The sequence below is a fragment of the Fibrobacter sp. UWB7 genome (assembly GCF_900142945.1).
GTDB lineage: Bacteria > Fibrobacterota > Fibrobacteria > Fibrobacterales > Fibrobacteraceae > Fibrobacter.
In genome coordinates, this window is sequence record NZ_FRCO01000010.1 from 1 (window position 1) to 57671 (window position 57671).

47 protein-coding genes and 1 tRNA gene (1 of these 48 running past the window's edge) are annotated in these 57671 nt (G+C 48.2%); 15 read left to right on the forward strand and 33 right to left on the reverse strand.

Features of this window, described 5'->3' with window-relative positions; genetic code table 11:
- Positions 1–692, reverse strand: a 692-nt coding sequence (locus BUC30_RS15355) for a dTDP-glucose 4,6-dehydratase (protein WP_139260868.1), incomplete at its 3' end; no start/stop codon positions are given.
- Positions 693–811: 119 nt separating this feature from the next.
- Positions 812–1699, reverse strand: a complete 888-nt coding sequence (gene rfbA, locus BUC30_RS15360; RefSeq protein WP_073443321.1) for a glucose-1-phosphate thymidylyltransferase RfbA — start codon at positions 1697–1699, stop codon at positions 812–814.
- A 74-nt stretch (positions 1700–1773) separates the two neighbouring features.
- Here rfbA and BUC30_RS15365 point away from each other — a divergent pair, with 74 nt between their 5' ends.
- Positions 1774–4392 carry a DEAD/DEAH box helicase gene (locus BUC30_RS15365; RefSeq protein ID WP_073443323.1) on the forward strand — a complete coding sequence of 873 codons (2619 nt, stop codon included), beginning with the start codon at positions 1774–1776 and terminating at the stop codon, positions 4390–4392.
- Positions 4393–4445: 53 nt separating this feature from the next.
- On the opposite strand, the gene BUC30_RS15370 is transcribed toward BUC30_RS15365, so the two are convergent.
- Positions 4446–6038, reverse strand: a complete 1593-nt coding sequence (locus BUC30_RS15370) for an SO_0444 family Cu/Zn efflux transporter (RefSeq protein WP_073443325.1) — start codon at positions 6036–6038, stop codon at positions 4446–4448.
- A gap of 2 nt (positions 6039–6040) precedes the next feature.
- Positions 6041–6361 (reverse strand): ArsR/SmtB family transcription factor, encoded by a 321-nt coding sequence (locus tag BUC30_RS15375; RefSeq protein WP_073443327.1) that lies wholly within the window; start codon positions 6359–6361, stop codon positions 6041–6043.
- A gap of 197 nt (positions 6362–6558) precedes the next feature.
- On the opposite strand from BUC30_RS15375, the gene BUC30_RS15380 reads away from it, so the two are divergent.
- The 4 genes from BUC30_RS15380 (at position 6559) to BUC30_RS15395 (ending at position 14543) form a co-directional block, all read left to right on the forward strand.
- Positions 6559–7371 carry an outer membrane beta-barrel protein gene (locus tag BUC30_RS15380; protein WP_073443328.1) on the forward strand — a complete coding sequence of 271 codons (813 nt, stop codon included), beginning with the start codon at positions 6559–6561 and terminating at the stop codon, positions 7369–7371.
- Between the two features lie 5 nt (positions 7372–7376).
- Entirely contained in the window at positions 7377–9047 is a 1671-nt protein-coding gene (locus BUC30_RS15385) for a bifunctional ADP-dependent NAD(P)H-hydrate dehydratase/NAD(P)H-hydrate epimerase (protein WP_073443330.1), read from the forward strand.
- A gap of 51 nt (positions 9048–9098) precedes the next feature.
- On the forward strand, positions 9099–11972 hold the full coding sequence (gene polA / locus BUC30_RS15390; protein WP_073443332.1) for a DNA polymerase I: 2874 nt from the start codon (positions 9099–9101) through the stop codon (positions 11970–11972).
- 396 nt (positions 11973–12368) lie between these two features.
- Positions 12369–14543, forward strand: a complete 2175-nt coding sequence (locus BUC30_RS15395; RefSeq protein WP_073443335.1) for a glycoside hydrolase family 5 protein — start codon at positions 12369–12371, stop codon at positions 14541–14543.
- Positions 14544–14663: 120 nt separating this feature from the next.
- Here BUC30_RS15395 and BUC30_RS15400 read toward each other — a convergent pair whose 3' ends face one another.
- The 5 genes from BUC30_RS15400 to BUC30_RS15430 form a co-directional block, all read right to left on the reverse strand.
- Entirely contained in the window at positions 14664–16292 is a 1629-nt protein-coding gene (locus BUC30_RS15400; RefSeq protein WP_073443337.1) for a hypothetical protein, read from the reverse strand.
- Entirely contained in the window at positions 16285–17127 is an 843-nt protein-coding gene (locus BUC30_RS15405) for a TIGR02147 family protein (RefSeq protein ID WP_073443339.1), read from the reverse strand. Before BUC30_RS15405 ends, BUC30_RS15400 begins: the two co-directional genes overlap by 8 nt.
- 191 nt (positions 17128–17318) lie before the next feature.
- Positions 17319–18320, reverse strand: coding sequence for a hypothetical protein (locus tag BUC30_RS15410; protein WP_139260869.1), 1002 nt, complete (start codon positions 18318–18320; stop codon positions 17319–17321).
- 76 nt (positions 18321–18396) lie between these two features.
- Positions 18397–19437 carry a hypothetical protein gene (locus tag BUC30_RS15970; protein ID WP_139260870.1) on the reverse strand — a complete coding sequence of 347 codons (1041 nt, stop codon included), beginning with the start codon at positions 19435–19437 and terminating at the stop codon, positions 18397–18399.
- A gap of 141 nt (positions 19438–19578) precedes the next feature.
- Positions 19579–21900, reverse strand: a complete 2322-nt coding sequence (locus tag BUC30_RS15430; protein ID WP_014545550.1) for an NADP-dependent malic enzyme — start codon at positions 21898–21900, stop codon at positions 19579–19581.
- 169 nt (positions 21901–22069) lie between these two features.
- Here BUC30_RS15430 and BUC30_RS15435 point away from each other — a divergent pair, with 169 nt between their 5' ends.
- Both BUC30_RS15435 and BUC30_RS15445 read left to right on the forward strand, forming a co-directional pair.
- Positions 22070–23341, forward strand: a complete 1272-nt coding sequence (locus tag BUC30_RS15435; RefSeq protein ID WP_073443349.1) for a M16 family metallopeptidase — start codon at positions 22070–22072, stop codon at positions 23339–23341.
- A gap of 42 nt (positions 23342–23383) precedes the next feature.
- On the forward strand, positions 23384–25435 hold the full coding sequence (locus BUC30_RS15445) for a fibrobacter succinogenes major paralogous domain-containing protein (RefSeq protein ID WP_083556019.1): 2052 nt from the start codon (positions 23384–23386) through the stop codon (positions 25433–25435).
- 140 nt (positions 25436–25575) lie between these two features.
- On the opposite strand, the gene rplT is transcribed toward BUC30_RS15445, so the two are convergent.
- The 3 genes from rplT to infC are packed head-to-tail and all read right to left on the reverse strand — an operon-like array spanning position 25576 to position 26741.
- Positions 25576–25926, reverse strand: coding sequence for a 50S ribosomal protein L20 (gene rplT, locus BUC30_RS15450; protein WP_014545552.1), 351 nt, complete (start codon positions 25924–25926; stop codon positions 25576–25578).
- Between the two features lie 11 nt (positions 25927–25937).
- Positions 25938–26135: a 50S ribosomal protein L35 gene (rpmI, locus tag BUC30_RS15455; RefSeq protein ID WP_014545553.1), complete on the reverse strand. Its 198-nt coding sequence runs from the start codon at positions 26133–26135 to the stop codon at positions 25938–25940.
- Between the two features lie 21 nt (positions 26136–26156).
- Complete coding sequence (gene infC / locus BUC30_RS15460; RefSeq protein ID WP_073443414.1) at positions 26157–26741, reverse strand: translation initiation factor IF-3; 585 nt, start codon at positions 26739–26741, stop codon at positions 26157–26159.
- A gap of 155 nt (positions 26742–26896) precedes the next feature.
- On the opposite strand from infC, the gene BUC30_RS15465 reads away from it, so the two are divergent.
- Positions 26897–26968 (forward strand) — tRNA-Gly (locus BUC30_RS15465).
- Between the two features lie 270 nt (positions 26969–27238).
- Here the strand turns inward: BUC30_RS15465 and BUC30_RS15470 are convergent.
- The gene (locus BUC30_RS15470; RefSeq protein WP_139260871.1) at positions 27239–29362 is read right to left on the reverse strand and encodes a fibrobacter succinogenes major paralogous domain-containing protein; all 2124 of its coding nucleotides are present in this window, start codon (positions 29360–29362) and stop codon (positions 27239–27241) included.
- A 320-nt stretch (positions 29363–29682) separates the two neighbouring features.
- Between BUC30_RS15470 and BUC30_RS15475 the strand changes: the two genes are divergently transcribed.
- Positions 29683–30843 carry a class I SAM-dependent RNA methyltransferase gene (locus BUC30_RS15475; protein ID WP_073443357.1) on the forward strand — a complete coding sequence of 387 codons (1161 nt, stop codon included), beginning with the start codon at positions 29683–29685 and terminating at the stop codon, positions 30841–30843.
- A gap of 18 nt (positions 30844–30861) precedes the next feature.
- Here the strand turns inward: BUC30_RS15475 and BUC30_RS15480 are convergent, their stop codons facing one another.
- Complete coding sequence (locus BUC30_RS15480) at positions 30862–33621, reverse strand: TIGR02171 family lipoprotein (RefSeq protein WP_073443359.1); 2760 nt, start codon at positions 33619–33621, stop codon at positions 30862–30864.
- A 27-nt stretch (positions 33622–33648) separates the two neighbouring features.
- On the opposite strand from BUC30_RS15480, the gene BUC30_RS15485 reads away from it, so the two are divergent.
- Entirely contained in the window at positions 33649–34839 is a 1191-nt protein-coding gene (locus BUC30_RS15485; protein WP_073443361.1) for an MFS transporter, read from the forward strand.
- 37 nt (positions 34840–34876) lie between these two features.
- On the opposite strand, the gene BUC30_RS16400 is transcribed toward BUC30_RS15485, so the two are convergent.
- Positions 34877–36007, reverse strand: coding sequence for a GGDEF domain-containing protein (locus BUC30_RS16400; RefSeq protein WP_244536688.1), 1131 nt, complete (start codon positions 36005–36007; stop codon positions 34877–34879).
- Between the two features lie 224 nt (positions 36008–36231).
- Here BUC30_RS16400 and BUC30_RS15500 point away from each other — a divergent pair, with 224 nt between their 5' ends.
- Both BUC30_RS15500 and BUC30_RS15505 read left to right on the forward strand, forming a co-directional pair.
- Complete coding sequence (locus tag BUC30_RS15500; protein WP_073443364.1) at positions 36232–37062, forward strand: TIGR02147 family protein; 831 nt, start codon at positions 36232–36234, stop codon at positions 37060–37062.
- Positions 37055–38020 (forward strand): hypothetical protein, encoded by a 966-nt coding sequence (locus BUC30_RS15505; RefSeq protein ID WP_244536689.1) that lies wholly within the window; start codon positions 37055–37057, stop codon positions 38018–38020. Before BUC30_RS15500 ends, BUC30_RS15505 begins: the two co-directional genes overlap by 8 nt.
- A 59-nt stretch (positions 38021–38079) precedes the next feature.
- On the opposite strand, the gene tsaA is transcribed toward BUC30_RS15505, so the two are convergent.
- The 7 genes from tsaA to BUC30_RS15540 all read right to left on the reverse strand — a co-directional run bounded on the left by tsaA (position 38080) and on the right by BUC30_RS15540 (position 44125).
- Complete coding sequence (tsaA, locus tag BUC30_RS15510) at positions 38080–38877, reverse strand: tRNA (N6-threonylcarbamoyladenosine(37)-N6)-methyltransferase TrmO (RefSeq protein WP_244536690.1); 798 nt, start codon at positions 38875–38877, stop codon at positions 38080–38082.
- Positions 38878–38901: 24 nt separating this feature from the next.
- On the reverse strand, positions 38902–39108 hold the full coding sequence (locus BUC30_RS16405; protein WP_244536691.1) for a GNAT family N-acetyltransferase: 207 nt from the start codon (positions 39106–39108) through the stop codon (positions 38902–38904).
- A 127-nt stretch (positions 39109–39235) separates the two neighbouring features.
- Positions 39236–39454, reverse strand: coding sequence for a hypothetical protein (locus BUC30_RS15520; RefSeq protein WP_073443421.1), 219 nt, complete (start codon positions 39452–39454; stop codon positions 39236–39238).
- Between the two features lie 259 nt (positions 39455–39713).
- Complete coding sequence (locus tag BUC30_RS15525; RefSeq protein ID WP_073443369.1) at positions 39714–40358, reverse strand: OmpA/MotB family protein; 645 nt, start codon at positions 40356–40358, stop codon at positions 39714–39716.
- Entirely contained in the window at positions 40358–41854 is a 1497-nt protein-coding gene (locus tag BUC30_RS15530) for a hypothetical protein (protein WP_073443371.1), read from the reverse strand. The genes BUC30_RS15525 and BUC30_RS15530 overlap by 1 nt, the downstream gene beginning before the upstream one ends.
- Before the next feature lie 2 nt (positions 41855–41856).
- On the reverse strand, positions 41857–43113 hold the full coding sequence (locus BUC30_RS15535; protein WP_073443373.1) for a hypothetical protein: 1257 nt from the start codon (positions 43111–43113) through the stop codon (positions 41857–41859).
- Between the two features lies 1 nt (position 43114).
- On the reverse strand, positions 43115–44125 hold the full coding sequence (locus tag BUC30_RS15540) for an ATP-binding protein (protein WP_083556029.1): 1011 nt from the start codon (positions 44123–44125) through the stop codon (positions 43115–43117).
- A gap of 351 nt (positions 44126–44476) precedes the next feature.
- On the opposite strand from BUC30_RS15540, the gene prfA reads away from it, so the two are divergent.
- The 3 genes from prfA to BUC30_RS15555 are packed head-to-tail and all read left to right on the forward strand — an operon-like array spanning position 44477 to position 47397.
- Positions 44477–45544 carry a peptide chain release factor 1 gene (gene prfA / locus BUC30_RS15545; RefSeq protein ID WP_015732162.1) on the forward strand — a complete coding sequence of 356 codons (1068 nt, stop codon included), beginning with the start codon at positions 44477–44479 and terminating at the stop codon, positions 45542–45544.
- A gap of 20 nt (positions 45545–45564) precedes the next feature.
- A complete protein-coding gene (gene prmC, locus BUC30_RS15550) occupies positions 45565–46536 on the forward strand; it encodes a peptide chain release factor N(5)-glutamine methyltransferase (protein WP_083556024.1) in 972 nt (323 codons plus the stop codon).
- A gap of 51 nt (positions 46537–46587) precedes the next feature.
- A complete protein-coding gene (locus BUC30_RS15555; RefSeq protein WP_073443378.1) occupies positions 46588–47397 on the forward strand; it encodes a hypothetical protein in 810 nt (269 codons plus the stop codon).
- A gap of 27 nt (positions 47398–47424) precedes the next feature.
- Here BUC30_RS15555 and BUC30_RS15560 read toward each other — a convergent pair whose 3' ends face one another.
- The 11 genes from BUC30_RS15560 to BUC30_RS15610 all read right to left on the reverse strand — a co-directional run.
- Positions 47425–47649: a hypothetical protein gene (locus BUC30_RS15560; RefSeq protein ID WP_073443380.1), complete on the reverse strand. Its 225-nt coding sequence runs from the start codon at positions 47647–47649 to the stop codon at positions 47425–47427.
- A 101-nt stretch (positions 47650–47750) separates the two neighbouring features.
- Positions 47751–48176: a septal ring lytic transglycosylase RlpA family protein gene (locus BUC30_RS15565; RefSeq protein ID WP_073443382.1), complete on the reverse strand. Its 426-nt coding sequence runs from the start codon at positions 48174–48176 to the stop codon at positions 47751–47753.
- A gap of 4 nt (positions 48177–48180) precedes the next feature.
- Complete coding sequence (locus BUC30_RS15570; protein WP_073443384.1) at positions 48181–50097, reverse strand: tetratricopeptide repeat protein; 1917 nt, start codon at positions 50095–50097, stop codon at positions 48181–48183.
- A gap of 26 nt (positions 50098–50123) precedes the next feature.
- The gene (locus tag BUC30_RS15575; protein WP_073443386.1) at positions 50124–51845 is read right to left on the reverse strand and encodes a tetratricopeptide repeat protein; all 1722 of its coding nucleotides are present in this window, start codon (positions 51843–51845) and stop codon (positions 50124–50126) included.
- An 11-nt stretch (positions 51846–51856) separates the two neighbouring features.
- Positions 51857–52705 (reverse strand): sigma-70 family RNA polymerase sigma factor, encoded by an 849-nt coding sequence (locus tag BUC30_RS15580; RefSeq protein ID WP_072830344.1) that lies wholly within the window; start codon positions 52703–52705, stop codon positions 51857–51859.
- 57 nt (positions 52706–52762) lie between these two features.
- A complete protein-coding gene (locus BUC30_RS15585) occupies positions 52763–53059 on the reverse strand; it encodes a DUF971 domain-containing protein (protein ID WP_073443388.1) in 297 nt (98 codons plus the stop codon).
- The gene (locus BUC30_RS15590; protein WP_073443391.1) at positions 53056–54183 is read right to left on the reverse strand and encodes an Mrp/NBP35 family ATP-binding protein; all 1128 of its coding nucleotides are present in this window, start codon (positions 54181–54183) and stop codon (positions 53056–53058) included. Before BUC30_RS15590 ends, BUC30_RS15585 begins: the two co-directional genes overlap by 4 nt.
- 26 nt (positions 54184–54209) lie before the next feature.
- Entirely contained in the window at positions 54210–54566 is a 357-nt protein-coding gene (crcB, locus tag BUC30_RS15595) for a fluoride efflux transporter CrcB (protein ID WP_073443393.1), read from the reverse strand.
- Positions 54567–54588: 22 nt separating this feature from the next.
- On the reverse strand, positions 54589–56028 hold the full coding sequence (locus BUC30_RS15600; protein WP_073443395.1) for an ATP-binding cassette domain-containing protein: 1440 nt from the start codon (positions 56026–56028) through the stop codon (positions 54589–54591).
- Positions 56029–56067: 39 nt separating this feature from the next.
- Entirely contained in the window at positions 56068–57489 is a 1422-nt protein-coding gene (locus BUC30_RS15605; protein ID WP_073443397.1) for a hypothetical protein, read from the reverse strand.
- 134 nt (positions 57490–57623) lie between these two features.
- Positions 57624–57671: the 3' portion of an esterase gene (locus tag BUC30_RS15610; RefSeq protein WP_073443399.1), read on the reverse strand. The gene runs 1398 nt beyond the window's last position; 48 of the gene's 1446 nt are visible here — the last part of the coding sequence; its start codon lies beyond the right edge, outside the window; it ends in the stop codon at positions 57624–57626.

Here is a 57671-nt window from a genome sequence, read left to right on the forward strand (position 1 = left end):
TTGTTAATGAAAAGCGGGATGAGCTTTTCGGGGAACTGGTACGGGCCGTAGTTGTTGGAGCAGTTCGTGACGATCGTCGGCATGCCGTAAGTGTCATGGAATGCGCGCACGAAGTGGTCGGAGCCAGCCTTACTGGCGGAATACGGGCTGTGCGGTGTGTACTTCGTCGTTTCGTAGAAGAAGTCGTCACCGTATGCCAAATGGTGTTCCGAACTAGAAGCCGTAGTCGTGAACGGAGGCGTGATGCCTTCCGGGTGGTTCATCTTGAGGGCGCCGTAAACTTCGTCGGTCGAAATGTGGTAGAAACGCTTGCCCTCGTACTTTTCCGGGAGGCTTTCCCAGTAGAGCTTTGCAGCCTGGAGGAGGGAGAGAGTACCCATGACGTTCGTGCGGGCGAATGTGAACGGGTCCTTGATGGAGCGGTCCACATGGCTTTCGGCAGCGAGATGGATGATGCCGTCGACCTTTTCGTCCTGCATAAGCTTGTAGAACGCGTCAAAGTCGCAGATGTCCATCTTCACGAACTTGTAGTTCGGCTTGCCTTCGACATCCTTCAGGTTTGCGAGGTTGCCCGCATACGTGAGCTTGTCGAGGTTGATGATATTGTATTCAGGGTACTTGTTGACAAAGAGGCGAACAACATGGCTCCCAATAAAACCTGCCCCGCCAGTAATTACGATGGATCGTTTCATGAATTTCTCCAATTTACGAGGGAAATATAGTAAAGGGCAACTTTTTCTGCGGACAACAAACAAAAAAGAACCCGGCAAGGAATGCCGGGCATAAAGAGTCAAAATACAAAATCCGAATTCTAGTAATGGATCTTGCCTTCGGCAACCTTTTTGAGGTGCTGACCATAAGGAGACTTGCCATACTTAGCTGCGGATTCCAAAAGTTTTTCCTTGTTAATCCAGCCGTTCTTATAAGCAATTTCTTCGATGGCAGAAATCTGGATACCCTGGCGGTTTTCGACCATTTTCACGAATTCGCCCGCTTCGATAAGGCTATCCATCGTGCCAGTGTCAAGCCAAGCAAAACCACGACCGAGGAGTTTCACGTCGAGTTCACCCTTGTCGAGGTAAGTCTTGTTGAGGTCGGTAATTTCAAGTTCGCCGCGAGCGCTCGGTTTTTGCACCTTGGCAAATCCAGCCACGCGGTTGTCATAGAAATAAAGACCCGTAATAGCGTAATTGCTCTTCGGTTCCTTCGGCTTTTCTTCAACAGAAATCACCTTGCCATTATCGTCAAATTCCACAACGCCAAAACGTTCCGGGTCTTCGACGTAGTAGCCAAATACGCTCGCACGGCCATTTTCTTCGGCGTTCTTGACGGCAGCCTTCAAAAGCTGACTGAAACCGTTTCCGTAGAAGATGTTATCGCCAAGCACCATGGCGCAGCAATCGTTACCGATAAATTCTTCGCCCAAAATGAAAGCCTGGGCAAGTCCATCCGGGCTCGGCTGTACCTTATAGCTCAAGTTGAGACCCATAGCAGAGCCGTCACCGAGCAAACGTTCAAAGTTCGGCAAATCTGTCGGTGTAGAGATAATGAGAATGTCACGAATGCCCGCCAACATCAAAGTCGAAAGCGGGTAATAAATCATCGGCTTATCATAGACCGGCAAAAGTTGCTTCGATGTGACCATCGTAAGCGGATACAGACGTGTGCCGGAGCCCCCAGCGAGTACAATTCCTTTCATAACAATTCTCCTATGATTTCGAAAATAGAAAACTTCTTACGAAAGATTTTTCAAAAAGTTATTTTTAGCACATTATGGCAGAGCAAAACAAGCGAATTCTCAAAGATTTTTTGAACGAACTGATTGAAAAGTTCAACGGACACCGTTCCGATATTTCGTCCGAAGACGTTTTAGAACAATTTATGGCGTGGGCAGAGAGCCGCGGTACAACGTTGTACCCAGCGCAAGAAGAAGCGATTTTGGAACTTTTGGACGGCAAGAACGTTATCCTCAACACGCCGACCGGCAGTGGAAAATCCATGGTCGCGCTTGCTCTGCATTTTGACAGTCTTGTGCACAACCGCCGAAGCGTTTACACCTGCCCCATCAAGGCGCTCGTGAACGAAAAGTGGATGGCGCTCTGCAAGGAATTCGGCGCAGAAAACGTCGGGCTTTCGACTGGCGATGCAACCGTCAACCGCGACGCCCCCATCATCTGCTGCACGGCAGAAATTCTTTCGAACATGGCGCTCTGCGAAGGCGAAACGCTTACCATCACAGACATCGTGATGGACGAGTTCCATTATTACAGTGACAAGGAACGCGGTGTCGCTTGGCAAGTTCCGCTTTTGACACTTCCGCAATCAAGATTCCTCTTGATGAGTGCCACCGTTGGCGCTACGGAATTTTTCGAACGCGATATGACCAAGCACACAGGGCGCGAGTCCGTGACCGTCCGTTCCACACAACGCCCGGTGCCGCTCGACTTTAGCTACAGCACCACCGAAATTTCGACCGAAGTACAAAAGCTCGTGAACGAGGGCAAGGCTCCCGTTTACGTCGTCCACTTCACGCAGGCGGCAGCGGCAAGCAATGCGCAGAACTTCATGAGTCTTGACCTCTGCACCAAGGAAGAAAAAGTCAAGATTAACGAAGCGATAAAGGAAGTCCGATTCTCCAGCCCGTATGGCCCGGACGTCAAACGTTGGCTCAAGCAGGGCATTGGGCTCCACCACGCGGGACTTTTGCCGAAGTACCGCATTCTTTGCGAAAAACTCGCCCAACAAGGTTTGCTCAAGGTCATTTGCGGAACAGATACGCTCGGCGTGGGCGTGAACGTCCCCATCCGCACAGTACTTTTCACGCAGCTCTGCAAGTACAGCGGTGACAAGACCGCCATTTTGACCGCTCGAGATTTCCACCAGATTGCAGGCCGCGCAGGCCGTAAAGGGTTCGACAATGTCGGTTACGTGGTCGCACAAGCGCCTGAACACGTCATTGAAAATCTGAAACTCGAAGCAAAGTCGCGTACGACAGGCAAAAAATTCCAGAAGAGGAAACCGCCTGAACATGGTTACATTCCGTTTGACGAAAACACCTTCAAACGTTTGATTGAATCCGCACCGGAACCGCTGACATCAAGCTTCCAGGTAAACCACGGAATGCTTTTGAACATCTTGAGCCGCCCGACGGACGGTTGCCGCGCTATGCGAGCACTCCTCAAGGATTGCCACGAAAGTGCCGCAAGCAAGAAGCAGTTGCAGCACCGCGCATTTTTGCTGTTCAGGAGTCTCGTCGAGAAAAAGATTATCGAATTCGTGCCTGCAGTTGCCGAAGGTTACAGCCATTTGCGCGTGAACATGAACTTGCAAGATGACTTTTCGATGAACCAGCCGCTTTCGCTTTACTTGCTCGACACGCTCCCGAAGCTCGACAAGGATTCGCCGGAATACGCACTCGATGTGATTACCTTGTGCGAAAGCATCCTCGAGAATCCCGATGCAATTTTACGCATCCAGCAGAGCAAGGCTCGCGATGCCCGCATGAACGAACTCAAGGCGCAAGGCATGGAATACAACCAGCGCCTCGAAGAGATTGAAAAAGTCGAATACCCGAAACCGCTGCGTGATTTTATTTACGACACGTTCGATGCTTTTGCCGACATTCACCCGTGGGTGGACGAAAACATTGAGCCCAAGTCCATTGTGCGTGAAATGTTTGAGAACTTCACGACATTTAGCGGTTACGTGAAGCAGTACAACTTGCAGCGCATGGAAGCCATTTTGCTCCGCCATTTGAACGGGGTCTACAAGGTGCTTTCGCAGACCGTGCCTGACGGCTACAAGAATGAAGAGCTCTTGGAAATGCAGGACTACCTCGGTGAAATGATCCGCCGCGTGGACTCCAGTTTGCTCGAAGAATGGGAAAAGATGGCACACCCAGAAGATTACCAGAAGCGCTTGGACGAAGGCGCTTCCGAAGACGAAGTCGAAAAGGCTTTCGGTGCAGACAAGGCTGCCGCGGACATTACCTACGACAAGAAGCGATTCCTCAACATGGTTCGCCAGCGCATTTTCCAGATTATGATGAGTTTGCAAAAGCAGGACTTCTCGGATGTTCTGGATAGCCTCGCCGACGACCTTGCCGAGGGCGAACTTTTGGCGGACGCCGAAGGCACACCGTGGACAGAAAAACGGCTCATCGAAACGATGGCCGCCTACACTGCCGAGCATCACAAGTTCCGCATGGACGTGGAAGGTCGCGCTCTCAGCCATACCATCGTCACGTACGAAGGGAACATTATGCAGATACAGCAAATGCTCCAGGACGAAGAAGGATTCAACGACTGGAGCATTGATTTCACGGTCAATCTCGACGAAAGCCGAGAAGCCGGAATGCCATTGTTAAAGCTTGCTAGAATCGGCGAAGTTTAAAACACAGTCACGCCCGCGAAAGCGGGCATCTCCGTTTTAAGCGAAGTTTAAGTTTAAGCCTCGCCGGCGAACTCGAAACCAGCTTCTTCGACAGCGGTCTTTAAAGAGTCAATGTCGATATCATCATCGTCGTGCCATTCCACGTGCAACGATTTGCTCGCGACATCGGCTTCAGCAAATACGACTCCATCGAGCGGGCGAACCGCTTTTTCAACGCACGCCTTGCAGTGGCTGCAATTCATGCCGTTCACGCGATACGTTTTAGAGACTGGCTCGGAATGCGCCAAGGTCGCTGAGCCTGCCGAAGCGCCGTGATGATGGTCGTGTTCGCCGTGTTCATGGCATTCACAAGATTCGCCGCATTCGCAATGGTCATGATCGTGATCATCCTCGCAAGAGTCCGCGCACTTGCAAGAATCGCCACAACCGCAACCACAGCCGCAATGACCGTCACAGCCCTTGTGCGCAAACTTTGCATACAGCATGAATGCAGCCAAGAGCCCAGCGCAAACGTAATCGAACACGCCTAAAGCCTCGTGCCCATGACAATTCGCAGCACCTTGCGGGAGCATCGCCGAGAGGAACGTATCCATAAAGAACGTATCGACGATAAAGCCAAAGAACATCGCGCCAAACGCAATCGAGAACAAGTAAGCTGCGAGCGTACGCTTGCCAAAAGCCTTACCGACCACAAGCATCGAAGCGATACTCGTTGCAGGTCCAGCCATCAAAAGCACAAGGGCCGCACCTGGAGTAATTCCCTTCGCCACAAGTGCGAGCGCAAGCGGAATAGAACCCGTGGCGCACGTGTACATCGGCATTGCCAAAAGCAGCACGCAGACCATGCAAAGAATCGGGTATTCACGCAATGCAAGGAACAGTTCATTTGGGACAAATGCAGAAATCAACGCACCAAGCACAAGGCCAATCATGAGCCACTTGCTCACATCGCCCACCATGTTCACAAGGCCATAGCGGAACGTCTCTTTAATCTTTCCCGTGAAGGTCCCTGAGCCTGCCGAAGGGCCGCCGCATTCACAGTGTTCATGATCATCTTCACAGCAGCAACCACAATGTTCGTATTCGTGATGATGGTCGCCACATTCGCAATGATCGTCATCATCGTGGTCATGATGGTGTTCGTGGTCGTGGTAATGTTCATGATGATGTTCGTGTTTTGCCGAATCAGCATGAGCAACAGCATTCCCAGCAGATTCGTTACGATCCGTTTCTCCGCGAGTTGCAAAGTTCGTCAGCACACCGCCAAACAGCGCCGTTACAAACGCCGCCACCGGGCGCAAAATAGCGAACGGGAGTCCCAACAGCGAATACGTTGCCAAGATGGAATCCACTCCCGTCGCAGGAGTCGAAATCAAGAAGCTCACGCTAGCGCCCTTGCTTGCACCTTCTTTGCGAATTGCAATCGAAGTCGGAATCACGCCACAACTACAAATCGGAAGCGGGACGCCAAAGATTGCCGCCCAGAGCACCGATGCAAAATTCGACTTTGCAATTTTAGGCACGTACAAATGATTCGGCACCCAGACATGCAAAATTCCAGCGAGCAAAAAGCCAAGCAGCAAAAACGGAGCCATCTCCGAAAAAAGCGTGATAAACTCCCAGACAAAATCAGTAACCAAGTTCATTTTTAGACCTTCTTCTTATGCAAAATGTGAGCAAGCCCCGTATTGAAAATTTCGCCGATATGTTCGTCATCGAGTGAGTAATAAATCTTACGACCGTCACGAGTCGGCTTCACAAGATTCGCCGTGCGCAAAATTCGCAACTGGTGGCTCACCACGGACTGTTCAAGGTTCAACTTTTCGGCAATGGCACTCACAGACATCTCGCCCGAAAGCAACAAATGAATCACGCGAATGCGCGTCGTATCGCCAAAGAACTTGAAAAACTCCGACAGTTCGAATAGCGTATCGATCGAAATATTTTGCGTATTCGGTTCTTTATGCATATTTATACCCGTTTTAATAGTTTAAATATATGAACAACAATTCATATATACATATTTTCATTTAACATGGCAAGGTATCATTCCATAAAAAACGGCTCCTTAACGACGATTCCGCCCAATTTCGCAAAGCCTTCTTTATTATATTTTCATTACAAGTTAGGGGTTAATCACCAGGATTGCCTCAAAAAGGAGATTTTATGAAGAAATTTGCAACCGTCATTTTGACCGCACTTTGCGCAACAGCCATTGCAACCGCACAGCCGATTGACCAGCCCATTGAAAACGCACCGCAAGCAGTTTCAACGCAAGCAGCCCCGGCTCAAACAGCCGCCCCACAAGCTGTAGCTACAGAAGCTCAAGCTAACGAAGCAATGCCAATCGACGAACAACAACAAACATATTCCGTCCAGAAAAAAGCCCCCATCGGTTTTGGCGCACGAGTCGCCTTCATTTACGGTAATTTCTGGGGATTCGAAGACCTTTCCGACGGTCTCGAAGAACCTACCGGCTTTGGCGGTGAATTCGGCGTTGCCACCCGTTTCAACATCGTAAAAGGTCTCCAGTTCGCTCCTGAAATCTTGTTCCGCTTTTTCAACCTCAGCCATGACGACGACGATGTTGAAAGATGCTACAACCAGATGTTCCTCGACTTGTCTCTTTACATTCGCGGAATTATCGGCGGAGGTTTCTTCCTTGAAGTCGGTCCTCAGTTATCCATCAACACAAGCAGCGATTACTCCATTGACGGCGTAGACAACGAATTTGAAAAAATCACACAATCCACCGCTGAATTCGGTCTCAATTTCGGTTTAGGTTATTACGTCTTGGAAAACTTAAGCGTTAGCTTCCGTTGGTACATGGGATTTACCGAAGTATTCCCCGATGTAAAGTACTACTTTGACGACAACTTCAAGCCTGGTAAAGACCAAAACGGCAGCTGGTCCACGATCAACTTGAAGGGCGCCCACACGATGATGTTCAAGTTCGGCGCAACCTACTGGTTCATTTAATCTAAATGAGTTCGCTCCAGTCCTTAAATTTGCAACCGGTTCTTTCGACCGAAGGCATGCGTAATCTCGACGCAGCGTCAAAAGAATTTTTGGCAAAAAAGACTACGAGCGAACCTTCAGAAGAAGACGTTATCCAAAGCGGATACACGTTAATGCAAGAAGCAGGGCTTGCGCTATTCAAGTTTATTCAAGCAAAAGCGCTCGCCCCCATCGCAATTTTTATTGGAGGCGGAAACAACGGAGGCGACGGTCTCGTACTTGCCAAGCATCTTTTGCAGGCAGGGATTCATAGCCCAGTCTTTAGCCTCGCGCCCAAAAGTAAATTCAAAAACGAAGCCAAACTAGCGCTTGACGATTTTCTACAGGCAGGCGGTATTTTCGTCAGTTCCGCGTCACTTACCAAAAACGAAAGCTTCGCTATCCGCTTTTTGCGAGAAGATATTCAGCTTATCGTCGACTGCATGCTCGGAAACGGCGCCAAGGGAGAGCTTCGCCCCGATTTTGCAGAAACTGTACGAATCATAAACGAGAGCGGAACTCCCGTCATTGCCGCAGACGCACCCACAGGTTACGACTCCTCTATGCACATTTGCAACAACATTTGCATTCATGCAAGCGATACAATGTTGTTCGGATTTCCGCGTTTAGATGCTTACGTAAAAGAAGGTGGACCTGCATTTGGGAAAGCCGTAGTAGCCCAACTCAACTACCCCAGCGAAGTCGTCCAGCAATTTGACGAAAAGAATTACCTCGTCACAGAAGATTATATTCCGCAGCTTCTGCCCAAGCGAAACGAATGGGGCGACAAGCGAAATCAAGGAACAGCATTCATTATTGCAGGTTCCAAGGATATGCCTGGCGCAGCAGCGCTTTGCACAGAGGCAGCACTTCGCAGTGGAGCGGGACTTGTAACACTCGCAACGACCGAAGCTATTGCGCCGATTATCCAAACAAAACTTTCTGAACCCGTTTTTTGCAGTCTAGACGATTTCGGCAAAGACACAGTGCACCGCGGAACGCTACGGCACGAAAACATTACAACGTTATTGGATCGCGCAAAACACGCAAGCGCAATCGCCATTGGCCCCGGTCTTTCTACAAACTTCGGCACGGTTGAAGCAGTCCTCGCATTACTCCCGCAGTTCAAGGTTCCAACAGTCATTGACGCCGATGCTTTAAATGCAATCGCAATGATAGACGACGCAGAACCCAGATGTGGCATGGTATTTCATGACGAGAAAGCGACTATTCAGGCAGTCAACGAATACCTGCGCAATTTACAGCAGCCCGCCATTCTGACGCCCCACGTGCGAGAATTTGCAAGACTCTTCGGTGAACTTCCGAATAGCAGCTTCGCCATTCCGAGCCATTTAAGAGAAATCGCCACAAGCACAAACAAAGTCATTCTGCTAAAAGGTGCACCAACGTATATTGCCTCGCCCGATGGAAATGTTTACATCATTCCTGTCGCGAATTCTGGCATGGCAAAAGGCGGGAGCGGAGATGTGCTTTCGGGAATTATCGTAGCACTCCTCGCACAAGGTTTGGCGGCAACCGAAGCAGCCGTACTCGGCGCACTTTTGCACCAGAAAGCAGGTCGCATTACACGCGAAGAACTCGGCGCATTCAGCATGCTCCCAAGCGACATCATCAAGAACTTGCACAAAGCGTTTTAATTTCTTTTTCCTCGCCTCGGCTCTTTTTTGCAAATTGCTACATTCCCTAGCATGGCAGAAAAGACTTTACTACTTCTCGATTCTTTCGCTCTCGCGTTCCGCATGTTCTACGCTTACAGCCAGAACCCACTCGTCAACAGCAAGGGCGAAGAAGTTTCCATGATGCACGGCTACTGGGGTGCAGTCCTCCGCATTTTGGCTAAACACAAGCCCACGCATTTTGCGATTGCCCGCGATGTCGCGCACACAAAGACTTTCCGCCACGAACTTTACCCAGACTACAAGGCGAATCGCGGCCCCATGCCCGACGAAATGGCGGCACAGATGCCGCTTCTCTGCGAATCCTTGGAAGCAAGCGGCATCCCGCTTTTGTCAGAACCGGGCTACGAAGCCGACGACGTGATGGCAAGCGCCGCCGAAGCCGCCGTCAATGCAGGTTTTGACCACGTCGTGATTATCAGTAAAGACAAGGACATGTCGCAAATCGTAACCGACAAGATCCACCTTTTCCACTTGGAAAAAGGCGCAGACGGCATCGATTTTGGACCGCAGCAAGTCCTTGAGAAATACGGCATCCCGCCTGAAAAAATCCGCGACTATCTAGCCCTCATGGGCGACTCGAGCGATAACGTTCCGGGCGTCCCCAAAGTCGGTCCGAAAACAGCCATCCAATTGTTGACCGAATACGGCGACATGGACAACATTTATGCAAACCTCGACAACATCAAGAAGAAAGGTTTGCACGACAACCTCGCGAACAACAAGGAACAAGCGTTCCTCAGCCGCGAACTTGTGACGCTACAGACAAAGCGCGCCTACCATGGCAACCTCGACGCGCTCGAATTCTGCGGTATCCACAGCGATACGCTCGAAGGCATTTTCAAGGAACACGAAATCAACAGTCTCATTCGATTGCTCGAAAATGTTCCGAGCAAGACAGGATTTGTGCGCAAAGACGATTCCGACGACTCCGCGACGGGGGCCGAGAGCAACGGCACCTCCGATGATGCATCCGGCGACTCTAGCAACAGCAAAGTCGTAAAAGCAAGCTTCCCGGTAGACCTCCCGCCCACTTACATCTGCATTGATAACGAAGAAACATTCGAACAGATGAAGAAGGAATTCGACGAAGCGACAGAAATCGGTATAGACACCGAAACCGATGGACTCGATCCGATGCAATGCAGCATTGTCGGGCTTTGCCTTGCCGCCGCAGCAAAAGACGGTAGCGTCCCCAAGGGCTACTACATTCCGCTCGGACATACCGACGATATCGGATTCCCGTACCCCGCCGGCAAGGGTGGAAACTTTGACTTCAACGCCACAAAGAAGTGGTTCATCGATTTTTGGAACGATTCTTGTGACACTAAACGTTCACTCGTTTTCCACAATGCCAAATTCGACTTGCACGTTCTCGCCCGCACCTTCGGACTCACGCAAAAGCAAATCGACTCCGCAAACATTATCGACACGCTCATCGCCGCATGGATGCTATCGCCCGGCCAAACCGGACTCGGCCTCGATAATCAGGTCATGCAGCTTTTGCAGCACGAGATGATTCCGATCGAGAATCTCATCGGACGTGGCAAGAACCAAATCACGTTCAACCGCACGCCCATCAAGGACGCCACCGAATACGGCGCCGAAGACGCCGTCTACACGCTCCGCCTCTGGGCTCCGCTCCGCGCCAAGCTCCAGAAGTACGACTACGAAAAGTACTTCTTCAGCCAGGAAATGCCGCTTCTCAAGGTGCTTTACCAGATGGAAGGCGTTGGCGCATTCGTCGACACGAAGATTCTCAAGAAATTGCAAACCGATTTGGAACACCGCATCGAAAAGCTCGAAAAAGAAATCTGCGACATGGCAGGTTGCGAATTCAACATCGGCTCGCCCAAGCAGCTCGGCGAAGTGCTCTTTGATACGCTCGGACTCCCCGAAATCAAAAAGCGCAGCACCGATGCCGCTGTCCTCGAAGAACTCAGCTTCCGCAGCGCGCACCCGATTGTTTTCGCCGTCATCGAATACCGCGAACTCAAGAAGATGCAGAGCACCTATGTCTCCGTGCTCCCGACACTTGTGAATCCGGATACCAAGCGCATCCACACGAGCTTTATCCAGTGGGGTACCGCGACAGGCCGCCTTTCGAGCCGCGACCCGAACTTGCAAAACATCCCCGTCCGCAGCGATCTCGGCAAGCAAATCCGCGCCGCATTCGTTCCGCAGAACCCGAACAATGTGATTCTCGCAGTGGACTACTCGCAGATTGAGCTCCGCATGCTTGCCCACCTGAGCGGTGACGAAGCACTCATCGAAAGCTACAAGGAAGGCATCGACATCCACGCCCGCACGGCAGCCGCCATCAACCGCGTAAGCCTCGAAGACGTGACCGCCGACATGCGCCGCGACGCAAAGGTCGTGAATTTTGGAGTGCTCTACGGCATGACCGCCTTCCGCCTCTCCCGCGACCTGAAAATTCCGATGGCACAGGCAAAGAGCTTTATCGACGGCTACTTCGAAATGTACCAGGGCGTGCAAAAGTTCATCGACGACACCAAGGCCGCCGCCCACCGCGACGGCTATGTCGAAACGCTCTCCGGACGCCGCCGCTACATCGCAGGCATCGACAGTTCCGACCGCATGGAATCGCAAATGGCCGAACGCATGGCCGTGAACACCCCCGTGCAAGGCAGTGCCGCCGACCTCATCAAGATTGCCATGATACGCATCCAAAAGCGCATCAACGACGAGAACCTCCCGCTCCGCATGATGCTCCAGGTGCATGACGAACTCGTGTTCGAATGCCCGAAGGACCAAGTCGAAGAGCTTTCTGCCATGGTCAAGTCCGAAATGGAAGGTGCAATGGAACTTAAAGTTCCACTCGTCGCTAGCGTCGGATTCGGCAAAAATTGGCTCGAAGCACACTAGAGACCGCTCGGCTCAAATCCACTCGAAATACTCCTTCTTCGCCTCGCTCTCGTCAACACGACCCGTTTATACGGGTCGCTTTTGACTCACTATACCGCGCATTCCCCGCGCAGCCCCAAATGTTCTCAAAAAAAGTTCTCAAACGAATGTGATTTCAGCCACGTTTGTTCTTACAAACATGTTATTTATTTCTATGTAAATAATTTTTCAGTTGCGTTCGCAGCCTTTTTCATATATATTAAAAGCCATACAACGGGTGTATTCTTGAGTGTATGAGAAAAGGGATGTTTGAGATTGGGCAAAAACGCTCGAAAATGTTCTCAAAAAATTTCTAAAATCGCTAAAATTTCACAAAATAAGGCACCCAATCACAAGTCTCAACAAGGAGTCTTAGACATGAGATTGAATACCTTTGGCATCGCATGCAGCTCGCTTCTCATGGCAGCATCAGCATTCGCCGCCCTCCCCAAGGCAACCGCATTGGTCGAACCGATGGGCATGGGTTATAATATCGGCAACACCATGGAAGTGCCGGAAAATCCGACAGCATGGGGCAACCCGCTCCCGACCGCAGGCTACATCAAGGCCATCAAGGCAGCCGGTTTCAACACCGTGCGTATTCCTTGCGCTTGGTATTCTCATTCTGACGCTCTTACTAAAGACATCGCCGCAAACGGCGGCACCGCCGACAATTCCACCTACAAGCATGTAGGCAAGGCTGCCGATTTTACCACTCCGACCATTGATGCCGCATGGCTCAAGCAGGTGAAGGACGTCGTCGACATGATCATTGCCGAAGGCATGTACGTCGTCTTGAACTCTCACTGGGACGAAGGCTGGCTCGAAGACCGCGTTTATGAAGGCACGGCCAATCCGCGTAGCGGTTCCGGCGACATCGCTAACTCCTCTGCAACCGTCAAGGCCCGCCAGGCTGCATTCTGGGCTCAGATTGCATCTTATTTTAAAGACTATGACGAGCACCTTCTCTTCGCAGGCGCCAACGAACCGGGCGTGAACGACCCGTGGGGTTCCAGCGGCCAGTGGGCGTTCGACAACTCCCGTATGCAGATTTTGAAGGGCTACTACGACGCATTCATCACTTCTGTGCGTAGCGCAGGCGGCAACAACGACACCCGTACCTTGATTGTGCAGGCTCCGCGTACCGAAATGGACAATGCTCCGATGCTCAGCACAAGCTGGCCGACCGACCCGGCTGGCGAAGGTTACATGATGGCCGAAGTCCACTACTACCCGTATCAGTACTCTCTCATGACCGCTGACGAAGATTGGGGCAAGCAGTTCTATTATTATACCGGTCTTCACAGCACGACCGATACAGAACACAACATGGGTTGGAACGTTTACAGCAAGAGCATCGACAATTCCGCTCTCGGCACTCCGAACCAGATTGCAAAGGCTTTCGGCGAACTCAAGACGATGTTCTGCGACAAGGGCATTCCTGTGATTATCGGCGAACTCGGCGCCATCAAGCGCACCGGTCAGATTACCGATGCCGCCAACCTCAAGCTCCACTTACAGGGCCGCGCCCTCTTCTACGGCGAAGTTGCCAAGAACGCTAAGGCAAACGGCATTGTTCCTTACGTTTGGGACACCGGCGCAGAAAACGACGGTAACATGACCATCATCACCCGTCAGAAGGGCACCTACTCCATTCTCGACCCGGATGTTTTGAACGCTATGCAAAAGGCATACGGCATGGAAGGCAACAACAAGAGCAACCTCGACAGCTTGGTTAAGGAAAACGAAGTTCCGGAAACCGCTGGCGGCAAGGCTGCCGAAATCACTTACAAGAGCGTAACATCCGACTCTAGCGAAACCGGTACCCTCCGCATCAACCTCTCCGGCACCGCCAAGGATCTCTCCAAGTACGTCGGTCTCGAAATTCGCATGAAGGGCTCCGTCGTTTCTGCAGGTCCTTGCACCAACGCCGCCAAGGATTGCGGCGAATACGGCTGGACTTCTATGGACCTCTTCATGATGACCGGCGGTTCATGGGCATGGTTTGACGCATCTCTCATGGCTCAAGCCGACAAGGAACTCGAAGAAAACTTCACGACATTCCAAGTCAAGTGGACCGACTTCCGTACTGAACCCACGGATCTCAACTCAGCAAACGCCATCGGCCTCAACCTCTATGGCACGCAGGTTTCTGGCACCATCACGATTGACTACATCAAGGGCATCAAGGCTGACGGTACAACTGAAATCATCGAAGACTTCGACAAGAAGCCCTCTACCGAAGGCACAGCATCCGGCAAGGTTGTCGCCATCAGCGGTTCCACTGGAATTTGCATGCCGCGCACCGCAACAGCACCGAAGATGCTCGTCAACGTGCAGCCGGGTTCTGTTTACGCCACATTCAACGCAAGCAAGGCCACTCGCGCAACTGCTATGCTCATGAATTCCATGGGCCAGGTCATCGCTCAAAAGAGCTTCGACGCACACGCTGGTGCAAACGAAGTCCAGCTGAGCACAAGCGCACGCGGCGCTGCAGTCCTCATCGTCAAGATGGGCAGCCAGAAGAGCGTCAAGCAGATCAAGCTCCGCTAACTTAAAACCCCTTGCATGTTGGAGTGTTTACAGCAAGGGAATAACAGAGAGACCTATCTCCTGTTGTTTAGGGAAAGGGCCCGGCAATCGCCGAGCCCTTTTTTCTTTCCTCCTAACAAATTACCATTCAGTTTGCCAATCGCGTATGAACGCACCATTTTCATCAATAAACATCATGTGGATGGCGCCAATGCCAAACCTATAATCACCGTCTACTTCATCTTGAATCTTCAGCCTTACAGAAATCGTTTGCTTAGCAGCATTTTCCACTTTTTCTTCAATACGAGACGCTTCGTAACTTCCATGCATCATCATCTTGGTCACGTCACTCATGTCATTTATTTCACCTTCATAAGGAGCAATACTGTCCTTAGGCAACCTGAAATGGCCCCAATCTAAGCATCGTTTTACAGCCATTCGAGAGCTAGGCAATTTCGCCCACGGCATGCCATCCGACGTATCGCTCACAACCAGTTCAACCCTTATGGGTATTTCTGAATAATATTCAAAACAGACCGCATTCCAATTCGATATATCAACAGGCAACGGTTCTCCAGAAGCATCTTTAGCGATTCCAAAGCCGAGCGACACATACGGATCCGTCTGGCTAGAGCCCTTCTTCAGGGACGCAACGCCGCAGACGCCCTTGCACAATTCGACAACCGGAGTCAACGAATTTTCCGCACCTAGCGCCACCGGCCATTTTACAGACGACATCCCGCCTACATCTTCGTCCGCAGACCAATACCAACGGCCATCTGCCACGGCATTATCCGGCCAAACGTTTTCAGCATAAAATGATGTTTTAACTCGGTCCGGATTTTTAGTTGGAGTCCACAAAACGCCGTCATAGCCGTACAGCACAAACTCACCTGACGAATCGGCCACTCCCGCATCACCCGCAGTTTCCGGGTTTTCTACTTCCGGCACACCATCCGCCTTCGTTCCAAAATACTTGATATTGAACTTATAATCCCCAGGCTCATTTTGGATCCTGAACATCAACCCAACCAATTGCTTAGCGGCCCTCAAGCCAGTATTTTGTCCCCAGCCATCAGGATTTTCCTTTTTCCAGGAAGGTATTTTGAAATAGCTCCAGTTAAAGCATTTAGTAACAGGATTAACCGCTTTCGGCAATGACGCAGCTGGGAAGGCAAAGCCATCGTAGAATAACGCTCCAAGCGAATCTCCTAAATCAAGCACAAGCGAGGCATCCGAATCAGACGTATACGAGATGCAAACGCCGTTCCAATCAGAGACATCAACCGGAGTCGGGTTACCAGACGCATCCCTAGCCATGACAAAGCCTACACTTGCAAAAGGCTGCATGGTCATCGCGCCCTTTTTCAAGCTAGCAACACCGCAAATGCCCTGACACGACTCAATCACAGTAGACAGGGAGTCCGCATCGCTTCCGAGTTCTACAGGCCAGATTATGGAAGACTGACCGCCTTCGTTTTCATCTGCGCCACGAGCCTCCCAGAACCAATAGCCATCCGCCTGAACATTCGCGGGCAGCAACGACGCGTAAACCGCAGTATTAACACGGAAATCGCCCGCCAGCGGATTCCACAAATCATATTCATTCAGTCCAAAACCTCCCGAAGAAGATTCCTCCACTGAACTTGACGACCCTAACGCCATCGTATTCGGGTCCGTCGAAGTACCGCTGATGCTTCCGTTTTCACTAGAGCATGCGGCAAGACTCAGCGCCATCGCGCCACAAGCCGTATAAAGTTTCTTATTCATCTTTAGCCTCCTTACCTTTGGTAACCTCTTTCGAAAGAGGGAACAATTGTAAATTCAATCTGTAAACTTGAGTGATATCATTGCATTCGTCAGCAATCGCCGTGATTTTCTTGCGGCATTCCTCAAGCTCGAGCACGATGCGTTCATAAGCTTCACGGTTTATGCCCATCGTAATTCCCGTAACGTTTCGCACGTCCGGTGTAAAGCGATTCAGAGAATCCACCGCCAAGTTGCCCATCGCACGGTGCATCGAGCGGATTGCAAGTGGCAACCCTTCCTTGGAGCCTTCCACGGACTTTTCCGTTTGCACATAAACGTTTTCTTGAACCTGCTTAAGGAACCCAGCGCGTTCAAGAAATTGCAACGACCTGCGGACATCTAGCGCCGAAACATCTTGAGCACACGCTTTTGCAATATCGCCCGGCATGGCTCCCGGCATCAAAGGCGCCAATTCGCGCACCACCGGATTTTTCCAAGTATCGTAATACTCGAAAGCATCCTTATCAATAATGCGAACCTTATGATCGAGCGCAATCGAATGCATTTGTTCTAAGAACTTTTTCTTAGCCTCATCCGTTTTGGCGTTACCAAACTGGACCATCGCCTCGAAATAAGTGACCTCATGACCAACAAGACCTATAGCCTTAGCGACACGGCCCATGGTCACTTTGCTAAGGTTTGTCTTTCCACCGCAAACATCCTTGAGATACGATGGCGAAACGAAACCCGCAATTTTGGCAAACTCACGCCAAGAAAACGCCGAAGTGCGCTTGCGTTCCTCGTAGTAGTCGCTCAGAAAAGTGTGATAATCTTGGTATTCAATTATTGGTTTCATATAAAAAAATATAAGTTCACTTATTCACAAAGTCAATAATTTAGAGTACATTTTCTTTTATTTTTATAAAATTTTGGCATTTTTACAAAGACATAAAACAATATTTTAAGCCATATAGTACACCCCGTACTGTATATGAAAAAACGCCGCAGTTTTATCTACGGCGCTCTTAAAATTGACGATTTTTTCAGTTACTGATCGGCAGGACCCGCTGCATAACCGCTTCCCGAATTATAAGCAGATATTGTCGTTATATAAAACTTATAGCCGCCATCTTTGGGTTTATCCTGTAATCTAATCCTCACGCCAACAAGCTGTTTAGCCGCCTTAGCTCCCGTATCATCCTTCCAACCATGATCATCACCTTTAAACCAGGACGGAATTCTAAAGGAACTCCACGGAATGCATTTTGACGTTACCGAAGACACTTTCGTCAGCCCTGCTGACGGCACTGCATAATTCAGCACTTTCGTATTGACGGAATCTCCCAAATCCAATTCTAGCGAAGGCGAAACTTCAGACATATAAGAGATGCAAATACCACCCCAGTTCGAAACATCAACAGGAACCGGATTGCCAGAGCCATCCCTCGCAAGCGTAAAGCCAATCGATACAAAAGGATGATACGTCAATGATCCCTTATCCAAAGCCGCCGTTCCACAGATTCCATAACAGGAATCCTTAACCGCAGCCATCGTATCAATGCCATCAACAAATTCCACCGGCCAAACGATAGACGACTTTCCACCGTCCTCGCCGTCCGTTTCCATAATGCGCCAAACACCATCGGCAACTACATTTTCCGGCCACGAAGATTCAGCACACGTTTCAACAGGAACGCGCACCCCCTCCTCCGGATCATTACCAAACCAGATTAAACCACGACACTCACTGACAGAAGATTTGGCAATTGAGCTAGACGAGGGATCGGACTGTAAACTAGACGAAGAATTATCCTGCGAACTAGAAGAAACTTCATCGCTAGAAGAAAGTTCAAATGACGAACTGGAGGATTCAGCAATGGCTGAGCTCGAAGTTCCCTCCGCAACAGAGCTTGATGATTCCTCTATTACTGAACTAGACGAATCAAGCGCAATAGGCTGCACCACAGCATTGGCAGTACTATCATCAGAACAGGCTGTAAAGGCTAACGCCGTAAAAGCAGCCAAGCCACAATAAAAGTTCTTTTTCAAACCACACCTCCTTTTTATGCATTTAATATACATAAAAAGAGTACAAACGAATTAAATAAAATAACCGTTCCCTGAATTAAATACATCCATAATAATCAGATATTGCTTTTATGTTAAACCCATAGCCCCCATCTTTGGACATTGCCTGTATTTTAAACCTCACACCAACAAGTTGCTTAGCCGCCTTAACCCCTGTATCTTCTTTCCAACCTTGAGCATCACCTTTAAGCCAAGACGGCAAATTAAAGGAACTCCACGGAAAGCATTTTCTCACAGCCGAAGCAGTAGCCTTCGACAAAAACACTGCCGGCACTGCATAATTCAGCACTTTCGTATTGACGGAATCTCCCAAATCCAATTCTAGCGAAGGCGCAGCCTCAGATGTATAAACGATACAAATACCGCCCCAGTCCGACACATCAACAGGAACCGGATTGCCAGAACTATCTCTCGCAAGCGTAAAGCCCACCGACACAAACGGATTATACGTCATTGAGCCTTTATCCAAAACAGCAGTGCCACAGATTCCATGGCAATATTCTTTAACCGCAGCCATCGAATCCACACCATCTGAAAAGTCCACCGGCCAAACGATAGAAGATTTTCCGCCATCCGCGCCATCCGTTTCCATAATGCGCCAAGCTCCATCGGCAACTACATTTTTCGGCCACGAAGAATCAACACATTCATCAATAGGAACGCGCACACCATCTTCCTCATCAAAACCATTCCAAGAGAGCAACCATCTGCACTCAAAAGCAGAAGGCTTCACATACGAGCTGGACGAAGAACTGGATAGCGAACTAGATGAAGAACTAGCTAGCGAACTTGAAGAAACACCATCGCTAGATGAAAGCCCAAACGACGAACTTGAAGATCCAGGAACAGCGGAACTCGATGATTCAACAACCGCTGAACTTGAGGACTCTACAATCGCAGAACTCGATAAACAATCAACAAAAGAGCTTGAAGACCCCTCTGACGCAGAACTAGATACAGAACTAGACGAATCAAGTGCAACGGGTTGCGCCACAGCATTGGCAGTACTATCATCAGAACAGGCTGTAAAAGCTAATGCCGTAAAAGCAGCCAAGCCACAATAAAAGTTCTTTTTCATCCTTCATCTCCTTTTATGCATAATATACACAAAAAGAGTACAAACGAATTAAACAAATTAAAAAATCGCCGCAGTTTTACCCACGGCGACTTTTAAAATGTTACGAGATGCGCCCGCGCAGTGGCGAGCGGGAATCGCGACTTACCAGATCTTGTCGAACTTCTTCTTGTTCTTTTCTTCGTCCTTCTTTTCCTGAACGATGGCGTCAATGACGGCGGCAACGGTCAAGTTAAAGATATCGTGGACAGAAGCGTCGGAGTCGGTGAAGTGAACCGGCTTGTTCAAGCCCATCTGAACAGGACCGATGGATTCGCCAACACCCATTTCCAAAAGCATCTTGCAAGTGGTATTTGCAGAAGAGAGGCACGGGAAGATGAGCGTGTTCACGGTCTGGCCCTTGATCTTGTTGAACGGGTACTTCGTATCGCGAAGATCCTTGTCGAGAGCCACGTTCACCTGCATTTCGCCATCGAGGACATAATCTGGATACTGTTCGTGAATCGTCTTCACGGCTTCGCGGACCTTGTTCACGGTGCCACGAGCAGCTTCCTTGTCAGAACCGAAGTTAGCGTAGCTAAGCATAGCCATCACCGGTTCGTGAGCGAAGAAGCGCACAGCGTCGTGCGTAAGCTTCACGATATCGACGAGCGTTTCGGCATCGGGGTCGCGGTTCACAAGCGTATCGGCGAGGAAGAACGTACCCTTCTTAGTGCTGAGGATATGCATAGCGCCAAAGTGCTTGTATTCCGGACGGATACCGATAATTTCCTTAGCAAGTTCGATCGTTTCGGAGTACTTGGAGTAGCCACCGGAAATGAGCGCATCGGCATCGCCGACCTTCACCATCATCATACCGAAGTGGTTCGGTTCAAACATGTCGTCGCGAGCTTCTTCGAAGGTCACGCCATTGCGGCCGTTTTCTTCGGCATAAATTGCAGCATAGTTGCGGCGGCGTTCGAATTCTTCCGGAGAACGCGGATTCACAATCTTGATGCCCGTGAGATCAAGCTGTTCGCGCTGGGCGATCATCTGGATGCGTTCCGGGTTGCCAAGCATAATCGGGTGTGCAATGCCTTCAGCCTGAGCCTGGACAGCGGCCTTGAGCATGTTGAGGTTGCTTTCGGCAAACACGACGCGCTTCGGGTTGCTGCGAGCGGTATCGCTGAACTGACGGATGAGCTTGTTGTCGTAACCCATCATGTCGCGGAGGCGATCGTAGTAAGCGTCCCAATCGGTAATCGGCTTGCGGGCCACGCCACTTTCAATAGCGGCCTTGGCAACTGCAATAGAAACTTCCGTGAGGAGGCGCGGGTCAAGCGGCTTCGGAATCAAGTATTCCTTGCCGAACGTGAAACGCTGTGAGTTGTATGCAATGTTCACCACATCCGGAACCGGCTTGTGAGCGAGAGCGGCAATTGCGCGGACAGCGGCATGCTTCATGTGTTCGTTAATCGTCGTTGCACGCACGTCGAGAGCGCCACGGAAGATGTACGGGAAACCGATAACGTTGTTCACCTGGTTCGGGTAGTCACTACGGCCTGTTGCAAAGATGAGGTCGCCACGGCTTGCCATAGCTTCTTCGTAGCTGATTTCCGGAGTCGGGTTTGCAAGAGCAAAGACAATCGGCTGGTCGGCCATGCTACGCACCATTTCGCGAGTGAGGATGTTGCCCTTGGAGAGACCGACGAACACGTCTGCGCCCTTCATGGCATCTTCGAGAGTTTCGATGTCGGTGCGTTCCGTTGCAAAGAAAGCCTTTGCTTCAGTGAGGCCCTTGCGGTCCTTGCGGATAACGCCCTTACTATCGCACATCACAAGATTTTCTTTCTTGAGACCGAGAGACAAGTAGAGGCGTGTGCAAGCACAAGCGGCAGCGCCAGCGCCGTTCACAACCATCTTCACGTTGCGAATGCTCTTGCCAGCAACTTCGATAGCGTTCAAGAGGCCTGCGGAAGAAATGATAGCCGTACCGTGCTGGTCATCGTGCATCACCGGAATATCGAGCTCAGCCTTGAGCGTGTCTTCAATTTCGAAGCATTCCGGAGCCTTGATATCTTCGAGGTTGATGCCGCCGAACGTCGGGGCAATGCCCTTCACAATTTCGATAAACTTCTTCGGATCCTTTTCGTTGATTTCGATGTCGAACACGTCAATGCCCGCATAAATCTTGAAAAGCAAGGCCTTACCTTCCATCACCGGCTTACCAGCGAGTGCGCCAATATCGCCGAGACCAAGCACAGCCGTACCGTTACTAATCACAGCGACGAGGTTGCCCTTGCCCGTGTATTCGTAAGCGAGGTTCTGGTCTTTTTCGATTTCAAGACACGGTGAAGCCACGCCCGGCGTGTATGCAAGGCCCAAGTCCGTCTGCGTGCTGTGCGGCTTGGTGGGCACGATTTCGATCTTGCCCGGCTTGCCCATGGAATGGTATTGGAGAGCCATTTCCTTTAAGTCTTTTCCCATTTCGTTCTCCTGTGAGTCATAACTTTTTTCAAAACGCAAATTTAGAAAAATTTACACAACAATAAAAGGGTGCCAAAAATGTGTTTTTTGTTACATTTTTACCCAAATTTGCTATAGTTAAGCCGCAAATAATACTTTTAGCTCCCATACGACGCGCGTATTACAAAAAATGAAACAAAACATCAAACAGACAGTCCTCGAAAACGGAATTACCATTCTAACGGATTACATGCCGCACGCCTATTCTGCAGCCGTCGGCGTTTGGGTCCCGCGCGGGAGTCGCCACGAAGCAAGCGATGAATTCGGGCTCAGCCATTTTTACGAGCACCTCGTCTTTAAGGGAACCGAGAACCGCACTGCACTTGAAATTGCGCACGCCATCGAAGACCGCGGCGGAAATCTCGAAGCATACACGACCCGCCAGGAAACGGGCTTTTACGCGCAAGTCGAAAGCAGCGATATGCCGCTTGCCATTGACGTGATTTCGGACATGCTCATGCACCCGCGCTTCGACAAGAAAGAAATGGAAAAGGAGCGCCACGTCATCATCGAGGAAGTCCATAGCTACGATGACATCCCCGAAGAACTCGTGGGCGACATTTTCAATGCCATTCACTTTAAAGGCTGCGGACTCGCACACTCCATCACCGGGAACGTGAAGCAAGTCCAATCCCTCACGCGCAAGCAAATGCTCAAGTACGGACATCAAGTCACCGATGAAATCCCGCTTTATGTTTGCGCCTCGGGCAAAGTCAAGCATGAAGAACTCGTAGAACTTTGTGCACAAAAATTCGAACAAAAAAAGATTAACGGAATCACACCCGAAGATATCTACACGCCGAATCAAGGCATCAAGATTGTACAGAAAAGCGACATTACGCAATCGAACCTTTTCTGGGGTTTAAGTTTTGACCGCTCGCAGATGAGCGACCGTGACCGCAGCGCATTCTCGCTTTTCAACGTGGCGATGGGTGCCGGCATGGCATCGCGCTTGTTCCAAAAAATTCGCGAAGACAAAGGGCTTGCCTACTCCGTGTACTCTACAGCCGACCTTTACAAGGACTGCGTGGACTGGGGCATTTCGCTTGCGACCGAGCCGCACCAGCTCAAGACCGCCCTTGCGCTTTCTATCGCCGAAGTCAAGAAGTTCCTGCGTCACGGGTTCATCAAAGATGAACTCGAACGCACCAAGACGAACATTCTCGGTGGACTCCACCTCGGTGCAGACAGTCCCGAAAAGCGCGTAATCCGCATGGCAGAACAGACGCTCCACCTCGGCGAGTTCCACACCATGGAATACGCCGAAAAGCAAATACGTTCCATTACCGAAGACGAAGTCCTCGCAACAGTCAACCGCCTGCTCAGCACGGCAAAATATTCCATCGCCGTCGTCGAGCCCAAGAGCAAAAAGAAGACCGTCCTCGACGTAGATTTGTTCTAAATTTATCATAGACTATACTTTATTTATACAAATAAGAGTTCTATGAAAAAATTCATTATAGCGATTGGTTTGGCGGCATTTACAGTAATCGGATGCGATAGTGGTTCATCATCTACAGAGCCAAATACTGACGACCCAGTTGTGGAATCTTCTTCTGCTAAGAGAAGTTCGTCGAGTTCGGTAAAATCGAATAAATCAAGTAGCAGTAGCGAAAAGAAGGAATCTTCGAGTAGTTCTTCCAATGGAAAGTCGAAATCTAGTTCCAGCAAGACTGTTGCAAAATCCAGCAGCAGTCAGCAAAATGGGTCCGGATTCACCGTAAATGAAACCTGTACTGAATCGGGGGCCTGCGACGCCATGGTCAAGTCAGACATAAGTACATGGCATTTTGTCCGCAAAGACGACTTCGGCGATGACGCCGAATACACCTACAAAGCCGATGGTCGAGATTTGATTGTGACCATTAAGAGCGCTGACGGTTCTACAAGTTCCAATACATATACAATGTACAATATGGAATCCGAAGTTGGTGTAGAAATGGCATTCAACGCCGCGAAATCTACCTGCAATAGCGGCGATGGAAACAACAATGTGGTAAAGACCTGTGTGATTGACACCGTTTACTTGTCTAGTTCGTCCAGCTCGGATGGCTGGAGCTGGGATGTGCCGAAGGAACAACGCCTAAATCCAGAAATCGCCTACGGAACTATGACCGATCCTCGAGATAACAAAGAATACAAAACAATAAAGATAGGCAACCAGACCTGGATGGCGGAGAACTTGAATTACTATGACAAAGAAAACCCTAGTCTGAAGTCCAAGAGTTGGTGTCAAGGCAAGCCAAATGGAGACCATGACGCCAATGGAGAAAATGCAGCTACCTGCGAAGTGACAGGTCGCCTTTACTCTTGGGCAGCAGCAATCGACTCGGCAAAACTTTATACTGACAAGTCGCTCGATTGTGGAGACGGCAAGGAATGCATCTTGCCTGTGACCGTACAGGGAATCTGTCCTGACGGTTGGCATTTGCCAGACACCTCAGAATGGAGAACTCTATTCAACGCAGTAGGAGGTCAATCGATAGCAGGCAAGTTTCTCAAGTCGCAAACAGGCTGGATTAACAAAGGTAATGGCACAGACGCATTCGGCTTTTCCGCATTGCCCGCAGGCAGAAGGTATCTCTTTAAAAGTTTCGATGGTGACGACTACAACACTTTCAATTATGTCGGCGAAATTGCATTTTTTTGGACTTCCTCCGAGATGCACAATAAAGGAGCCGCATACAGAATATATTTGAGCGATGATAGCGACTTTGCAAGCCGAGATTTCAGTGGTGCTAAAATAGGACATTCAGTTCGTTGTCTCAAGGACGATTCTTCGTCATTTATCCCTCATGTAGAGCCCTGTAAGACCGAAGACGCGGATAATTGCAAGCATGGAACATTGACTGACTCCCGCGACGGACAGACTTACAAAACAGTCGTTATCGGCACTCAGACTTGGATGGCGGAAAATCTCAACTATGCGGTCACAGGCAGTCCCTATAACTACCATTATGGAGATTACACCTCTGATTCCACTAGCTGGTGCTATAAAAATGACGAAACCAACTGCACCAAGTACGGTCGCCTTTACAGATGGACTTCTATAATGGATAGCGCAGGCACATGGTCTACGAGCAGTAAGGGTTGCGGATTCCAAACAGAATGCAAGCAGACTTATCCAGTGCAAGGAGTTTGTCCCACCGGCTGGCATATACCCACGCTGGAAGAGTGGAACATTTTATTCACTGCAATCGGCGGAGCACCTACGGCGGGCAAGAAACTGAAATCAACTAATGGTTGGTCGGAAAATGGCAACGGCACGGATGATTACGGTTTTTCAGCGTTGCCAGCCGGCCTCAGAACGCGCTTTGGGTATTTCGAAAGCGAAGGCCGTAACGAGTATTTCTGGAGTTCTACGGAGGACGGCAGAAACGACGCGTATTATATTTATTTGAAGTCAAACTCTGACGAAGTGTATTGGACAGTAAAGAAGTTCCAATCATTAGACACCAAAAACAACGGTTTTTCAGTTCGTTGCCTCAAAGACTGATAGGGTGAAAGCCATGTCAAAGCGGTCGCCAGGTTTGCCTGAGCGACTTTTTTTATATCAGGTTTTTAGGGAAACAAAGCAAAAAGTGCCCCGCCTTTTCGGGCGGGGCACAATTTCTCGCGTTTTCGCTAAGTCAGGACTTAAGCAGCCTTCACGATTTCGACGACCTTAGCAAATGCTGCCGGATCGGCGACGGCCAAGTCAGCGAGAACCTTGCGGTTCATGTTGATGTTAGCCTTGGAAAGCTTGTAAATGAACTGGCTATAGCTGATGCCGAATTCACGAACAGCAGCGTTCAAGCGAGTGATCCACAGAGAGCGGAAATCACCCTTCTTGTCGCGGCGGTGTGCATAGGCATACTGACCAGCGTGGGCAACGGCGTCAATAGCAAGGCGAAGGTTCGACTTGCGGCGGCCATAGTAACCCTTGGCGGCCTTGAGGATTTTTTTGCGGCGTTCGCGGGAAGGAACTCTAGTTTTTGCGCGTGGCATTCTTACTCTCCTTATGCTACGACAAGCAGACGCTTGACATGATAGGTATCGACTTTCTTAACGAGAGCGCCCTTACGAAGGTTGCGCTTACGCTTAGTGTTCATCTTAGCTTGAATGTGGCGCATACCAGCGCGCTTGAACTTGACATGGCCGGAACCAGTCACGCGGAAGCGCTTCTTAGCACCGCTGTGAGTTTTCATCTTAGGCATTTTTACCTCGTAGGTTAATAGTTAAGCCTCACCTGCTGCCTTTGGCTCGGTTACGGGCTTCGGTGCCTGGTCTTGTTTCTTACCGGCACCACGTTTTGGACCGTAGATAGAAAGCATTGTGTTGCCTTCCACCCGCGAATCCATTTCCAAATCGCCAAACGGAGCCAAGTCTTCCTTGGCGCGTTCCATAAGGCGCTTGCCGTAGTCCATGTGCGCCATTTCGCGTCCACGGAACTGCATGATAAGCTTCACCTTCATACCGTCCTGCAAGAACTCGCCAGCCTGCTTGATGCGGTACTGGTAGTCGTTCTCGGCAGTCTTCGGGTGCATCTTGATTTCCTTGAGCTTCACCACGTGCTGCTTGGCCTTTGCAGCCTTAGCCTTCTTCAGTTGTTCGAACTTGTACTTGCCGTAGTTGATGATGCGGCAAACAGGCGGCTTAGCGTTCGGGGAGACTTCCACAAGGTCCAGTCCGGCGTCTTTCGCCATCTGCAATGCCTTGCTCGTCTCGATAATGACAGCTTCGCCATCTTCTTTCACGAGACGAATCGGAGAGATATGGATATCTTCGTTGATACGGGTCCCATCGCTGGGACGGTTGGGCATGCGACGATCGCGCGGATTAGGGAACAAGTATGCTACCTCTGATATGATTGTTTGTTAATGCGAGCGTAAATTTAGAATTTTTTTCATATTTTTCCAACAACTTTTTTAAGAACCCCTTTAAAAAGCGCAATATTTTTGTATAATTGTCCATGCTCGCGGCGGTAGCTCAATGGTAGAGCCTTAGCCTTCCAAGCTAATGGTTGCCGGTTCGATCCCGGTCCGCCGCTCTTAGACCTCTCTCTGAGAGGTCTTTTTTTGTTCAAAATGTCATCCTGGAGGGAGTGCAACGACCGATAGGATCCATAATTTTAGAAGGGGCAAGTCTTCCCCTAATTACAGCCCCGGCGTTCCCTCAGCAACCTAAAGTACATCGACGGGCCCACCGGGTCTTCCATTACCCTTTCGCCTAGGGGCTCCGCCCCTAAAACCCCATGAAAAAATCGCCCCGTCCAATTTTAAGGAACGGGGCGTCTGCATTCAAATTTGAGGCAATCGAACTATTCGTCCTTGACACAACGGACACTCATCATGCTTTTTTTATAACCATTCGTAATCCATGCGTATGCACCACTCCCCACCACCAAATGACGCCCCGTAACCTCCCAAAAATAAGCATAAAAACCACTCGCATCAAATTTTAAATAACCTTCTTGAGCATCCCACCATCCCGCAGGCAACATAGAAAAGCCAAAAGCATCATCGAAATTTTGAGTCCCAGAATCCGACCAACCTGTTCGAGATTTGAGAAATTCAGCGCCACGCACATTCGCCCAAGTTCCACGACCACCTCCCACAGCAACCAAAAGATTTATCCATTCCGTCGTGTCAGGAAGATGCCAACCTTTAGGACACACTCCTTGAGTCTTGGCTGAAACATCGCAAACGGTAACGGTTCGTTCACAATAAGCCAATTTTTCCGCCAAATCAGGCCTAGCAACAGAATCAAATGCAGCAGCCCAAGTATAAAGTCGACCAGCCACTTCGCAATACTCATCTTTATTATCATAGCACGAGCTTCTACCCTTAAGGCTTGGCGTTTTTATACTGTCCGAATAATTCAAGTTTTCCGCCATCCACACTTGTTCGTCAATCTTCACTGTTCTATAAACACGCCCATCTCGATCGTCTATCATGGAGCCATACTTTACTTCAGGATTAAAACGAATTTCTTTCGAAACATTCCAATCCCAATTTGTAATATTTTTCCACTCCTGATTTGAACAATAATATTTATACATAGGCAACGGTGATGGACCAGAATAAGACACAGGACGCCCCTCAGCAATTTGCCCCTCGTTATTAGCCATACACGCCAAACCTACAGACCGTTCATCGTCAGCAGCCTCAACAAACTTTCCCGATTTACAAACATAATATCCAGAACTGAATTCAGAACCTTTAACAACAAGCCCTTCAACACACTCCAAACCATAAGTATGTATTTCGAATTCATTCGCTGTACGAAACCTTCCCGATTCGCATGTATACCTGTTATATTTATTTACATTACCTGCAACCGTTTGCCCCTCAACACATTCCAAACCATAAGTATCTATTTCAATTTTATTCGCCTCACGGAATTTTCCCAATTCGCATGTATACTTATTTTCTTCATTCACTCTACCCGCGACAGTTCGTCCTTCTACACACTCAAAACCATAAGTATCCCGTTCAAAGAAATTCGCCTCACGGAATTTTCCTGATTCACACACATACTTATTACTATCAATAACATTCCCACATACGGCTCGTCCATCGTCGAGACATTCCAAACCATAGGTATCATACTCTAATACAGTCGCTTTGGTCCAAGATTTCGACTTGCAAATTTTATAAACAGAACCTATTAACGCAAGGTAGCCTTCATGCTCCCGATCACACTCTGGCAAAACTTCCGTTGTATCCTTCACGCAAGTCTTTATTTTCTTGTCGTTTCCGCCACCGTCCTTGCAGGTGGACTTCGCAGCATTGAAAGCCATTTCAACGCCCACTTCAGACTCCATATTATACATGGAATAAGTCTTAGAATCTACCGAACCATCAGCACTCTTAATGGTTACAATCAAATCGCGACCGTCAGCCTTGTAAGTGTATTCAGCATCATCGCCAAAATCATCCTTGCGCACAAAATGCCATGAGCCGACATCATTCTTATCCATCGCATCGCAGGCTCCCGTTTCAGAACATTTTTCGTTCACTTTGATTTCGGGTTCAAGGATTTCTGTGGGGCGCGAGCTGCTAGACATTACACTGCTACTCGACTGTTCCACCGCACTACTCGATGACGAAGATACCTTCTCAGAAGAAGACGAGGAAGACTTACCAGAAGACGAGCTTTTTCCTTTACTAGACGAAGAACTCTTACCCTTCGCACTCGATTTCGGTTGGTCGTAAGATTCGAACCATTCTTCGCCATCGCATTCGTAATTTTTACCCAAGCTTTTCACGAATACTTTTCCGCCAATGACAGACATGTTGCATTCGTAAGTTTCGAGTTCAGCCTTATTAGCAACTTCATCGGGCAACAAACTTGCAGAAGACGACTTGTCGTCGCCGCATGCATAAAACGACATAATTGTCGAAACAACAGAAAAAATTCCTACAACACGCCTAAAATTCACAACTCACTCCTTTTTCATTTGTACAAATAATACAAAATAATTAAAGGAGGAACAAGGTAAAACACGCTCTAAAGCAATTCAATTTCGCCCTTAAGGGGTCCTCCCCCAAGAGCACAACTGTCACTGGATCCTTCGGCTACGTTGCACTCCGCTCAGGATGACTCGTTTACCTCATTGCTCATGCCTCAAAGGGGCGTAGCCCCGACCTCACGCCTCATACCTACTGTTTACTAACCACTAATCACTCCTACATAGCATAAAAATAGACTTTAAACTTTCCGGGAACTTTTTAAATTTGAGGGTAGAAAAAAGAGGATTTCATGTTTTTTGAACAAGCAATAGCCCATAACCTCCCGAATTATACGAAGGAATCGGATTCCGCTTACGGCGAGACCCTCGCTCCGCTCGATTACAAGGACGAACTCAAGGTCAAGAACGAAGCCATCCGCGAATTTTGGGAAGTCAACCGCCTTGCACGCGGTCCGCAGCCGATTGTGGCTAGCCCCATGCCGCGCAATTACCGCACGACGTCCAAGCGCCAAGTCGAAATGAAGCCGGGCGACCTCCGCTTTAACGAATACGACAGCATTTTGGAGCCCGAAGAACACAACGCCATTTACCGTCTGCTGTTCGACAAGCTCATCACGCCGGCATACAAGCCGCTCGCCTACGCGCTCAACTGGCTCATCATCCGCGGCACGTACAAGTACCGCATCGTGATTTTCAACGTAAAGAAGCTCGATGCAAGTATCGTGCGCAAGCTCAAGCAGATTTCCGAAGTCTTGCAGCAGAGCCCGTACCACGTGACCGCAGCACATGCCTACGTGGACCCGACAGGCTCCAACTACTATCTCGAAGCAAAGCGCCCGACAGACACGCTCAACTTCAAGCAGCTTTACGGTCCGCGCGAACTTTCGCTCGATCTCGGCCATTTCAGGCTCAAGTACCCAGTGACAGGATTCAGCCAGATTAACGAAAGCCAGATCCACAACCTCATCAAGTCCGCAAGCCGCCTGCTCGGTCTTGAAAAGGGCGACCACTTCTTGGATCTTTACTGCGGTTACGGTCTCTTCAGCTTTGCACTCGGTGAAGCCGCCAAGTCCGTACTCGGTGTAGAATGGGAAGGTCCGTCCATTGATTGCGCAAAGGCATCCGCAAGATTCTTGAAGAAGAACTACAAGTTCATCGCCGGCAAGATTGACGAGACATTTGTGCAAATGAGACTTCCGCGGCCGATCCCTGGCGAACCGGAACGTATTTTGTTGGACCCGCCGCGCAAGGGTACCGAACCGGGCGTCATCCGCGCTCTCGCGATGCGCAAGCCTGTGCGTGTGCTCCACATTTTCTGCGGCACCGACGAAATCCCAGGCGCTCTCGCCGAATGGGAACGTTACGGTTACCGTGTCAAGGAAGTGTTGCCGATGGACCTGTTCCCCGGCACGCCGCACCTCGAAACGCTCGTCGCACTAGAAAAGAAGTAATTGGTCATTGGTCGCGACTTACTTCAGCGTTTCCAAGAAGGCTTCTAGCCTTGCGCTGAACTGAGCAGCCCCCAAATAACTCACATGGTTGGGATTAAAAGCCATCGCGTCGGTATAGTCGTGATGGCCATCTTTATATTCATCGAAAATCACGATGCCCATCGCCTTAACCGCATCAATAATCTGGTGCGCCACCTCCCAACTCGGGCCATACGGGTCAAAAGCCCCCGTATCCTTATACCCCGGGTTGCGCGGCGGAATTGCAGCAATCAAAGTCACCCCACACGAATCCGCCAATCGCTTTAGAGATTCAAAAACCTTTAAGCTGTTCTGCACATTCGGAACACCAAACGGCATTGCCGAAATATCGACATTGACGACAGGAACGCCCCATTCACCAGACGGCAATAGGAAAGTTCCCTCAAGATACTGTTGCCCTAACAGAGCCATCGGATATTCCTGAGCCGCACTCAGTTCCGCAATTTCTTTCTGAGTCGCCTTAGACAAATGCAATTCATCATAAATCATCCCCGGAGAGCTATTGCGAAGTTGCCCCGTCATAGATTCATAATCTCGATACAAAAATCCCGGCGAAAGCTCCACGACAAGATATCTTATTTTAGGCGCATATGGTATAACATAATGATTTATCAGATATTCCGACAAATAAATATCAGTCATGCTCACGCCCATATTCAGCGCATTGAAAGGCTTTAAAGAATCTTCAATGACCGCATTCAAAAGCATTGAGCTTCCAAAAGTGATGACTTCGACATTTTCATTCTTTTTCCAGAACGACTGTAAACGCATCGCCAATTCAACAGAAGCAAACGGAAACGGTCCCTGGTCTTCGCTATTAAAATAAACACCGGCGCTATCCAGGTTTACAACAGGTTTAGCCACATTCGGATTATCCTGCCAGACCCACAAACATGGGTGCCACAGCTCCGCCCCCTCCACAAGAGGAACAATATTGCCGCTAACCAAGTCAATTAAAACAACCTTTTGATGATTTCCATTGTAATCCGTCAAAGTAGCCACCACCAAGTTGTTGGTGCCATCTTTCAAAATGCCGACAACCCATTCGGTATGGTCTAAAGTATATCCCGCAGGCGCAGGAATTGACTGCACCAACGTTCCCGTTCCATCCATAACAAGCATACGCTCATGGACTCCGTAATTAGCACCTACAAATTCACGACCCGCACTCCCTGCAAAATCGAGGAACAAGGTGCGATTGGTTCCGTCTTTCGCCAAAGACGCATTGCAAGCCTGCTCGCCATTGTACAAAATGGCTTCGCCACTTGTAATACCATCAGACAACCGAGCACGCAATAACGGAGCCGAAGAAATCGCAAACAAATTATCCTTAGAAACACCACCATGATAGGCTCCATCAAAAAGCTTTTCAGGAGTTCCAAACCGTCCATTAGAAAATTTGACTTGCCACGTACTTTCCTGGAGGAACTGATCACTCTTGTTGTTCCCCGCCGAAGTCACATAAACGATTACCGTATCGCCATTAGGGTTCACGCGCCAACGCGGAATCGCCGCATTTGCAACAGACAACATCACCAGATTGCTACCAGTTTCGTTCAAGTCTCGGACATAAACGGATGACTTTTTTGTAGACCCTTCCATGGACGTACTGAACGCCACATGATTACCATCTGGTGAAATCTCCGGATGGTACACTTCAATACCATCGTTAATTTGAACCACCTTTGGGGTCTTTGCAAAATTCACATAGACTAGCCCGCCCGTCATATCGTTTCTAAACACAAGCTTTGCCCTGTACGATTCCACAAGCTTCAGCATATCAGCAGTTTCTACCAATGGATTTATAGAAGCAGTCTCAGCCTCGCCATCTTCCGAGAACCACGTCACATCAGGAATTGCACCAAGCGCCAAACGGAAGCCAAGATAATCGCCCTTTGTCGAGCTCAAAATCGGGTAAGTATCGCCTCTGCTGTATAAATTCATTGATGTCGGTGACATATAAAAACAGCCGCCTTTGACCACACAGGAGCCAATGGCATCGCCGTCTACAGAACCCGCAAAATTGCTAACGACCGTATCCATAAAAGATGCAAAACGGTCATTGACCAGCTCAAGCATGTTCCCCGCCATGTCGCAGACACTCTTTTGCGCATCCATCGAAGAGCAGACTGGATGCACCACGGAACCCGAATTTTCACCATTCCAGGATTGCGCCGGATTCCAGATTTCAGAAGCGACCAACACCCATTCCGCCTCGGTCGGCAACCTAAAACCATTCGCCTTCGGCTGGAACTTGAAATTCTTCATTTTCACGCAATGTCTTTCGGCATCTAATTCCATCGATGAGTATTTATAGGCGGTATCCATGCCGTTCAATTTGCTTAAGGCATTGGCATACAAAATCGCATCATAGAAAGTCACATTGGCGGCAGGCAAAGAATCTTGCAAGCACATCACGTTCAAGCCCGTCGCACCCGCCATTACATTGTTAAAATCTTTACAGATAACTTCGTGACGACCGATATAAAAATCATAGGTAAACTCCACCCCCATCTGTGGGCGTTCAAGCATTTTCGCCGATTGTATGTTCGTCCCCAAAAAAGTTTTTTTACCAGTAGCGTGAACATAGACCAGCCCTCCAACGAGTCCCTCTTCCGGCTCAAGCATCGAAGTCGAAGTTTTCCCCAGACTATAAATACTAGGGTTTTCGTCAGCGCAAGAAACCGCCATAAACGTTGCCCAAAACGACAACAATAAAATTTGAATAATTTTCTCCATACCCTCAATATACTATTTTTTGCTTACATGGAAACAAAGTCCAACATTCCCGATAATACACTTTGGAGCCGCACGTTCATTACCGTTGCAGCGGCGAACTTTTTGCTGTTCTTTAGCTTTTACCAGCTATTGCCAATTTTGCCGTTGTACATCATCGACAAATTCCAGACAGACAACGCGACTGCCGGTTTTATCATTTCGCTCTACACGATTGGGGCGCTCGCTTGCAGACCATTTGCCGGATTTCTCGTCGATACATTCAGCCGAAAGCCGCTGTATTTTTGGACATTTTTTGCGTTTACACTCTGCTTTTTAGGCTACAAGACGGTCGGACTGTTGCCGATTCTAGCGGTCGTACGTTTTGCACACGGACTGTTCTTCGGCATCTCGAGTACCGCAAGTAATACGGTGGCTATTGATGCACTGCCCGCAAGTCGCCGAGGCGAAGGCATCGGGTATTTCGGGATTAGCGTGAACTTAGCCTTCGCCACCGGTCCCATGACCGGAATGTTTCTTTACGAAGCATTCGGCGACGGAATCGTTTTTGCCATTTCTACAATCCTTTGCGTGATTGGACTTGTGCTTGTGCAGACGCTCAAGGTGAAGCCCCGTGAAAAGAAGGTCTGCGCCCCACTTTCGCTCGACCGATTCTTCCTCACACGCGCGGTTCCGCAATTTGCAAACTTCATCTTCGTCGGATTCGCTTACGGTCCGGTCACAAACTACATCGCCATTTACGCCAATGAACTTGGCATTGGCGGCACGGGCTGGTTCTATGCTCTCATCGCCACAGGCCTCATCTTGAACCGCATCATGACAGGCCGCTTGATTGACCGCGGTTACCTGATTCATCTTGTGGGTTCCGGCATGACACTGATTGTCGTCGCCTACTTCATTCTTGCCTTTAGCCACGGACCCATTACGTTTTTCCTGTCGGCATTCCTTATCGGCACAAGCCTCGGGCTTATCTTCCCCGGCTACCAGACCATGTGCGTGAATCTCGCCCGCCACGACCAGCGCGGTACGGCAAACAGCACCTACCTCTCGGGGTGGGATATCGGCATTGGAACAGGAATCCTCGTTGGTGGAGCCATGGCAAATCACTTCGGAATGCACCAGCAAGTGTTCTTCGTCTGCGGCATCGCACTCGCCATCGCCGACGTCATGTTCCTCGCCTACACATCAAGGCATTATTTGAAGAATAAATTAGAAGGGTAAAGCTAGTTACTAGAAACTGCAGCGAGTGTGCGAGCAGCTAAGCTAGCCTTTTGTCTTCGTACATTTTTTTGTCGGCATTGATCATGCTTTCCTTGAAGCTTTCGGGATTTCCATCCCAGCGGGCAAAGCCCATGCTCGCCTCAATCTTATAGGAGCGTGACACGCTCTTCGCGACTTCTTCTTGCAAGCAATTGCGGACTTCCTTAACCACATCGTCCGGGACTTCAGTCTGCGCAATCATCAAGAACTCGTCGCCACCATAACGGCAGAGGAACATCGAAGACCCCAAGCGTTCACAAGCCTTCTTGAGCGCCTGCGAAACAATAATGAGCGCACGGTCACCTTCGGCATGGCCGTACGTATCATTAATTTGCTTGAAGTGATCCACGTCCACCATAATCACAAAAGAATCTTTTTCTTCGCGCGGCTGATGCAAATAGTCATGCAGACGATTGCGGTTATTGAGCATCGTCAATGAATCCGTCGAAATCAACTGGTTTTGCATATGCAAATACGCAAACAAAATAATAGCGGTACACCAGAAGCAGAAAATCGGAGTCGTCAATGCAAAGAGAACCTGAGCACCGCCCGCCACTAACACACCCGGCGTATAGCTAGCCACAATCAGATACGTTCCAAGATTAGCCCTATTCAGCATGGTTCGCGTACGGAGCAAACCACGGACAGTCCCCGCCATCCAATAAATCAACGGCAAGAATGATAAGATGAAATAATAAAAGCCAATGGGTTCTAGTCGGTCATCAAGCCAAAAGTCGGGAGCAATCCAAAAAGAAATGAGCAACACCACAAACTGCACGATAATCGGGATACGCAATTTGCACCGGAACCGTTCAATCTGCTTGCGAGTCATCTCCGGACGCGTGCTGATTTCAGCAAACATAAAACAGTTGTACGCGACAACCGGCATAATAATGGCATTGAAATAATTCACCGCCAAGACAGTAAACGTATTTTTCGGGATAGTAGCATCGTTCACAAGCGCCCAAACAGAGTCACTTATGAAATAGACAATATGCCAAAGCACAAGCGTCTGGAAAAGTTCATACTTAACCTGCGGAGTCGGGAGTCTCTTGATACTGTACAAAAGCAGCAGCAGTATCACGATGCATCCCGCATTGACTTCGACATAAAATCCAAAAACGCTCATACCTACAAAAATACTCTTTTTCTATTACATTAGGACAAAAATCCCTGTTTATTCTCAAAAACAATAGTAGGCATAACGGTGTATCGCTACGCTCGGCAAATGTTGCATATAGGGGTACACAAATGTAAATACTAAATAAAAATCGCTATTTTTGTGTATTTTTAATATAATCCGTTGCATAGAAACATTGCTTTTCCGTAAAATTCAATTTATATTTAGGAGTGATGAAAGCGATTATCGAATATTCCGACTTCCGACAGTACATGCGCGACTTTTACGAAGAGCGCAAGCTCCGCCATGTTTTCTCGTGGCGTGAATTTTCCAAAGCCGCAGGTTTTACCTCATCTTCGTACATGAAGGTCGTCTGCGACGGAAAAAGCAACTTGAGCCGAATCGGCGTCGAGCGCACTGGGCAAGCCATGGGGCTTGTCGGATTTGAGATGGACTACTTCAGGGCGATGGTGAACTTCGGCCAAGAAACAGACGAAGCAAAAAAGAAGGCCGCCTACGAAGAAATGCTCGAAATCGCAAGAGTCCACAAAGTCAGAGTCGTCGAAGGCGATCTGTTCGAATTTTACGAAAGCTGGAGAAACCCGGTTTTACGAGAACTCGCGCCGCTCATGCCAGGCGCCACCCCGGGTGAACTTGCCAAGATGTGCTACACGGACGTTTCCGCTGCCGACATCAAGCAGTCCCTCGATTTTTTGGTCAAGGCAGGGTTCCTCAACAAGACCGGAGAGAACACCTACACCCAGACCGAAACATCCATCAAGGGCTCCCCAGAGGCAACCAAGCTCGCCATCCGCGACATGCATCGTGAAATGGCAAAAATTGCGGCAAATTCGCTGGATCTTGCCCGTACCGAACGCAATTTTAGCGGAATCACCATGGGAATTTCCAAGGACTCCTACGAACAAATCGTCAAGGAACTCGACGAATGCCGCCGTAAAATCGTAAGCATTGCCGCAGGCGACAAGAACATCGATCAAGTTTATAGATTAAATTTACAGTTATTCCCTCTCACAAGAAAGGCGAAGGAGAATGGTAATGACTAAGTTGTTCAATAAACTCTTGACTGCAAGTGCAACGGTTTTAGCCGCATTCTGTTCGTTTGCCTGTTCAGACAAAATAGCAGGAACTGCCGAAGAACCAAACCAGTTCGCCTATGGGACGCAGTCTAGCAGTTCCATAGACCGCTCCATCGTATCGGATTCCGGCAAATCTCTAGAAACACCAAACGATTTTCCTATTATCACAAGCAGCGCCACAAGTCCAACGCCCTCGGTACAGATTTCTTCTTCATCACGCTCTGAAGAAGACGGCTATAACCCTATACACACAGATCCAGCACCGTCAAGCAGTTCAACAGGTGGCAGTGGAGGAGCAGGAAGTTCAGGTTTTGGCAATCCGGGAAACTGTTATTGCCCAATCGGATATACATGTCATTGTGGTCCAACAGTAGAGCCCGCAAGTACACTTGATGATTACCTCAAAAAATACAACATTACCGAAGTCACTTACGACGATAACGTTCTCGGCTACAACGTGACTTTAACATACTGCGACTCCACAAAGCAAAACTGTGCGGTACTTTCTAGCACAGCTAAGCTGAGAGAGCTCGGGCTACACAAGATTACGAACGATAATGTACGCGCACTCCCCTACCTTTTCAGGAAAACAATTGTTGCAATGCACGGCGATGTCTACGGAACAGCAAGCGGAGATATTTCAAGATTGCCAGACGGCTGCCCGCTCTATGTACTAAACATCTACGACTCATCGCCTGTCGTGCATGTGCTCACCAAGATTTCAAAGGACTCCATCGCCATCACAGAAATCCACGACAATTGCGATTACGAGCCGCGCCCGTTCGATATGCACGTCGGATTCCTGTTCGAGTACTGTGGTGAACTTTCCGAAAGCCCAGAAATTGTACAGACATTCACGTTAAAAGAAACATTAAAATGCGGCGAAATCGACTACGACGAGTACATCAATAAAAAGCTCAAATAAAACAGTGCGAAAACGCTAAACGCAAGAATAGCATTCGCAAATCGAGAATCGCCGAGAATTTATTTATACAAATCCACAAATTCCTTGTGGATTTTTTTGTCGCCGTATTTATCTTCGGAAGAATGGAGTTCTTCGGGCGTGTAACCGCTCGTAATGTGTTCTAGCACGACCTTACGAGCCACATCGTCATAGCCAAAATGGATGCGGAACGTGCGGTAAGCAAGCACACCCGTTTTGGAATTTTCATCAATCGTCAACCGACGTCGAGAGCTGTCAAAAACATCTTTGGAAAAATTCCCACGCGAAAGCTGCACCTGCGCAAAGCTTTCCAAATCAAAAGAACTGCGCTCAGCAATCCAGCGATTCTGTTCGGCGAACTTTTCAGACATTTCAACAGCCCAAAGGTCACCGACTTGCTCTTCAACCCACCCCGCCTTTGCATCGGGGAATGCGTCTGCCATCGGAATGTACGGTTTGATATCAAGCACAGGCGTTCCATTCAGCAAATCCGATTCATCTACATATAACGTAAGACCATCAACTTTTAAAAGACGCACACAGCTGAGCCCAATCGGATTCGGGCGATAAGGACTGCGACTTGCAAAAGTCCCTACACGATCTTTGCCCTTCGGCGGCACAGGCGGACGCGTTGTCGGACGCCAGCCACCATTTTCGTGGAACTGAAAAATCACCCAAATGCGCTCGAAGCCCTCCAAATCACGGAGAGCCATCTCGAAATTTCGCCCAGGATTCAACACAATCCGCCCCGGATGCCCTGCAAAAAGGCGCCCCTGCCTGGGAGCGTCGTACTTGTAAACTGCATCACCGTAAAATGTGCCGATGGGAGAGATTTCCATAAAAGGAAATATAGAATTTTATCGCTACGCCACTAGATTCATCAAGTCGTAATACATAAGGCGCGTATGCGGGTCATCGTCTTCGGCATTCATAAAACGGAATCCATTTTTCTCGTAAAACGGCACAGCATTTAAATACGCATCGACCGTCAAAAATCGGCAACCCGTCTTATTATCGAAAACGATTGAATTCTGTCTTATCCTTGAAATCTCCCATGGCAACCTTGTCATTGGCTAGGCTGCAATAGGCATAAACCTTACTCGCGTCGTCAACATCAACACAAGCATAGCTGACTGCCAAAGGCTTTTACGCCATTTGTTGGATCTAAACGAATGAATTTCAACGGATAATTACCATTTACACTTTTCGAAAGCACAGATCAACACCTCCATTGGCTTCTTCGCGGGCACGCTTTTCAGCCATACCCAACTCGTAAGCCTTTTTCATGTATTCATAATCCCGCAAAATGCGGGCACGAACTTCAGGAGGTTCCGGTTTCACGTTCTGCATCGCCTCTAAAAAACGACGAGCGTATTCGCCAAAGAGAATCGGAGTTTCACGAATAGGTCTAGCCATAGCCATGTCCTTTTATTTTTTTCATAAAAACAACGCATATACTAACCATGGAGCATCACTAGACAGGTGAAACCCGGCAACACACTACTAAGGTGGTTTCTATAATATAAAATGTTCAATTTTCAAAAACAAGGGGACTCGCTTCTCGCCGTTCATTTTGCAAACAGTTGGCGACAAAATATCATAAAAAAGTAATCCCGGCTAACGCCGGGATGAAAAAGAAGATTACACTAAAAACAGCAGCCAAACTAAAGAACTTTTATCTAGCCACAAGGCGAATCTCAACACGTCTATTTTCGGCGGCGTTGGGATCGGCTTCATTTTTCAATTGATCCGGACCATAGCCAACGACAGAAATTCTACGACTAATTGCAGCATCGCCTTGCACTGTACTTAATACCGCTTTTCGAGCTTCTCGTGCTCTTCCAGCAGATAGACTATAGTTGTCATCAAACACAGCGCATTTGGAAAGACTTGCGGAAACACCATGAACATCAACAGCGTCTGTATGTCCCTCAAATTGAACCCAAATATTATTATGTTCTCTAATCGCTTCAGAAATAATGGGCGCAATTTGCTGTTTCAAAACGGAATCAATTTTACCACTCAAGCAGGCACTACCACGTTCAAAAGCCTGATCGTTTAATGTTATCACACTATCTTTAACACTCACGCTTTCGATATTGTTTTCCCGCAATTTTTTGTCTATCATTTCAATTGTTTCACGAACACCTTTCCGTTTTTTTTCTTCTGCAGCAATCTCATTTTGACGTTTTTCCTCTTCAACAGCTTGTTTCATAACGGACATCTTGACAACCATAACGACAAGAAGTAGCATGACCACAGCTGTAATTCCCGACATCAAATCCGATATCGATACAAATGGATTCGGTTTCTCTTTCATTAGGCGTACAATCCGTTAACTTGCTCTTTGTTTTCTTTGCCGTTCTTTTTCTGAGCTGAAACGTTAAAACAATCTTGCAGGCATTTTGTTACTGACAGTGTTGACTTAGACACAGACGAATCAAAGCCATCCTGAACATCCTTCAACAAAGTGCTAAATGTTGATGAAAGCTGTTCTGGCAGTTTTCCCATTCCCGATTTAATCGTTAGGTTAGCCCTGCTAATGGACCCAAGTCTTTCACCAATCTGATCACTCAATTCATTCATAGTCTTAACATAAGCATTTCCCTGCGTTTCCATAGCAAGTGTCGTCTGCTTAATATCAGTAAGCGTACTATTGATTCGCTTGTTAAAATCAGTAAGAGTTTTATCAAGCTTGTCCTGCCCTTCCTTGGATTTTTCAGACATTTCAGTAACGGCTTTACGAATGGAAACCCCAGCGTTTTCCATGACCTTACTACCATCCGTAATAGATTTGACAAATTGCTCTCTGATTGTATCAAGGGTACTGGTAACAGCAGGCCTAAATTCATCAACCGATTTGGAAAGTTCTATTGCTGCATTGCCCATATTTTGCGCAGATTCAGAAACATAAGTAAACTGTTCTTTCATCGTGTCACTCAACGAAGTCATTGCATCCGTCAAGGTAGACAAGCTTTCAAGGCGTTGCACAACAGATTTGGTTTCCTTGACCTGATTTTTCATTTCCTTTTCAAGTGATTTGAATTTTTCCACAACTGTATTTTCAAGAGTCTGGCACAAAGCTGAATTCATTTCGCTGATATTTTTATTCACATTTTCAAAGCCATCAACAAGTGCTTTTTGAAGCGATTTTTGAATACAATCAGCAATACTTGCACCAATGCTTTCATTAACTTTATTCAGAGCATTGACAATCGCGGTTGTACTTTCTTTCTGAAATTTGTGGAATTTTTCGGATTCGCTTTCTTTATTTTTGAGATCTTGATTACAACGGACAACGCACCATTTAAAACGTTTTTCGTTAGATCCCCATTTGTTTCTCCAAAGAGTAAAAGCGAAAAATCCAATGATACCATAAATAGACGATTTGAACAATGCTCCCAGACCATCAAGCATGCTGACCATTTCTTGAAGCATTTCCATAGGCGGACGTTCCGAATTTTTTAGAACGTTGGCGGCATCATTTAAAGCAACACCAACACCAAGGAATGTTCCCATAAGACCGACAATGAGAAGCATGCTAGGAAGGACTTCTGCTAATTTTTCAGCAGGCATCGCAACAGCCTCGCTCAATTCTTGAATAGAGCCATGTTCCGCTTTTAAGTCATCAACGGTTTCAGGCGTGGCATTTGTCCAGCGTATTTCCCAACAACTTGGTTTTCCTTTACGTTCTCTAGTGCTGATTTTAACCCAAAGAGCTGTGCCGACACTTAATATAATGATTATTGCGAGGAATACACCCTGAATCCCGTCAGTCGGGAGCATATATGAAAAATAAGGAAGCAAACCATTCATATTTAACCTGCAACTCCTACTGCATCAACAACTTCTTTTGCACGCATCTTAGCGGACTTACGGAAAATATTGGAAAAGTCCATAATGAGACCTTTTTCCTCTTCTTCAAGTTCTTCCCATTGCTTTCCGCGATTCATGCAGTTAATAATAAGCATACCGACTTCATCAACATTATCTTTGATGATATCAATATCGTCACCAACAATTTCAGCTAGGGACTCGTCCCCCTCGTAGACTCTTAGCATGCCTTCTGCGGCTTCAATATAATCCTGACGATGACCGATAGCATTGACAAGGTCATTATAATTTTTCTCAAGTTTAGGAAGTTTAGCTTTAAGCATTTGCATTTCAGCAAGATCTTCAGATGTAGCATCACCACTTTTTTCAAGGCGCGCACAACGATAGTATGCGGTTTGTGCTTTATTGTGTTCATCGAAAGCATCTCTCTTCTTTGCACGATCAATTTCCAAGTCGGCAGCCCACTGCTTAATCATTTCGTCAAAGACAATCGCCATAACAGATTTGCCAAACATATTCTCAATCAAGTTAGTGAAACGATCGGCTTCAGCTTCCGTGACATCCTTTTCATTCGTAATCTTATCCGTAAAGTTAAGAATAAAAAGATCATCAGCAGATACATCGTCAATAGACTTGATGTTGTTTAACTTGTCCTTCATTCTTTCAAGGATTCTGGCATCAGCACGAATTCGAAGATAACTTTCGAGATCATTGACTTTGTCTTCTTCAATCAACTTCGTTATCGTCGAATTAACAATGACAAACTTGTTGATAAACTCGGTCAAGCGAAGAGCATTCCTCTGCTCGTCATTTTCCATCTCAGCTTCAGCGGCTTCAAGATCTTCTTGTTCTTGACGGGCTTTTTGGATATCAGCCCATTTTGTAAGAGCTTGTCCAAGGATCTTTGCCTTAGGAAGAACTTTTTCTGCAATGGTACCGATTTTTCTCAAGATCGGAGATTTATCAAGCGCCAAAAGAACTTTTGCCGCCTTAGCCAAAAAAGGACCCACATAAGGAATCCCGTTCAATAGTCCACTAAATTTGGCAACCCAGGGCTTAACTACAGGCCAAACAGTCTTGACCGTCTTGATAACCTTTTCACCTACAGATGCTACTGTGGTAAGGACTTTACCCGCAAATCCAGCAACCTTTGATGCAACTCGTCCTACTGCAGAAGCTGCCGAACTAACAAAAGAAGCCACACCGCTTGCAACACTACAGCAAAATGACCAGAATCCCATATTATATTTCCTTATTGTTTTCTTCGTTGTTAATTTTTACACCGAGAGCTTTAAGGGCTGCTCGACTCGATTCGTTTCGCTTGCTAACGTCTGTTCCCACTTTGTCATGATTGCGAACATCATCAACAGCGTTCATCAAATGTTCCAATTTCAAAACTGGATTTTCATTATTGGAATCCAGAATAGCCTTAGGCAGAGCTAGTCGCATACAGTTCCTAATATTACGACCTGAAAGCCCCAATGAAATATCAGCCAGCTTCATAATTATACTTTCTCGGTCGCCTTCAAGAGGTATTTGCGGGACAAGGAACTTATCCCAAATTTTACGAAGTCCCTCTTCATCAGGCAAATCAAACTGAACATGATGTGTAATTCGGCTGACAAAAGCCTTATCGTAGTTTTTTTCAAAATTTGTGGCGAAAATAACAATGCCCTCAAATTTCTCAAGTTCAATCAATAGCGTTGAACGAAGGGAATTGACTTCATTGTCTATACCTTGCGTCACATTAGAAAGTCTTGCTCCGAGTAACGTATCTGCTTCATCAAAGAAAAGAACAGCATCTACCTTTTTGGCACATTCAAAAGCAGCACGGATATTCTTGGCGGTTTCACCCATATATTTGCTTTCAACATCGGACATGCCAAGACTGATAAATTTCTTTCCAAGAGACCCAGCCAACGCTTCCGCTGTCAGCGTTTTTCCAGTTCCTGGCTTACCGTAAAAATTCAGGACAGTTCCAGCTCCACAAGGATCAACAGCTTTAAAACCCCATTCAATATAGATTTTATAGAAATTTTTGATTTTTGCTAGAGCTTCATCAATCTGAAGCTTCGATTTGGCGGGCAAGAAAACATCTTCAAGAGTGTATCTTGGTTCCTGTAAAATATAGGGTAAACTTTCTTCTTTCTTTTCTTCAACCATATTCTCTTTCATTTTTTGTTCCTTGCAGAAGGGACATTCTAGAGATTCTTTTGCTTCTTTATAGCAACGGATTGCTTCAAGAGAATCCATTTTCTTGGGGTTAAATCCACCCGTTACGCCCTCCCAGCTTTTTCCGCAAACATCGCAATGTCGTGTAATTTTCTTTTGACGCCAAAACAATTATTTATTCTCCAACACAGTGTTATTTTTTTTCACATTTCAATGTCAAAAATTCCAATTTTGGGCGTGTCAAAGTTAATAAAATATGTTTCATTATCGTATTTTGTCACAAAAAAGTAAGTTTTTGTGACGATTTGTAATAAAAAAAAATCGAATCATAAAAGCATCAACTTTACAAACGTATTCTGACTAACAGATTCAGGGTTGTTCAACGGGTAATATCTTTGCCGCATCGTTTTCAATTTTCTAAATTTGCGCACGATGAAAGATAAAGCTAAAAAACTCATTGAAAAGTACGAAGAACTGGAATCGGAACTCGGCAATCCGGATGTTCTCGGAGACCAGGCTCGTTACAACAAGATTCACAAGCAGTACAAGGGTATCGAAAAGGCTGTTTTGAAGGCCAAGGAATACCTGCAGATGATGGACGACCTTGACGAATACAAGGCCGCTCTCGGCGATTCCGACCCGGAAATGGTCGCAATGGCCAAGGCCGAAATTTCGGAGATCGAAAAGAAGCTCCCCGAAGTGACGGACGAACTCCAGATTTTGATGGTGCCGAAGGATCCGTGGGACTACCGTAACGCAACGCTTGAAATTCGCGGCGGTACGGGTGGCGACGAATCCGCACTTTTCGCAGGCGACCTGTTCCGCATGTATCGCGGTTACTGCGACAAGATGGGCTGGAAGATGACCATCCAGGACTTGAGCGAAGGCACGGTGGGCGGTTACAAGGAAATCCGCGTGTTCATTGAAGGCGACAGCGTTTATGGAACGCTCAAGTTCGAAAGTGGCGTTCACCGCGTGCAGCGCGTGCCGGAAACGGAAACGCAGGGCCGCGTGCATACGTCGGCAGCTACAGTCGCAATCCTCCCGGAAGCTGAAGAAGTCGACGTGGAAATCCGCGAAGCGGACATCCACATGGATACCTACCGTTCTTCGGGCGCTGGCGGTCAGTACATCAACAAGACGGACTCCGCAGTGCGTTTGACTCATATCCCGACGGGTGTGGTGGTGAGCTGCCAGACCGAACGTAGCCAGTTGCAGAACAGACTCCACGCTATGGAAATGTTGCGTTCCAAGATTCTTGACGCCGTCATCGCGAAGAAGGAAAAGGAAGAAGCGGCAAACCGCAAGGCCCTCGTGGGTACTGGTGACCGTTCTGCCAAGATCCGCACTTACAACTATCCGCAGAACCGCGTGACGGACCATCGCATTGGTCTCACCGTTTACAACTTGGACAAGGTTGTCACAGGCGATCTTGATGAAATCATCAATGGTCTCCAGATGGCAAACGCCCAGGAAAAGCTCGGAAAGTTCAACGCTTAAGGGGTCGTGAGGTAAGTCCAATGCCACAGCCGCAGATGACAGTTCTTGAAATTTTGAACCGCACCAAGGTCTTCTTCGAAAAGAAGGGCATTCCTGATGCACGTCTCGATGCCGAGTACATCATCAGCTACGGTCTCAAGATGAAGAACCGCATGGACTTGTACCTGAACTTCGAAAAGCCGCTCACGCCAGCAGAGCTGGACGTGCTTCGCACGATGGTTGCACGCCGTGCAACGCGTGAGCCGCTGCAGCACATCATCGGCGACACAAGCTTCCGCGGTTTCATTATCAAGTGCGACCGCCGCGCGCTTATCCCGCGTCCGGAAACGGAATCACTCGTGGACATGGCAACCGACTGCCTCAAGGGCGTTGAAAAGCCGTTCATTGTCGAAATCGGCACTGGCACAGGCGCCATTTCAATCGCTTGTGCTAAAGAAATTGCAGGCGCCAAAGTACTCGCTACAGACGTTTCTGAAGACGCTCTCGCCCTTGCACGTACAAATGCAGAAGTGAACGGACTCGCGGGTAATCCCGACGCAGAAAGCGCCGCATCTTCGACAGACTCTACCGCTTCGGCAAGTTCCGCAAACGCAGTTAGCACTTTGACCTTTGCACAGGGCGACCTGCTGAACGCCGTAACTCCAGAAGCCATCGCAAAAGCCACCGGCGACTCCTCCGCTAAAATCGATTGCCTTATCGCAAACCTCCCCTACATTCCGGACAGCGAAAAAGACAAGCTCCAGCCAGAAGTTGCGAAATACGACCCCGCACTCGCATTGTTTGGCGGTGCAGACGGCCTCGACCTTGTCCGCAAGCTTTTACAGCAGACCGAAAACAGCCTCAAGCCGGGCGCATCTATTTTACTCGAAATCGGTTCAGAACAAGGTGAAATGCTCAAAGCTGAAGCATCAAGATACACGTGGCTCGAATTTACAGGCATTCACAAAGATTTTTGCAACAACATTCGTTTCGTTAGCTATAAAAAAATATAAGTTATAGAGTAAAGTAACAACCTTTACCTTAACTCGTCTCCAGGGGGCGACATGAAACGTTTGATTTTCGCTCTATTTTTTGCTGTATTTTGTGAAACAGCTTTTGCACAAGATTATTTTGCCGACGAAAACGGCAACAACCAATCGCAGTGGGGAACGCAACAGTCACAGGCCAAACCTCAGGAATTTGGTGTTGTCAAAAAAGCCCCCAGAAGAAACAGTTTCTACGTGAACGCAGGAATTGGTTTCGACATGACCAACATCTACTACAACCATCGCTATTATGACGAAAGACTCAAATACGATGGCACAGGTTTTGGCTACACGGGCGAACTTACCCTTGGTATGCTCATCAAAGGGCTTATCGCCATCCATGGCTCTTTCGAATTCGTATCCGTTGACGGCAAATACGATTTAGATGACATCGACAGCAAATACATCGGCTTGAATGACATTGACGCTCTCGTCATTCTATTCGGTGGTGGCGTAACAGCATTCCCATTCTCTCGGACACAAAACACATTCTTGCAAGGGCTTTTCGTCAGCGCAAAAATGTCTATCGGGGCCATACTCATGAACGATCCGTTCGACAACAGTGGATTTTATTATGACAGAAACTTAAATTACTACCATGCAGGGAAAAGAACCCGAGACAGCCACACGGTTGTCGGAATCGACTTTGAAGTCGGAAAAGACTGGCAAATTTCCGAAAGAACATACATGGGTATCGGTGTAAGGTGGCAATTCTTGGAAATTGAATCCGGTTATGACACAGCCGGAGACGACAACCGCAAAGATTACTACCACCACACTCATTGCGGCAATTCCCTGCAAGTAATGTTACGCATCAACCGCAAGTAAGCTCCCTAACCAAAGCTTAGGAACCCACTAACCGCAAACGGCACATCCGAGGGCAGAAAGCACAAACGTTTCGCTTTCGCCCATGCGGTAATACGGAATCAAGTCGTCATCTTCGATAACAGAATCGTCATTACCGCTTAACTGCATCAATTCCCCAATACGGCGCTTGAAAATGGAAAAGCCGGAATCCCACGGAGACTGTTCCGGGATTTCGACTACATGCTTATTCACCTTAACTGCTTTGCGATTCATATTTTTACCTTTGGGTATTTAGTGTTCTTACGAGCACTAATATAGAATCGTCAAATGTCATAAGATGACATTTTGAGCAGTAGTCTCATTTTTTTTGAAATTTATTCTATCACGACGGCTTTGACCTGGGCATGTCCCGCTTTATCAAGTCCAAGCACCTTCCCGGCAGCTTCGCTCAAATCGAGTACGCGTTTCTTGGAGTACGGCCCACGGTCATTCACACGAACCTCAACAGAGGCGCCCGTCTTAATGCGAGTTACCTTGAGCTTCGTTCCAAACGGAAGGCTTCGGTGTGCGCAGGTAAATTTATCACGGTCAAAAATTTCACCACTCGCAGTCTTTTTGCCATCAAAGCCCTTGCCATAATAACTGGCATCGCCTGTAAATGTATAGCCGATTTCCGCTTTTTTCTGTACTCGCGATGACTTTGTCACGCGGGTATAACCCTTGCGGTGCGTTGCCCCCGAGCAGCCCGAAAACGCGACCAAAACACAAAGAACAACAGCAAAGAAAAGTCGAGAATGCATAAGCCTATTCAAAGTCGTACATACTGTTGTACGTATTTTCGAGAATTTCATCTTCCTTGCTGATAATATCAGCCTTCTTTTCTTCAGGCTTGGCGTTCAGCTCTTCGTAGTACTTCGCCGATTTTTTATCAAGGCTTTCTATCGTCTGAGCTGTACGCTTACGAAGTCTAGCAATGTCATCATCCGTTGTCGTGAGGCGGGTATTGAGCACGTAAGCGGCACGCTTACCCCACGCCGTTGTTCCATGCTTGTCACGAAGGTCGCGATAAATAGCGACAGCGCTATCCATGCGGTCCGGAGTCATCTGGAAGTAAATCGCCTTCATGTAAAGAGCCTGGATGCCCGACTGCGTCTGCGGGTATTCCTTGTAAACGCTATCAAAGGCGGCAAAGGCATTGGCATATGCGGAATCCACCAAGTCCATCTTGCTTGCAGGCATTTCAGACGCCACCGTCCACAAGCTTTCGGCGGCCATATAACGGTCACGGGCTTCGTCTTCTTGCGTTTTCATCGTGACATTCATGCCAAGGTTTACCTGAGCCTGCTTGGCGTAATCGGTATTCGGATACTTTTCGATGATTTCCTTGTAAAGTTCTTCAGCAGTATCTGGATCGTGCAGGAACTCGTCATAGATGAAAGCCCTTGCATACGCAGCACGCATAACGCTTGCGGTGTCGTCGGATTTTTCAATAACGTTCGTGAGCCTTGCTACGGCGCTATCCGCTTCAGAAAGCTTGAGCAAAAAGAGTTCCGCAATCATGAATTCATTCTTGAAGAACGACTTCATGTCGGGAATGGAATCCTTGCTCTGAAGAATATCTTCGTTCTTTTCGCGCATCGAGACTAGGCGCCTCAAAGCATTGCGACGGTCACGGGCTTTCTGGGCGTACTCGCTAATGGACCTTGCAATGTAACTGCTATCGTAATAGGACATTGCCAAATCGTAATTCAGCGTCTTGGTCTGCTCGTAATCGCCCATATTGAAATAGCAGCGGGAAGAGTGTTCCGTCTTTGCGTATTCCGAATTGACCTTATTGAAAATCACGTAGGCATCGGCATTGCGACCAGCCAAGAGAGTCGTTTCACCGATTCGCACCAAATAGTGCGGACGCTTTTTCTCGTACGCCTCAACCTTGTAGAGTTGTTTAAACTCGTCAGCCGCCTTGAGATAATCCTTCATGTTCACGAGGCATTCAGCCGACTGCTCGCCCGCCGTCTGGCGTTCGCGATCATTCAAATTCTCGATTTCCTTCGCATTGTAATGATGGTGCGCCTTTTCCCACTGTTCCATCTTATAATAGAGCCCAGCCAAACGGAAATGCGCCTTGCCCTTCATGTACGGCGTTCCGCTCGTGTCGGCAAGCACAGCCTCCAAAGCAGCAATTGCCTGTTCCGGAGCCTCGGACTTTTCGTCCAAGAGAGAGAGCAAGTTGAGCCCCTGGAAATAGTAAGGGTGGTTCTTGTTAGCCACTACAGGTTCCAACGCAAAGCGGCTGATATTGAATTCCTGGTTGCGGTAGAGGCAGTAAGCACGCTGGTATTCCACAGCTCGCATGGAATCGTTATCGGCAAAGTAGCGTTCGTATTCGTCATACTTGGTAATTGCCTTGGGCCAGTCGGACTTGTGCCTGTAAGATTCGGCAATGAGGAAAACAGCTTCGGCAGTACGCGTCTTGTTCTTAGGGAAACGTTCAAGAACACGAGAGCCTTTTTCGATGACTTTTTCGTATTTCTGAGATTCTTCGCCACTCGGGTAAGACATGGTTTCGTCGGGAACACTATCCAGACGAGCCTCACGGAGTTCGGTCGCTTCGTCATAGAGCCGTTCTGCATTGAACATATGGTTCAAGTAGGCGCAGCAAGTGCAGCCTTCAATCAAAGCGGCAAGCAAAAATAAAGCTAAAAAACGACCACGGAACATATAGCTATAAAATAGATATTTATGAGCTAAAATTCCATAAGAAGAGGCATATAATCGCAAAGTTTCATGCCTGTTGGGGGCAAAGTCGAGCGATCGAGGCGGACCATACGCACTTCGGCGGGTTTCCCGACAATGCGAGCCAGGATTTCGAAGTTATCGCGGGTTTCCCAGACAGCGGCATCCATGATAACGCCATTGCCACAATCCGTTTCGCCAGTGTTATTGCTGATGCCAGAAATGCGGGAATTCTGCTTGAGGAGGCGCGTAAAGATTTCTGGAGCCACACCAAGATGATTCGAGCTTGAAGCGGAATCGAACACGACCACATGAACTTCCCTGAATCGGTTCAGCGAATCAAAAACGACCGTGTACGTATGATGGTAAGGCGATTCAAAGAAAGTCTCTTGCCAAACGAAGCGCTTCACTTGTTTAAAATTAGAGGCGGAATACTTCTTAAAGAACTCCTGCGAAGAGGCTCCATAACGAACAAGATAATGTCCTAATTTCGTCGAGAAGTCGTGTTTTCTTTCGGGCATCATGGATTCGCGGAGGCTATCCACGGCGCGGTTCAAGTTTGCCGTAAGACCGTTATTGTACTCCTCAATCGCCGCCCTGCGCACTTGTTCAAGTTCATTCAGGCGAGACTTGATATCCGGGTAATCCGGATCGTTTTTGAGGATGTAGTTGAACTCGCGGCGAGCCATATCAAACATGTGGGCTTTGGTATAAGCGATGCCCATGGCTTCACGTAGCGGCAAGTTTTCAGGATAACGTTCCACCAGAGGAGCGAGAATGTCGCATGCCACCTGGGCACGATCGCGAGAGGAACCCGCATACATACCATTCTTGCCAGGAGCCGTCTTTTCGCCAATCGTCGCCATCGCGCGGCGAGCCTTTTCGTAATCGGGACGGAAGGCAAGAATGCGCTGGTACGTCTTTTCAGCAACGTCGAACTTGCCATTGTATTCGGCAAGGTAACCGCGCAAAAGCATCAATTCCGAAGAGAGCGGGAACTGCGTCAAAGCATAATCAACGACGAGTGCCGCACTGTCCAGATTTCCATCGTCATGGTAGACTTTAGCCAAAAGCTCAAACGCACGCTGTGAATCGCCCGAAGAAAGGCTGATAGCCGCACGGCATTCGTTGGCAGCATCTCGCAAATTCGAATTCTTGTGCAGGAGTTCCGCGTACCAAAGTCTAATCTCGTAAATGGCAGGAGCGCGCGAACTTGCCATCTTCGCCAGTTCGACAGCAACGGTCAAGTTCCCTGCAAGGAGCGACTTGCGGCTGTCCAAGTAAAAGCTGATACCCGTATTCGGATAACGAGCCATGAGGCGCCCCATCAAAAGTTCAGCGCGGTCACGCATTGTTTCCGTAACGGAATCCATATGGAACAACGTATTGACTTCGCCCCAGACCGCCGCATCCACATTCGGATACAGAAGCACAAGCGCATCGTAAATTTCGTAAGCAGCCTTGGTCGCCCCGCTACGCGAGAGTTCACCCGCACGGCGGAATTCAGCCTGCGCCTGCAACGGGAGACTTTCGACATCGGCCTTGAAATTCGGGGCATCGCCATTCATCACGGAAGTACCCGCTTCGAGCCCGAACGGAATTTCCCCTACGACCGTCTTGGATGGTCCGTATTTGTTATAAATCTTGAATCCGCCATACGCAAGCAGCGCCCCAAAGAAAAAAAACAGAAAGAGGTACGCGGCAGTACGAGGCGCAGATGAAGGATTCGACATTAGAGTTCCAATTAAATTTCCAGGAAGTCAGCCAATTTTTCTTTGTGTTCCTTGCTCTTCTGCAAGCGACGCAAAGTCTTGTTCTTGATCTGGCGGACGCGTTCACGGCTGAGCTTCAAGTCTTCGCCAATGTCCTTGAGCGTCGTGTCTTCGACCGTATCGAGACCGTAGAACATGCGGAGGATTTCTTCTTCGCGCTGCGGGAGTGAAGAAAGCGTTTCCTGGATGAGCTTCTTGCGCTCTTCGCGTTCCATGTCCTCGTCCTGGTTGCCGTCGCTGCCGAGCACGTCCATAAGCGTACTCACGGAATCGGCACTGGAGACACCGGCATCATCGCCAATCGGAGCGTCAAGGGAAATATCGACAATCTTTTCCATGACTTCGACGATGTCGCGTTCGTAAGGAGCAAATTCTTCCATCGAGATGGTCTTGTCGTAGTCACCGCCGTTCTGCATCAAGGCGCGTTTGAAGCGGTTTACCAGGGCAAGCTTGTTAGGCGGAATGCGGACTGCGCCCACCTGTTCGAACAAAGCCTTCTGGATGGACTGACGAATCCACCACACGGCGTAGCTGATGAACTTCACGTCCTTGTCCATGTCAAAGCGCTTAGCCGCCTTGAAAAGACCGAGGTTACCTTCGTTGATGAGGTCCAGAAGTGAAAGACCGCGACCCTGGTACTTACGGGCGACACTCACCACAAATCGCAAGTTACCACGGATAAGGCGCTGTAAGGCAGACTTTCGAATTTCTTCGGTTTCACCGTTCTTGATAATTTTCAACAGCGCCGATTCCTCCTGTGGAGTCAGCGTAGGATACCTATTCAAGTCACGAAAATAAAGAGCTTCGTTAAAATCACTCATAAAACAACACCTTCTTGTCTTGGACAAACCGTCTTCGACTCTTTCAAATATGGTTTATTATGCGGATTTCGTCAATTCCTTAAGTTTATCATACGGGTAAATTCCCGAACGATGGCCATCACTAAAAGAAAGACCCACGGCATAACGACCTATAGACTGGATATGTTCGAGCTTTACATCCAAGGGAACAGTCGAATCATCGAGGAGTTTTTCGCCTGTATGTTCGTCCACACAAAGTGCGCACGGACAAGCTAAGCGGAGCGTACGGGCATCGCAAGCGCCTCGGCTGCCGTCATTCCATTCAAAACCGAGCTTGCCCTCTTTTGTCCTGAATACTTTCTTTGGTTGGATCATACTTCCTCCACAGGCAGCTGTTCGAAATCGTAATTGAAGTTTTTAAGGACTCCATCGCCTTCGGATTCAAACACAGAAAGCGTGCGGACCATTTTTTCGGCAGCGTCCATAAAGACCTTCGCCGATTCGGAGTTCGGGTAGCGGAGCACGGCCGGAGTACCACTGTCACCGCAGTCGGCAACGGCTGGTTCCATCGGGACTTTACCGATAAGCGGTACACCCCACTTTTCGGCAATCTTCTGACCGCCACCGGCAGGGAAAATATTGTGGTGCTTGCCGCACTCATCACAAATGAAGTAGCTCATGTTCTCGACAATGCCAATCACCGGAACGCCCACGTTATCGAACATAGCAATTCCCTTCTGGCAGTCGGCGAGAGCCACCTGCTGCGGAGTCGTCACGACGACCGCACCTGCCATCGGGCAGTTCTGCGTAAGCGTGAGCTGGATGTCGCCCGTTCCAGGAGGAAAGTCTACGAGGAGGTAGTCGAGCTTGCCCCAGCGCACGTGGTGGATGAAGTGCTGGATCATCTGCGAAACCATCGGTCCGCGCCAGATGGTCGCCTTGTCGGAATCCGCGAACATGCACATCGAGACGATGCTGATGCCACCCTTAGCTTCGACAGGTGCAATCGTATTGTCTTCGAAAACTTCAGGAGCCTTGTCTATCCCGAACATAAGACCCATAGAAGGGCCGTAAATGTCAGCATCGAGAATACCCACGCGAGCGCCAGAAAGGCTAAGCGCCATGGCGAGGTTCGCCGTCACAGTCGATTTACCAACACCACCCTTGCCACTAGCCACAGCAACCACATGTGCCACTTCGCCAATGTGCGAATTTTGCGGAGCCTTAGCAGCAGAATTGTCGTCGCCCACGCGGCCCTGCGAAGAAGTAAGCGTCACTTCGACTTCGGAGGCACCAAGGCTTTTCACAATGGTAATGCACTGATCCTTGAAGCGGTCACGAATCGGGCATGCCGGAGTCGTGAGTTTCAAATCAAAGGAAACCTTCGTGCCTTCAATTTTCAGGTTTTGAACAAAGTTTAGTTCTACAATATTCTTGTGCAAGTCCGGATCCTGGACCGCACGCAAGGCGCTTAAAATATTTTGCTCATTCAATTGCATAGGCTAGGTATTAGGTTTATTAGTTCTTATAATTTATAAATTCCGAAGGCGCAGGCGGCAACGCCAAGTACAAAGCTTGCTAGCGCGTAAGCTATGAACATCCCGATTTTTCCGCTTTGCAAAAGCGCCAAGTTTTCATTGGCAAAAGTGCTGAACGTTGTAAAGCCACCGCAAAAGCCTGTCACCAAAAAGAGCTTGAGATTTGGCGAGAGGCTATCGCACTTGAGGAAGAGTCCCGAAAAAATCCCGATGCAAAGGCAGCCCAAAACGTTTGCGACAAAGGTCGGCCAGGGGAACCCAGCCACTTTAGGAATCACAAGCGAAAGGAAGTAGCGCAACACGCTACCGAGAGCACCGCCAAGAGCAACGAATAAGAAATTCATTTCGGGACCTTCTTGTGTACGTCTAATTCAAAGAGAATTTCGGCATTCTAAGGAGGTGCGTCATGCAAGGAGGCCATTCCTCTTCGTAATGGCTGACCATGATGATTGTCGTTTCCGTCGAAAGCAGTTGCAACAGGTGGAACAGCTTTTCGCGATACTCGCCCTTGAGGCCTTGCGTCGGTTCGTCAAGCAAAAGGACTTTCGGCGGACGGATTGCGGCACGGGCCATCAGCACCAGGCGCTTGTCAATCGGCGAAATCTTGCGGATAGAAATCGACGTATCTTCAAAGCCCAAGTACGTGAGCCATTCACGAGCCTTTGCCTTTTCTTCCCACGTGATGTTCTCAGCGCGGCAGAGGTTCGGCGTAAAGCCTGTGCAAAGCACGTCCAGGAGGCTCAAATCTTCGCGGTACTGGAGAGCCATTTCTGGCGAGAAGAATCCGAGTTTTGCCTTGTGGTCCCAGATGTTGAGGCCATGTCCCGGACGTTCACCGAGGAGCGTAATGTCGTTGTTGTAAATCTGCGGATGGTCAGCGGTAAGCATGCCGAGGAGCGTACTCTTGCCGGCACCGTTCTCGCCCATCACCGCCCAATGTTCACCCTTGCGAACCGTCCAGTTCAAATCCTTGAGCACATCCGTATCGCCAAAGCGAACATTCACGTGCTTAAGATCAAAAAGAATCTCGGCACTAGAATTCACTGGATCCTTCGACTGCGCACCTTGCGGTGCATCGCTCAGGATGACACCGTTATTATCCTTCGTGCTACGAAGATCCACAATCTCGTAGTCCTTAAGCTCGGCTTTCTTGAACTTCGGGGTAGCAGCGGCTTTCGGGAGTTCACCCGCATACTGCGTGAACGTCTTGTCTGCATAAACAAACGCCGGAATTTCCGGAAGCAGCTCATCTTCGCGAGCAAGGCGCACCACGACTTTCAATCCCGGGCGTTTTGCAAGGTCAGCCACGCAGCCGGCCAAATGCGCACGGTACTCCGGATCAAGCCCGCCAAACAAGTCATTAAAATAAACCCATTCCGGCTTTTCCATCCACATGCGGGCCAAGAGCACTCGGCGCAGTTCGCCGTTCGAAAGACTCAGCAATTTGCGGTCAAGAATTCCTTCGGCAAGGTCAGCGATGTTCAATGCCTCGCCAAGCTTTTCCGGATCGGTCAGCGGCCACGCCATATCGTCAATGTAGCGGTCCGTCTGCAAAAAGAACTTTTTGTCCAGAAGCAGGTTGCGCACCAGCGGAGCTTCCGCATCGTGCAAGCTGATAAAACGCTGCTGGAAGAATGGGGCCAAAGCCTGCTGGATTTTACGTTGCATAGCCTCCGACATCGTGGAGACATTTTCACGTTGATTCAAAAAATGAGTAATGACTCGGTCAAGATCTTCGCCCTCGGTGCTAAAAATCTGCACCTGCGGAAACATCTCGATCAGAGCTTCAAAGCGCTTGAATTCCATGCGCCCAAAGATAGAAAAAGGATTGCAGTTCGGCGAATTTTATTTCGGCATCTGCGGTTTCATTTGAATTAAATTTTCCATTCCTTCTTCGCACCTTTGCATTCTCCAAGATTGAATAATATCATCAGAACACCTTGGAAGGCTATCTTGCTTTTCTTTTGAAAAGAAAACTTTTTTCTCATGCAAAAAATCAACCATAGACATTAACGTTCCCATTTGATCATACTCAAATTTCAAGTTTTTGATTTCTTTGATTTGCCTTGATTTCATTGAAGAAAATATAAAAGACAACGGCCTTCTAAACATTTCCTCGTAGCGTTCGTCCTTTTTTATTTTTCCATTTTCATATTCACGTTTGACCACATACGAGCGAGCCCCAAATCTTGTTCCCGGCAAAAAAGTATGCTCATAAAAAGAGGAATCCAAAATTTCATTTCCCATAGAATCAAACAGCCGCACCCGGGATCGCAAGCTAAAATAAAAACGATCTTCGTTCAATATTTCTTTGATTAACTTGCCTTTTTCATAATAGCTCTTTTCATTCACTTCATAAAAATTTGTTCCATACTGCACAGTTCGCAGACTTCCATTGTAATCAAAGAACCTCTTATAAAAACCGATATTTTTCCCAGACTCACTATAAATTTTCACATTAAGATTTGCGGAATCATTCGTCAAATGCTCATAACGAAAAACTTTTCCTTTCATATTTGATTCTATAAGGCGCCCCAAGCCATCAAAAACCATCTTAGTATCTACAAGCAAATCATCATACAAGAACGAATCGTAAGAGAACCAGTCGTAAACTTTCCTTATTTTATAAGAAACATGTTCTTTTTCTGAAATAAAATTGACTACTTTTCCAGAAACAGAATCTAGTTCCATCCGTTGCACACTCCTCACACGCCTCAGATTCATCGGTTTCCTAAAATCGGTCAAAAATCGATAATAATTTTCACATTCTGTTACAATACCATTACGACGTTTTCCAACATAAAAGTCCTGTCGCATATCTTTATCTAGAAAAAGACTGCAAGTCCCACCAAACAAGGAATCTGCATTTTCTTTTAGTATAACAGACTCCACTTTTTCATAACACCCAATCTTACGTTTTTTCTTATACATAGCAATTGTCGTTCTACCGAAATCATCACGTACCTTTTCGATACGGCTATCCAAAATAGTGTCCGACTTATATACATCTGCAATCATCCCTGCTTCCAAATAATCGTTCACATTTTCTTCAATTAATCCTGTAGGTTCGCATTTTATGCCCTTATCCAAACCCATTGAATAGATAAGTATACTTACGGCACGTTCCGCATCGACTGCAGAGACTTCCGCATCCGAATATCTCATTTTTTTCAACGATTTCGCACAATAAAAATGATACCCATAAAACGCGGCGACAAGCAAAAGCGGTATAGCAAAGACCAGCAGAATTTTCAAAAACTTTTTCATACTTCAAAAATTACAATTCAAACAAAAGAAAAACGACCTTATATTATCGGGAAAATGATTTTTCACTCTTTTTTACATGAAAAACTCCCGGCTGTTACACCGAGAGTTTAGTGAGGAGGAAAGAATTTTAAATATTAGAACTTATTGAAGAAGTCCCAAGTGGTCTTCGGTACCCAAGACTG

Coding starts and splice junctions, on each gene's coding strand:
- rfbA (WP_073443321.1), bottom strand. CDS start 1,699: ATGAAAGGAATTGTACTCGCTGGGGGCTCCGGCACACGTCTGTATCCG.
- BUC30_RS15365 (WP_073443323.1), top strand. CDS start 1,774: ATGGCAGAGCAAAACAAGCGAATTCTCAAAGATTTTTTGAACGAACTG.
- BUC30_RS15370 (WP_073443325.1), bottom strand. CDS start 6,038: ATGAACTTGGTTACTGATTTTGTCTGGGAGTTTATCACGCTTTTTTCG.
- BUC30_RS15375 (WP_073443327.1), bottom strand. CDS start 6,361: ATGCATAAAGAACCGAATACGCAAAATATTTCGATCGATACGCTATTC.
- BUC30_RS15380 (WP_073443328.1), top strand. CDS start 6,559: ATGAAGAAATTTGCAACCGTCATTTTGACCGCACTTTGCGCAACAGCC.
- BUC30_RS15385 (WP_073443330.1), top strand. CDS start 7,377: ATGAGTTCGCTCCAGTCCTTAAATTTGCAACCGGTTCTTTCGACCGAA.
- polA (WP_073443332.1), top strand. CDS start 9,099: ATGGCAGAAAAGACTTTACTACTTCTCGATTCTTTCGCTCTCGCGTTC.
- BUC30_RS15395 (WP_073443335.1), top strand. CDS start 12,369: ATGAGATTGAATACCTTTGGCATCGCATGCAGCTCGCTTCTCATGGCA.
- BUC30_RS15400 (WP_073443337.1), bottom strand. CDS start 16,292: ATGAATAAGAAACTTTATACGGCTTGTGGCGCGATGGCGCTGAGTCTT.
- BUC30_RS15405 (WP_073443339.1), bottom strand. CDS start 17,127: ATGAAACCAATAATTGAATACCAAGATTATCACACTTTTCTGAGCGAC.
- BUC30_RS15970 (WP_139260870.1), bottom strand. CDS start 19,437: ATGAAAAAGAACTTTTATTGTGGCTTGGCTGCTTTTACGGCATTAGCT.
- BUC30_RS15430 (WP_014545550.1), bottom strand. CDS start 21,900: ATGGGAAAAGACTTAAAGGAAATGGCTCTCCAATACCATTCCATGGGC.
- BUC30_RS15435 (WP_073443349.1), top strand. CDS start 22,070: ATGAAACAAAACATCAAACAGACAGTCCTCGAAAACGGAATTACCATT.
- BUC30_RS15445 (WP_083556019.1), top strand. CDS start 23,384: ATGAAAAAATTCATTATAGCGATTGGTTTGGCGGCATTTACAGTAATC.
- rplT (WP_014545552.1), bottom strand. CDS start 25,926: ATGCCACGCGCAAAAACTAGAGTTCCTTCCCGCGAACGCCGCAAAAAA.
- rpmI (WP_014545553.1), bottom strand. CDS start 26,135: ATGCCTAAGATGAAAACTCACAGCGGTGCTAAGAAGCGCTTCCGCGTG.
- infC (WP_073443414.1), bottom strand. CDS start 26,741: ATGCCCAACCGTCCCAGCGATGGGACCCGTATCAACGAAGATATCCAT.
- BUC30_RS15475 (WP_073443357.1), top strand. CDS start 29,683: ATGTTTTTTGAACAAGCAATAGCCCATAACCTCCCGAATTATACGAAG.
- BUC30_RS15480 (WP_073443359.1), bottom strand. CDS start 33,621: ATGGAGAAAATTATTCAAATTTTATTGTTGTCGTTTTGGGCAACGTTT.
- BUC30_RS15485 (WP_073443361.1), top strand. CDS start 33,649: ATGGAAACAAAGTCCAACATTCCCGATAATACACTTTGGAGCCGCACG.
- BUC30_RS16400 (WP_244536688.1), bottom strand. CDS start 36,007: ATGAGCGTTTTTGGATTTTATGTCGAAGTCAATGCGGGATGCATCGTG.
- BUC30_RS15500 (WP_073443364.1), top strand. CDS start 36,232: ATGAAAGCGATTATCGAATATTCCGACTTCCGACAGTACATGCGCGAC.
- BUC30_RS15505 (WP_244536689.1), top strand. CDS start 37,055: ATGACTAAGTTGTTCAATAAACTCTTGACTGCAAGTGCAACGGTTTTA.
- tsaA (WP_244536690.1), bottom strand. CDS start 38,877: ATGGAAATCTCTCCCATCGGCACATTTTACGGTGATGCAGTTTACAAG.
- BUC30_RS16405 (WP_244536691.1), bottom strand. CDS start 39,108: ATGACAAGGTTGCCATGGGAGATTTCAAGGATAAGACAGAATTCAATC.
- BUC30_RS15520 (WP_073443421.1), bottom strand. CDS start 39,454: ATGGCTAGACCTATTCGTGAAACTCCGATTCTCTTTGGCGAATACGCT.
- BUC30_RS15525 (WP_073443369.1), bottom strand. CDS start 40,358: ATGAAAGAGAAACCGAATCCATTTGTATCGATATCGGATTTGATGTCG.
- BUC30_RS15530 (WP_073443371.1), bottom strand. CDS start 41,854: ATGAATGGTTTGCTTCCTTATTTTTCATATATGCTCCCGACTGACGGG.
- BUC30_RS15535 (WP_073443373.1), bottom strand. CDS start 43,113: ATGGGATTCTGGTCATTTTGCTGTAGTGTTGCAAGCGGTGTGGCTTCT.
- BUC30_RS15540 (WP_083556029.1), bottom strand. CDS start 44,125: ATGGATTCTCTTGAAGCAATCCGTTGCTATAAAGAAGCAAAAGAATCT.
- prfA (WP_015732162.1), top strand. CDS start 44,477: ATGAAAGATAAAGCTAAAAAACTCATTGAAAAGTACGAAGAACTGGAA.
- prmC (WP_083556024.1), top strand. CDS start 45,565: ATGCCACAGCCGCAGATGACAGTTCTTGAAATTTTGAACCGCACCAAG.
- BUC30_RS15555 (WP_073443378.1), top strand. CDS start 46,588: ATGAAACGTTTGATTTTCGCTCTATTTTTTGCTGTATTTTGTGAAACA.
- BUC30_RS15560 (WP_073443380.1), bottom strand. CDS start 47,649: ATGAATCGCAAAGCAGTTAAGGTGAATAAGCATGTAGTCGAAATCCCG.
- BUC30_RS15565 (WP_073443382.1), bottom strand. CDS start 48,176: ATGCATTCTCGACTTTTCTTTGCTGTTGTTCTTTGTGTTTTGGTCGCG.
- BUC30_RS15570 (WP_073443384.1), bottom strand. CDS start 50,097: ATGTTCCGTGGTCGTTTTTTAGCTTTATTTTTGCTTGCCGCTTTGATT.
- BUC30_RS15575 (WP_073443386.1), bottom strand. CDS start 51,845: ATGTCGAATCCTTCATCTGCGCCTCGTACTGCCGCGTACCTCTTTCTG.
- BUC30_RS15580 (WP_072830344.1), bottom strand. CDS start 52,705: ATGAGTGATTTTAACGAAGCTCTTTATTTTCGTGACTTGAATAGGTAT.
- BUC30_RS15585 (WP_073443388.1), bottom strand. CDS start 53,059: ATGATCCAACCAAAGAAAGTATTCAGGACAAAAGAGGGCAAGCTCGGT.
- BUC30_RS15590 (WP_073443391.1), bottom strand. CDS start 54,183: ATGCAATTGAATGAGCAAAATATTTTAAGCGCCTTGCGTGCGGTCCAG.
- crcB (WP_073443393.1), bottom strand. CDS start 54,566: ATGAATTTCTTATTCGTTGCTCTTGGCGGTGCTCTCGGTAGCGTGTTG.
- BUC30_RS15600 (WP_073443395.1), bottom strand. CDS start 56,028: ATGGAATTCAAGCGCTTTGAAGCTCTGATCGAGATGTTTCCGCAGGTG.
- BUC30_RS15605 (WP_073443397.1), bottom strand. CDS start 57,489: ATGAAAAAGTTTTTGAAAATTCTGCTGGTCTTTGCTATACCGCTTTTG.